Source organism: Pumilibacter intestinalis (assembly GCF_943193005.1).
GTDB lineage: Bacteria > Bacillota > Clostridia > Christensenellales > Pumilibacteraceae > Pumilibacter > Pumilibacter intestinalis.
On the sequence record NZ_CALPCH010000004.1, the window covers coordinates 56,710 to 114,380 of the forward strand.

43 protein-coding genes and 1 riboswitch (2 of these 44 only partly in view) are annotated in these 57,671 nt (G+C 50.2%); of the genes, 7 read left to right on the forward strand and 36 right to left on the reverse strand.

The features are described 5' to 3' along the window. Positions 1-418, reverse strand: partial view of a transcriptional regulator NrdR gene (gene nrdR, locus NFR55_RS02980; protein WP_251546080.1) — the 5' portion only. Its footprint begins 44 nt before the window's first position; the window shows 418 of its 462 coding nt (coding positions 1-418); its start codon is at positions 416-418; its stop codon lies beyond the left edge, outside the window. Positions 419-498: 80 nt separating this feature from the next. Then, the gene (locus NFR55_RS02985) at positions 499-969 is read right to left on the reverse strand and encodes a YlmC/YmxH family sporulation protein (RefSeq protein WP_251546083.1); all 471 of its coding nucleotides are present in this window, start codon (positions 967-969) and stop codon (positions 499-501) included. A 117-nt stretch (positions 970-1,086) separates the two neighbouring features. On the opposite strand from NFR55_RS02985, the gene sigG reads away from it, so the two are divergent. Further along, positions 1,087-1,860, forward strand: coding sequence for an RNA polymerase sporulation sigma factor SigG (gene sigG, locus NFR55_RS02990; RefSeq protein WP_251546085.1), 774 nt, complete (start codon positions 1,087-1,089; stop codon positions 1,858-1,860). 1 nt (position 1,861) lies between these two features. On the opposite strand, the gene sigE is transcribed toward sigG, so the two are convergent. The 9 genes from sigE to NFR55_RS03035 form a co-directional block, all read right to left on the reverse strand. Then, on the reverse strand, positions 1,862-2,560 hold the full coding sequence (sigE, locus tag NFR55_RS02995) for an RNA polymerase sporulation sigma factor SigE (RefSeq protein WP_476748523.1): 699 nt from the start codon (positions 2,558-2,560) through the stop codon (positions 1,862-1,864). A gap of 11 nt (positions 2,561-2,571) precedes the next feature. Further along, positions 2,572-3,420: a sigma-E processing peptidase SpoIIGA gene (locus tag NFR55_RS03000; protein WP_251546087.1), complete on the reverse strand. Its 849-nt coding sequence runs from the start codon at positions 3,418-3,420 to the stop codon at positions 2,572-2,574. A 145-nt stretch (positions 3,421-3,565) separates the two neighbouring features. Beyond that, positions 3,566-4,888, reverse strand: a complete 1,323-nt coding sequence (ftsZ, locus tag NFR55_RS03005) for a cell division protein FtsZ (protein ID WP_251546089.1) — start codon at positions 4,886-4,888, stop codon at positions 3,566-3,568. Positions 4,889-4,944: 56 nt separating this feature from the next. Then, the gene (locus NFR55_RS03010; protein ID WP_251546091.1) at positions 4,945-6,105 is read right to left on the reverse strand and encodes a cell division FtsA domain-containing protein; all 1,161 of its coding nucleotides are present in this window, start codon (positions 6,103-6,105) and stop codon (positions 4,945-4,947) included. A gap of 79 nt (positions 6,106-6,184) precedes the next feature. Further along, entirely contained in the window at positions 6,185-6,931 is a 747-nt protein-coding gene (locus NFR55_RS03015; RefSeq protein WP_251546093.1) for a cell division protein FtsQ/DivIB, read from the reverse strand. A 60-nt stretch (positions 6,932-6,991) separates the two neighbouring features. Next, positions 6,992-8,254, reverse strand: a complete 1,263-nt coding sequence (gene murA / locus NFR55_RS03020; RefSeq protein WP_251546095.1) for a UDP-N-acetylglucosamine 1-carboxyvinyltransferase — start codon at positions 8,252-8,254, stop codon at positions 6,992-6,994. A 161-nt stretch (positions 8,255-8,415) separates the two neighbouring features. After that, a complete protein-coding gene (locus NFR55_RS03025; protein ID WP_251546097.1) occupies positions 8,416-14,784 on the reverse strand; it encodes a hypothetical protein in 6,369 nt (2,122 codons plus the stop codon). 36 nt (positions 14,785-14,820) lie between these two features. Further along, the gene (locus tag NFR55_RS03030; protein ID WP_251546099.1) at positions 14,821-19,944 is read right to left on the reverse strand and encodes a hypothetical protein; all 5,124 of its coding nucleotides are present in this window, start codon (positions 19,942-19,944) and stop codon (positions 14,821-14,823) included. 16 nt (positions 19,945-19,960) lie between these two features. Next, positions 19,961-25,651, reverse strand: a complete 5,691-nt coding sequence (locus tag NFR55_RS03035; protein WP_251546101.1) for an RCC1-like domain-containing protein — start codon at positions 25,649-25,651, stop codon at positions 19,961-19,963. Between the two features lie 309 nt (positions 25,652-25,960). Here NFR55_RS03035 and serC point away from each other — a divergent pair, with 309 nt between their 5' ends. Further along, positions 25,961-27,037 carry a 3-phosphoserine/phosphohydroxythreonine transaminase gene (gene serC, locus NFR55_RS03040; RefSeq protein WP_251546103.1) on the forward strand — a complete coding sequence of 359 codons (1,077 nt, stop codon included), beginning with the start codon at positions 25,961-25,963 and terminating at the stop codon, positions 27,035-27,037. A gap of 11 nt (positions 27,038-27,048) precedes the next feature. After that, the gene (locus tag NFR55_RS03045) at positions 27,049-28,215 is read left to right on the forward strand and encodes a 3-phosphoglycerate dehydrogenase family protein (RefSeq protein ID WP_251546105.1); all 1,167 of its coding nucleotides are present in this window, start codon (positions 27,049-27,051) and stop codon (positions 28,213-28,215) included. A 4-nt stretch (positions 28,216-28,219) separates the two neighbouring features. Here NFR55_RS03045 and NFR55_RS03050 read toward each other — a convergent pair whose 3' ends face one another. Together NFR55_RS03050 and NFR55_RS03055 are read right to left on the reverse strand one after the other, a co-directional pair. Then, complete coding sequence (locus NFR55_RS03050) at positions 28,220-29,140, reverse strand: hypothetical protein (protein WP_251546106.1); 921 nt, start codon at positions 29,138-29,140, stop codon at positions 28,220-28,222. After that, a complete protein-coding gene (locus NFR55_RS03055; RefSeq protein ID WP_251546108.1) occupies positions 29,130-29,972 on the reverse strand; it encodes a hypothetical protein in 843 nt (280 codons plus the stop codon). The genes NFR55_RS03050 and NFR55_RS03055 overlap by 11 nt, the downstream gene beginning before the upstream one ends. Positions 29,973-30,086: 114 nt before the next feature. After that, positions 30,087-30,197, forward strand: a riboswitch (TPP riboswitch). A 94-nt stretch (positions 30,198-30,291) separates the two neighbouring features. On the opposite strand from NFR55_RS03055, the gene NFR55_RS03060 reads away from it, so the two are divergent. Beyond that, the gene (locus NFR55_RS03060) at positions 30,292-31,101 is read left to right on the forward strand and encodes an energy-coupled thiamine transporter ThiT (protein ID WP_251546110.1); all 810 of its coding nucleotides are present in this window, start codon (positions 30,292-30,294) and stop codon (positions 31,099-31,101) included. Here the strand turns inward: NFR55_RS03060 and ftsW are convergent. The 8 genes from ftsW to mraZ are packed head-to-tail and all read right to left on the reverse strand — an operon-like array spanning position 30,985 to position 40,091. Continuing rightward, positions 30,985-32,130, reverse strand: coding sequence for a putative lipid II flippase FtsW (gene ftsW / locus NFR55_RS03065; RefSeq protein WP_251546112.1), 1,146 nt, complete (start codon positions 32,128-32,130; stop codon positions 30,985-30,987). The genes NFR55_RS03060 and ftsW overlap by 117 nt on opposite strands. Then, positions 32,114-33,412: a UDP-N-acetylmuramoyl-L-alanine--D-glutamate ligase gene (gene murD, locus NFR55_RS03070; RefSeq protein ID WP_251546115.1), complete on the reverse strand. Its 1,299-nt coding sequence runs from the start codon at positions 33,410-33,412 to the stop codon at positions 32,114-32,116. The genes ftsW and murD overlap by 17 nt, the downstream gene beginning before the upstream one ends. A 33-nt stretch (positions 33,413-33,445) precedes the next feature. Next, positions 33,446-34,444, reverse strand: coding sequence for a phospho-N-acetylmuramoyl-pentapeptide-transferase (gene mraY / locus NFR55_RS03075; RefSeq protein ID WP_251546117.1), 999 nt, complete (start codon positions 34,442-34,444; stop codon positions 33,446-33,448). Next, positions 34,441-35,886 (reverse strand): UDP-N-acetylmuramoyl-L-alanyl-D-glutamate--2,6-diaminopimelate ligase, encoded by a 1,446-nt coding sequence (locus NFR55_RS03080; protein WP_251546119.1) that lies wholly within the window; start codon positions 35,884-35,886, stop codon positions 34,441-34,443. The genes mraY and NFR55_RS03080 overlap by 4 nt, the downstream gene beginning before the upstream one ends. Before the next feature lie 20 nt (positions 35,887-35,906). Continuing rightward, positions 35,907-37,757 carry a penicillin-binding transpeptidase domain-containing protein gene (locus NFR55_RS03085; protein ID WP_251546121.1) on the reverse strand — a complete coding sequence of 617 codons (1,851 nt, stop codon included), beginning with the start codon at positions 37,755-37,757 and terminating at the stop codon, positions 35,907-35,909. A 58-nt stretch (positions 37,758-37,815) separates the two neighbouring features. Beyond that, entirely contained in the window at positions 37,816-38,613 is a 798-nt protein-coding gene (locus tag NFR55_RS03090) for a hypothetical protein (RefSeq protein WP_251546123.1), read from the reverse strand. A gap of 46 nt (positions 38,614-38,659) precedes the next feature. Next, complete coding sequence (rsmH, locus tag NFR55_RS03095; RefSeq protein WP_251546125.1) at positions 38,660-39,583, reverse strand: 16S rRNA (cytosine(1402)-N(4))-methyltransferase RsmH; 924 nt, start codon at positions 39,581-39,583, stop codon at positions 38,660-38,662. Continuing rightward, positions 39,576-40,091 (reverse strand): division/cell wall cluster transcriptional repressor MraZ, encoded by a 516-nt coding sequence (gene mraZ / locus NFR55_RS03100; protein WP_251546127.1) that lies wholly within the window; start codon positions 40,089-40,091, stop codon positions 39,576-39,578. Before mraZ ends, rsmH begins: the two co-directional genes overlap by 8 nt. Before the next feature lie 199 nt (positions 40,092-40,290). Here mraZ and ilvA point away from each other — a divergent pair, with 199 nt between their 5' ends. Next, complete coding sequence (gene ilvA, locus NFR55_RS03105; protein ID WP_251546129.1) at positions 40,291-41,523, forward strand: threonine ammonia-lyase; 1,233 nt, start codon at positions 40,291-40,293, stop codon at positions 41,521-41,523. A gap of 15 nt (positions 41,524-41,538) precedes the next feature. Beyond that, positions 41,539-41,943 carry a RidA family protein gene (locus NFR55_RS03110; RefSeq protein ID WP_251546131.1) on the forward strand — a complete coding sequence of 135 codons (405 nt, stop codon included), beginning with the start codon at positions 41,539-41,541 and terminating at the stop codon, positions 41,941-41,943. Positions 41,944-42,102: 159 nt separating this feature from the next. On the opposite strand, the gene NFR55_RS03115 is transcribed toward NFR55_RS03110, so the two are convergent. From NFR55_RS03115 to tig, 8 genes are all read right to left on the reverse strand, one after another. Further along, positions 42,103-42,663: a YdeI/OmpD-associated family protein gene (locus NFR55_RS03115; protein ID WP_251546133.1), complete on the reverse strand. Its 561-nt coding sequence runs from the start codon at positions 42,661-42,663 to the stop codon at positions 42,103-42,105. Positions 42,664-42,887: 224 nt separating this feature from the next. After that, entirely contained in the window at positions 42,888-43,598 is a 711-nt protein-coding gene (locus NFR55_RS03120) for a metallophosphoesterase (RefSeq protein WP_251546135.1), read from the reverse strand. Between the two features lie 59 nt (positions 43,599-43,657). Next, positions 43,658-44,260: a hypothetical protein gene (locus tag NFR55_RS03125; protein ID WP_251546138.1), complete on the reverse strand. Its 603-nt coding sequence runs from the start codon at positions 44,258-44,260 to the stop codon at positions 43,658-43,660. Positions 44,261-44,320: 60 nt separating this feature from the next. Next, a complete protein-coding gene (gene yihA / locus NFR55_RS03130; RefSeq protein WP_251546147.1) occupies positions 44,321-44,923 on the reverse strand; it encodes a ribosome biogenesis GTP-binding protein YihA/YsxC in 603 nt (200 codons plus the stop codon). A gap of 10 nt (positions 44,924-44,933) precedes the next feature. Next, positions 44,934-47,282, reverse strand: coding sequence for an endopeptidase La (gene lon, locus NFR55_RS03135; protein ID WP_251546149.1), 2,349 nt, complete (start codon positions 47,280-47,282; stop codon positions 44,934-44,936). 150 nt (positions 47,283-47,432) lie between these two features. Continuing rightward, positions 47,433-48,701: an ATP-dependent Clp protease ATP-binding subunit ClpX gene (clpX, locus tag NFR55_RS03140; protein ID WP_251546151.1), complete on the reverse strand. Its 1,269-nt coding sequence runs from the start codon at positions 48,699-48,701 to the stop codon at positions 47,433-47,435. Between the two features lie 16 nt (positions 48,702-48,717). Further along, entirely contained in the window at positions 48,718-49,311 is a 594-nt protein-coding gene (gene clpP / locus NFR55_RS03145) for an ATP-dependent Clp endopeptidase proteolytic subunit ClpP (protein WP_251546153.1), read from the reverse strand. Positions 49,312-49,357: 46 nt separating this feature from the next. Then, a complete protein-coding gene (gene tig, locus NFR55_RS03150; protein WP_251546155.1) occupies positions 49,358-50,785 on the reverse strand; it encodes a trigger factor in 1,428 nt (475 codons plus the stop codon). A 123-nt stretch (positions 50,786-50,908) separates the two neighbouring features. Here tig and NFR55_RS03155 point away from each other — a divergent pair, with 123 nt between their 5' ends. Beyond that, on the forward strand, positions 50,909-52,600 hold the full coding sequence (locus NFR55_RS03155; RefSeq protein ID WP_251546157.1) for an Rqc2 family fibronectin-binding protein: 1,692 nt from the start codon (positions 50,909-50,911) through the stop codon (positions 52,598-52,600). A gap of 57 nt (positions 52,601-52,657) precedes the next feature. On the opposite strand, the gene NFR55_RS03160 is transcribed toward NFR55_RS03155, so the two are convergent. The 7 genes from NFR55_RS03160 to NFR55_RS03190 form a co-directional block, all read right to left on the reverse strand. Next, the gene (locus NFR55_RS03160; protein ID WP_251546160.1) at positions 52,658-52,975 is read right to left on the reverse strand and encodes a hypothetical protein; all 318 of its coding nucleotides are present in this window, start codon (positions 52,973-52,975) and stop codon (positions 52,658-52,660) included. A 66-nt stretch (positions 52,976-53,041) separates the two neighbouring features. Beyond that, on the reverse strand, positions 53,042-53,641 hold the full coding sequence (pyrE, locus tag NFR55_RS03165) for an orotate phosphoribosyltransferase (RefSeq protein ID WP_338052312.1): 600 nt from the start codon (positions 53,639-53,641) through the stop codon (positions 53,042-53,044). Positions 53,642-53,650: 9 nt separating this feature from the next. Continuing rightward, complete coding sequence (locus tag NFR55_RS03170) at positions 53,651-54,577, reverse strand: dihydroorotate dehydrogenase (protein WP_251546161.1); 927 nt, start codon at positions 54,575-54,577, stop codon at positions 53,651-53,653. Next, positions 54,574-55,338: a dihydroorotate dehydrogenase electron transfer subunit gene (locus NFR55_RS03175; protein WP_251546162.1), complete on the reverse strand. Its 765-nt coding sequence runs from the start codon at positions 55,336-55,338 to the stop codon at positions 54,574-54,576. The genes NFR55_RS03170 and NFR55_RS03175 overlap by 4 nt, the downstream gene beginning before the upstream one ends. A 3-nt stretch (positions 55,339-55,341) precedes the next feature. Continuing rightward, positions 55,342-56,262, reverse strand: a complete 921-nt coding sequence (gene pyrF, locus NFR55_RS03180) for an orotidine-5'-phosphate decarboxylase (protein ID WP_338052313.1) — start codon at positions 56,260-56,262, stop codon at positions 55,342-55,344. Beyond that, entirely contained in the window at positions 56,252-57,532 is a 1,281-nt protein-coding gene (locus tag NFR55_RS03185; RefSeq protein WP_251546163.1) for a dihydroorotase, read from the reverse strand. The genes pyrF and NFR55_RS03185 overlap by 11 nt, the downstream gene beginning before the upstream one ends. Positions 57,533-57,550: 18 nt before the next feature. Beyond that, positions 57,551-57,671: the final stretch of an aspartate carbamoyltransferase catalytic subunit gene (locus NFR55_RS03190; RefSeq protein WP_251546164.1), read on the reverse strand. The gene runs 803 nt beyond the window's last position; 121 of the gene's 924 nt are visible here — the last part of the coding sequence; its start codon lies off the right edge, out of view — the gene reads right to left on this strand; the stop codon is at positions 57,551-57,553.

The following is a 57,671-nucleotide window of genomic DNA, read 5'->3' on the forward strand; positions in this document are numbered from 1 at the left end:
GCTCGGTAACGTCGCGGAACTGCCTGTAAACCGAAGCAAATCTTATATACGCGATTTGGTCGAGGTCTTTAAGCAGTTTCATTACCATTTCGCCTATCTTGCGCGAAGATATCTCCTGCACGAGCGAATTGCTTATTTGCTTTTCGAGCGTGTTTACGAGCGCGTCTATATCGTGCATGGCTACGGGTCGTTTTTCGCAAGACTTTACAACTCCGCTCTTTATCTTCGAGGCGTCGAACTGTTGGCGCGTGCCGTCGTTTTTCACAACGAGTATGGGCACGGTTTCAATCATTTCGTAAGTGGTGAACCGTTTGCCGCACTTTAGGCATTCTCTGCGCCGCCGTATGGAATTGCCCTCGTCTGTAGGACGGGAGTCCAACACTTTGCTCTCCGTAAATCCGCAAAACATACATTTCATACGACGCACCTCTTTTGAATTGATACGCCTTTATTATACAATATATTCCGCCGTAACGCAATCGATTTGAATAAATTCGGTCAATTCATTTGCGACCATCTGTAAGCGCAGTCGAACAGCATGCACTTTTCGCAGCGATTGTCGCAGTTGGGGTGCGGCGGAACGGAGTCGTCGCACCTCGTTTCCTCTCGGAAAGTATTATCGCCGCAACCGCAACTTTCATACCCTCCGCCGTGCTTGCAGTCTTTGGGCGGCTTGGGGCGCGGCGGCGGAGGCGGACGGTGCCCGCAGGAAAGCGAGCCGTCGGCTTCCATGGTGAGCGAAACGAGTATTACGTCTTCGCCTATCTTGCGAACGCAGTGCCACGGTACGAACACGTCTTGATTTTTGGAAAATATACCTCGGCGGTTTAGCGGCACCACTATGCCGCTTATTCGCCCGTCGTCGCGCGAAAAAAGAATATCGACTATACGCCCCATTCGTCTGCCGTCGGTATCGTTTACAACTTCTTTAGACCTCAATTCGCAATAAGACAAGTCGTTGTCGCTCATTTTATACCTCGGACTATATATATGCGCAATTGCGACAAAAATTGCGAACCGAATTTCTCGGCAAAGTATAAAAACGCCGCCCGTCGATAAAAATAGCGATACACAGGAGGTATAGCTATGGCTACTCGAGTGGAAATTTGCGGAATAAACACCGCAACGCTTCCCACCCTTACTCACAAAGAAACTTTGGAACTCATAGACAAAGCGCACGCGGGCGACGAAGCGGCAAAAGACAGATTTCTGCTTTGCAACATGCGGCTCGTGTTGAGCATCGTGCAACGCTTCGGAAGCAAAAAAGAATGTGCCGACGATATATTCCAAGTGGGTTGCATAGGTCTTATCAAAGCAATGAACAATTTCAACACCGCGCTCAATCTCAGATTTTCGACATATGCCGTGCCCATGATAATCGGCGAAATTCGCAGATACCTGCGCGACAGCTCGAGCATTCGGGTTAGTCGCTCCATTCGCGACACCGCGTACAAGGTTTTGCAAAAGCGGCAGGCTCTCGAGGCTGAAACCAACAACGAGGCTTCGCTCGAAGAAGTCGCGGCGGCAATGAACATGCCCGTGTCCGAAGTGGTTTACGCAATGGACGCAATATCCAACCCCGTGTCGCTGTTCGACCCCGTGTATCACGACGGCGGCGAAACGGTTATGATAATGGACCAAATTTCCGACAAAAAGAACTGCGACGAAAACTGGCTCACCGGCGTTTCCATAAGCGAAGCGATGACCAAACTTACGCCGCGCGAACGCGAAATTCTCACTTTGCGCTTTTACGAGGGCAAAACCCAAGTAGAGGTATCGAGCGAGATAGGAATATCGCAAGCTCAAGTGAGCCGTCTCGAGAAAAACGCGATATCCATACTCAAAAAGAATATCAACTGAATTACAACGCTTTCACGATTTCTTTTTTCAGGCGGCTTATAATCTTCTTTTCCAACCGCGAAATATACGACTGCGAAATGCCCAAAAGGTCGGCCACCTCCTTTTGGGTTTTTTCCTGTCTGCCCGCAAGTCCGAAGCGCATTTGCATTATCTCTTTTTCGCGCACTCCGAGCTTGCCTATGGCGTTCCACAAGAGCTGTTTTTCAACCGACGACTCTATGTTTTTGCTCACGAGGTCCGGCTCTGTGCCGAGTATATCGCTCATGAGCAGCTCGTTGCCTTCCCAATCGATATTGAGCGGCTCGTCGAGCGACACCTCGCACCTAAGGCGCACCATGCGGCGCAAATACATGAGTATTTCGTTTTCTATGCACCGCGAGGCGTAAGTCGCGAGCTTTATATTTTTGTCGGGGTCGAAAGAGTTAACCGCCTTAATCAGCCCTATAGTGCCCACCGAAATGAGGTCCTCGACGTCCACGCCCGTGTTGTCGAACTTGCGGGCGATATAAACCACAAGCCGAAGATTGCGTTCTATAAGGGTGTTTTTCGCGCTCGTCTTTCCCTCTCTTAAGTCCGCCATTACAACGACTTCTTCCTCGGGCGAAAGCGGGCTCGGCAAAGCCTCGTTCGCCGTTATGTACATTAAAACGTTTTCGTCGGGCGGCAACAGCTTCCCTACGATTTTTTTAAGCAAGTCGATTATTTTCACAGTCAATTCACCTCCGTGAGCGCCGGGTGCAAAATAGCGTCGAATTCTTTTTCGCGCCTTGTAAACGTCAAGGACAACCCGACCGTTACGTCATATAATATATTCTTGTCCGAGCCGAAATAGACTTGAAATTTATCGGGAGTTATAAGCCAAAGTTCACCATAGCCGCACACCCCGCCGCATTTCATTTTTCGCGCCCCCTTAAACACCCTGTCGGTATGACCTGTGAGTATTTCGGTTACCGCGCTATCGCATAGATAGGGCATAATCGTTGCAAATCCAATCACTATCACGGGCAGTCCCGTTTTCGCGTCGTACAGCCTGTTGCCCGTATCGAGAAATCCGTTGCCCTCTATCTCCGCGCCCGCAAGCTCGAGTCTGTACCGATACAGCGTTTCCGACAGGTCGCGCGTGCGGTGAAAGGAAACAGCAAACAGTTCCACTATTACATACACAGCCGCGGACACTCCCGCCGTGATAAAGGCGTTGGGCATGAGCGGCTTTGCCATAGCGTCCGCCGCGTTGCCGTAAATCACGTACCCAACGGCGAAAACGCACCCGCCGAATATAAATGCGGCGGCGTAAAATACCGCGACTCCTTTTACAAATCCGCACTTGCGAAAGAATAAAATCGCACACATTGCCGCGCCCACGCAAAGTTTTATAAGCGTTTGCCAAATTGCGGACAGCGAAAACATGAGATAAAACAACGCGGCAACCGTTCCCGTAAGGGCGGAAAGAAACAGACGCGCTTTATCCGAGCGCAAGCGCAAAAACTTGTACGCCGCCGCGCCGATAACGTAATCGAGTATGAAATTTTCCGCCAAAAGCGGCTCTATGTATACGCTCATACGCCTATACTATCACAAAACCGTTTGGCTAAAAAGAACATTGTTGTCGAATTTGCCCTAATATGCTCGCTTCGGCATGGCGAAATTTGCGCAACAAAATCGCCCGAACGATAATGTTTCGTTCGAGCGTTCGCACGTTTTAGTTTCAGTTTCTGCGGTTTTTGTCGTTTAGCCTTTTGAGGAACTCGGGAAATCCGGAGTCGTCCACGTCAACGTGCGACGAAGGGATTTTCGAACCCCCTTCGGGCTGAGGCGGACGAGGTTGTTGCGGTTGCGGAGCGGGTCTTTGCGGCGCACCGTATCCGAACTGCTGCGGTTGCTGTTGTTGGCGGTTCACAAACGGCGGCTGTTGGGTGCGCGGTTGCGGATTAAATCCGAACGGCGACTGTTGCTGTACGGGGAATACGTTTAAGTCGCTTCCGCCCGTAAGCCGATTGTAGTAATCGTCTGCCGTGGGCTGTTGGCTTTGTTGCTGTTGTATCGCCTGCGGCGGCTGATTGTGCGGCTCGCCCGCAGGAGTATCGAAACCGGTGGCTATAATCGTTACCAAAATTTCGTCGTTGAGAGTTTCGCGTATATCCGCGCCGAAAATTATGTTTGCCGAAGGGTGCACAACCTGTCTTACAAGGTCGGCGGCTTCGTTAATTTCCATAAGAGTGAGGTCGGTGCCGCCCATGATATTGAGTATAACGCTCGTTGCGCCCTCTATAGAGGTTTCGAGCAACGGACTGAACACGGCCTGCTTTACTGCCTCCACGGTGCGGCGTTCGCCGCTTCCTCTGCCTATGCCCATGTGAGCTATGCCCTTATCGCGCATTACCGTGCACACGTCGGCAAAGTCGAGGTTTATAAGAGCGGGCGTTACAATCAAGTCGCTTATTCCCTGAATACCTTGGCGCAAAACGTCGTCGGCATATTTGAACGCGTCGAGCACTTGCAGTTTAGACGCCACTTGCATGAGCTTTTCGTTGGGTATCACAACAAGCGTGTCCACCACTTTCATGAGGTTTGCAATGCCTATTTCGGCGTTGTTCATTCGAGTTATGCCCTCGAATGCAAACGGCTTAGTCACTACGGCAACGGTGAGTTTGCCCATTTCTTTGGCTATGGAAGCCACAACGGGGGCTGCACCCGTTCCCGTTCCTCCGCCCATACCCGCGGTTATAAACACAAGGTTTGCGTCCTTTATGGCGTCGGCTATGGCAAGACGGCTTTCTTCCGCCGCTTTCTGACCTATTTCGGGGTCGGCGCCCGCGCCCATTCCGTGAGTAAGTTTGTCGCCTATCTGTATCCTGTACTGAGCCTTAGACATATTGAGAGCTTGCAAATCGGTATTGAGCGAAATGAATTGCGCACTCTTTATATTAACGGCTATCATGCGGTTAACGGCGTTATTGCCGCCACCGCCCACACCCACTACCTTTATAACGGCAGGCATATTGGTAACATCTTTGGAATTGACTTGCATACAAACCTCCACGCGCCTACATTTTAGACGCCTATATGAGCTTCCTTTTTGTGAGTTTATTTTTTACCGAACAAACGGGCGAAAAAGCCCTTCTTTTCTTGCGGTTGCTGGTCGAGCAACATATCCATAAGACCTATGCCCGACGACATGTGCGGTCTGCTGAACGGCGGGAACGACGGACTTACTATTTCAACGGGCTTGTTGAGCCGCTTGGAAAGATAGTCGCGCGCACCTTTGAGATAACTCAAGCCGCCGCCGGTAAGGTGATAAGGTATATAATCGGGATAATCGTATTCGCACTTAGACAAACACTTTTCAATAGTGCTCGCGATAAGTTTGATACGCTCCATAACTATCTCGTTTACTGTTTTTGCCGGAAAAGGAATGCGAGAGTCACGGTCGGTAATTTCGTACACGTCGGCGTCCGACGCGTTGAGCGAAAGCACCACTTTGCGTTTAAGACTCTCCGCCTGCGAAAACGATATGCCGAACGCCATGGCAAGGTCGCCCGTGATATGCCCCCCGCCGAGTGAGAAATTATATAGTCCGAGCAAACCGTCGCCCCGCCCCACGGCAACCGACGTTGTGATATATCCCACGTCTATGAGCACCACGTACTGGTCGCGCGTAATATCGTCGAACAGCAAAAGTTCTTCGGCGAGAACGCTCGAAACGAATTCGATGGACTCGATACCGAGTTCTTCGAGAATTTTGCCCACGAAATGAATAAACCTGTTTTCCGCCAAAACGTAAGAAATATGCCCGCCGAGCTTGTTGCTCGTCATGCCCACGGGCTGAACGAGCCGCCTGTCGTCGTCGAGCGTGTAATAAACGGGGCCTATATTTATCACCGTATAATCGGGGTTGTTGCGGAACACGTCGCCTTGCTCGTGCAACATATCCACGTCCGCCTCGGTAACTTTGCGCTTTTTAGTAAGAGAAATGCTCACGTCGCGGCACACAACGGTGGTAAATTCGCCGGGAACGCCCACATACAGTCTTTTTATTTTTGTGCGCGAATTGGTTTCCGCGTTGTTAATGGCATGTCCTATCGCATAACCGAGCTGGTCCGGCTCAAACCATTCGCCATCGGCAAAACCGGCGTAATCGCATTCGCCCATGCCGTTTATGCAAATTGTATTGTTGACTCCGCGCTCGCCGATTAGAACGTCTATCTTACCCGAGCCGAAATCAAGAACCGCTATGTCCTGAGCCACCTTATTTCTCCTAAGTCCGATTATAATTATTATATAATGCCATGCAACATAAAGTCAAGAGATTTGCGTTAATCCGCCGTTATTCTCGGTAGTTGGCAATTATCTTTTCGGTGCCGGCAATTACGAGCGTGCCGCGACTGCGTTTGTCGTCGTCGAGTTCGTTCACGTAAACCGACATTGCAAGCCGCAATTTTTCGGCAAGCCTGTCCGCCGTTACAATCTCCCATTTCATGCCCGTTGCGGTGCGAAGAACTATAAAATTTCCGCTTATGTCAATCTCGTCGAAAAGATTTATTACGGTATCGTAATACCCCAGCCGTGCGAGCGCGTCGAATATCGCGGTCACAACGTCGGCGTTGCTCAAGCCTTTGGAAGTTGAAAACGTAAGTTTGTCGCCCGTTTGCAACTCGGAAAGCTCGCCGCTTATCTTGAGATTTATCACCTCGTCGCCGCCGTTCGATATCACCCGCATATCGTTGTCGCAGTAATACGTGCGGTGTCCGTCGCTCACTTTTACGTAAGCACGCACCTCAACAAAGTCTATGTATATACGGTTCGGAAACTGTTTTTCAACACTTAAAACGCGCACGTTGCCGCCCAAACTTTTTTCTATGTTTTGAATGGCTTCGGCTTTGTCTACGAAAAAGATACTCGAGCCGTTCTTTATTTTGTGGCTCGCCTTCACCTTATCGGTATACTGCGATTTCTCCACGTTCACGCAGTGCACGTCTATATGCTGTACGGAAAAAAGAACGCTGTTGAATACCACCAAAAGCGTCACCGCCAAAAGTACCGAAAAAAGAATTATGAGCTTTTTATTTCTCATGATATAATTATATCATTTGTCGAAAAATAAATCAACTGTTTGCGTATATGTAAGATATCGTCAGTTTTCGATAACTCTCTTTATATCCGCGCCCAAAAGCGCGAACGCGTTTTCTATTTTATCGTATCCTCTGTCTATGTGCCGCACGCCCGTTATAACGCTGTCGCCGTCCGCGCCGATTGCCGCCGCTACGAGCGCCGCGCCGCCGCGCAAATCTTCCGCCGCTACGAGTGCACCGCTCAATTTTTTCACGCCCTTAACCACAGCCACGCGGTCTTTTACTATTATGTTCGCACCCATCTTTATCAGTTGCGCCGTATATTTGAACCTGTTTTCGAACATGTTTTCCACTATAAAACTCGTGCCGTCGGCGGCGGCGAGCATAGCGGTTATCTGCGGTTGCATATCGGTGGGATATCCCGGGAAGGGCTGCGTTTCTATTTTATGTACGGCGTGCAATTTGCCGCTCGAAACTATGCGCACTCCGTCGTTGAGTTCGGTTATTTCGCAACCCGCTCTTTTGAGTTTTTCGAGCACCGCATACATAAGTTCGGGCTGTGCGCCCGTAATTTGCGCCCTGCCGCCCGCACTACCCACGGCGGTTAAATATGTGGCGGCGGCTATCCTGTCGCCCAGCGGCGTGTATTCGCCGCCTCCGAGCGATTTTACGCCTTCTACCGTGATTACTCCCGTGCCCGCGCCGTGCACCTTGCCGCCGAGGTAATTTATAAAGTTTTGCAGGTCCACAATCTCGGGTTCGCGCGCGGCGTTGCGTATCACAGTCACGCCGCTTCCGAGAGTGCCCGCCATCATTATGTTTTCGGTTGCGCCAACGCTCGGAAAATCGAGTTCCACCACTCCGCCGCGCTTGTTGTCGCCGTCGCATATAATCATTCCGCCGTATTCGGTAACTTTTATGCCCAAACATTTCAGCCCGTATATATGTAAATCTATGGGGCGCAATCCTATTTCGCACCCGCCCGGATAACTGATATCGGCATAGTGAAAACGCGCGAGTATCGGTCCTAAGATAAACACCGAAGACCGTATCGAGCTCGTGAGGTCCGCCGTTACGAGTTGCGGATTGGCATACTTGCAGTTAACGCTCAAAGTGCCGTTTTTCAGTTCCGCACTGCCGCCTATAGCTCTTATAATATCTATCATGCTGAAAATATCCGCTATTTGCGGACAGTTATGTATGTGTATTTCTTCTTCCGACATGATACAGCAAGCTATTAAAGGCAATACGGAGTTTTTCGCCGCGGTCACGCGCAATTCGCCTTCGAGTCTGCGCCCGCCGCTTATAATAAGTTTTTCATTCATACATATAAACCTCTTAATCGGATACTATAATGTATGAATTTTGCGCTAATCTGTTACTTTTTCCGCCACGACGGCATAAATAAATAAAATCCGAAAAAATCCCCTGCGGCAATTATGTTACCGCAAGGGATTTTTACATAACGATTTACTGTATCGATTTACTATTTCTTAAGACGGGAACGGAGTTTGTCGAGCACAAGCGAATTCGCGAGTCGGCGCACTCTGTCGGTTTGTTCGTCTACCTGTATGGTGGTGAACTCCTGCGGAAGAATATCTTTCACTATTTCTTCCACCTCGCTGTGCGGCACGTTACCGTCGCCGAGCTGTTGAACGAGCTGTTCCATTATGAGCTTATTCGCAACCTGTTTGGCTATGCGCGAAGCTATATCCATTTCTTCGCTCGTGGCGGGTATGGGTTCGGGCTCGAAATTCGGATTGAGCACTATCGTTTCGTCAATACTCGAACCGCCCAAGTTTATGCTCGTAGAGTCTATTTTGGATAAAAGCGTGTCGCTCGAAAGTCCGTCGTCTTCTTCCGCCGCGGGTTTGGCTTTGGGACGGTTGCCGCGTTTTGCGCCGGACTTTCCTTTTCCCGAATTCTTTGCGCCCGATTTTGCGCGTTGCGAAGAATTCTTCCTTGCCGCGGGTTTTGCGGGAGCTTCTTCTTCCACAATGCCGGCAAGCTGATTGAGCTCGGCTTTAAGGTCGCTTATCGAGCGCGACAGTTCTTCGTCGCCCGCGCTCGGCTCGCGTTCCGCCATTGCGCCTATCTCGTTTTTGAGCACGGATATTTCTCTCAATATCTTTTTGCTCTCTTCCGAAGAATTGCGGCTGTCCATCTCTTTGCGAAGAGCGGCTATTTCTCGGAGTACCGCGCTGTTGTCTACCGTAACCGTTTCGGTTTTGTTGCGCCCGAGTTCGGCTTTAAGGCTCTCTATTTCGCTACGCAAATCCTCGCTCGTGGCCGGCGCGGCAAGCGAAGAAGCTATTTCCGATTTAAGACTCTCTATTTCTTCGCTCAAGCGTTCGTTGGAAGCCTGACTTATAAACGCGTTTTGGCGTTCGATGAGTCGCGCCATTTCGGACATAAAGTTAAGAGTTGTCGCGTCGGCTTCGCGCTGATTGTAAAGTTCTTCTTTGAGTGCGGCAAGTTCGGAAAGTATCGCGTCGTTTGCCGCGGTATCTTCGCTTTGCTTTAAGCGGGCTATCTCTTCGCGCAGTTCGTCGAAACGAGCTTCCGTTTTCTCGCTGTCGTCTATGGCAAGATTTGTGAGCCTGTCTTTCATTTGCGCAAGCTCTTCGCCGAGCGCGTTGGTTTCGTCGGACTGCTTGATAACCGCAAGTTCGTCTCTCAACGAAGATATCTCGTCGAGAATTATATTGTTGTAGCTTTCGTACACTACCTCGTTGCTCGTTCCGTCGTTTACGTTAGCCATGCTGATTGCAAACAACTGGTCTCTGAGCGACTGCACCTCGGATATGAGTTCTTCTTTGCTCTTGTCTTCCGCGGGCGAGGTGCGCGTTTTGTTAAGTTCGTCTTTGAAGGCTTGGAATTCGTCGCGGAGCGCGAGAACTTCGTTTATAATGCCGAGGTCGGGCTCTTCCTTTATGGCGCGTACGTCCTCTTTTATTGCGTCTATGCTCTCCATGATGCCCGCGGTATCGTCCGCACTGCTGCCGTTCTCGCGCATGCGCTCCATTTCTTCGCGCAAACCGAGTATCTCGTTCAACAACGTTGCGTCAGTTTCGGTTTCGGCTACTGCGGCGGGCGCGTTCATCTGCTCGCGCAATTCCGCTATCTCCTCGCGCAAAGACATAACCTCGTTAAGCACAAGCTCGTCGGGTTCGGAACTTGCCTGTTCGGGCGCGACCATATTGCTCATCTCTTCGCGCAATGCCGCAATTTCTTCTCTCAAAGAAAGCACTTCGTTCAAAACGGCTTCGTCGGGTTCGGCAACCGCCGCGGGAACGGAAGCGGCGTTCATAAGCTGTTCGCGTATCTCGGCGAGTTGCTCGTTAACCGACGACAAATCCACGCTTACCGTTGCGTTTTCGGCGGCAACGGGCGCAACCGCTTTCGACTCTTCCATTTCCTGTCTGAGCGCAAGCACTTCGCCGTAAAGCTCTTCCATTGTTACGGCGGAATTGCTCGATATCATTTCTTTTATGGAGTTTAATTCGCCGAATATGGCTTTGCCCGTTTCAGCACCGTCTTCCGAACCCGCTATAGCTCCGCCCACGGCGAGAGTCTGCAAATCCGCAAGTTGGTCTTTAACGCTCTGAAGCTCCTCGGTATAGTCGGGACTTACGAGCGAAAGCTCCTCGAGCTTTTCGCCTATCATGGCAAACAGTTCGCTCTTGAGCGTTTGCATTTCGTCGGCAAGAGCCGCCTTATCCGCTTGCGCGTCGCTCTCGCGAGCCGCCGCGGCGGTTTCGTTCATATCGGTGAAATCGGCTTTGAGTTCGGCAACCTCGCTCTTTACGTTTATTATTTCGTCCAATACGACGTTAAGCTCGTTAGACACCGCGTTTTCGCGAGCCGCGCCGCCGTCTTCGGCAAGCGTAGTTCTGCGCGAAATCATATCTTTTATTTCGGAAAGCGCGGACTGTATTTCGTCTATCTCGCCCGCCTGTTCCGCAAGATTTTCTATCTTGAGATTGTCTATCTCGTTATGAAGACCGGTGAGCTCGTCGAGAATTACCGAAATATTTTCGTCGGCAACCGCGGTAACGGGATGCACGTCGTCTTGCGCCGACACCATGCCCGCAACGTCGTCTTTATATGCCTGTATTTCGTCTCTAAGCGAAACTATTTCGCTCAAAAGCATATTCACTTCGTCGCTCGTGGGTGTGCCGTCGCCCCCGATGGGAACTCCGTCGCCTTCGCTTCTCAAAGTTTTTATATCCGAAATATCGGCTTTAAGCTCCAACAAGTCGCCTTTAAGCCCTTCGAGCTCGGCGGCAACGTCGCCGTTATCGAGAAGCCGAGCCGTTTTAACGTCTTCTCTTAGCGAGAGAATTTCGGCAACGGTGTCGTACTCGTCGAGCGTGGCAATCTTCTCTTTGATTGCCGCAATATCGTCCATTATGAGCGATAAGCCTTCGTTTTCCAACGTTTCGGCGAGCGGGTCGCTCTCGGGCGCGGTTTCTATGTTGGCTTCTATTTGGTTGCGGATAAAGGTAATATCGTCTTGCATCCGCACTATTTCGGAGGTCTGCTCGTCGCCCGCGCTGAGTTTGTCTTTTATATCGGCAACCTCGGCGATAAGCGTATGCAATTCTTCCAAAGTGGATACGTTGAAATCCGAGGCTTCTTTAACCGAATTATCGGTGGCAACCACTTGAGAAAGCGACGTGATTTGTTCGGCAATCTTATCGAGTTGCGTTGCAACCGTATCCGACTGCAACTGTTGCGAATTTTCGAGATTGCCCAGTCTTTCTCTGAGTTCGGTTATTTCCGAAAGCAGTTTCGCCTGGTCCTCTTCGGTTGCGGGTATAGCCGCAATGCTCTGCTCGAGTTCTTTGAGATGTATTTGTTCCTTTATTTCCGCAAGAGAATCGCGTATGCCCGCGCTCGATTTTTCGTATACGGAATGAACCTCGTTAACCCGAGTGGATATGGAAATTATTTCGTCGTATATGTTGGTGGCGTCTTTGTCGCCCGGCGGCATCAAAAGTTCGAGCAATTTGTTTACGCGCTCGGATATGGAGTTTTGATTGTCCGAAAGCAACAAACCGTTGGTATTCACCAAATCTTCGATTGCCGCGCTCTTTTCTTTAAGCTCTTCTATAGCCGCCGCAATGCCCTGCTGTCCGTCGAGTATCTGCGCCGCGTTTTCGTCTTGAATCGCAAAGCGTTCGTCAAGCACCGCCACAATGTTTTCGGCTTGCTCGCTCACCAAAGCCGCCGTTTCCGCGTTAACCTCTATGGTTGCAATCCGCTCTTCCAGCGTTTTGAGATTTTCGCCGAACTCGGCGCGAACGGTTTCTATCTGCTCGGAAAGCTCCTTGTTGCCCACCGCTTCGGCGGCTTGCTCGTTGAGTCTGCGCTCCACGCCCTCGCGAACAAACGCAACGTCTTCGAGCAATTTGGCGCGGTCTGCCGCGCTTAAAGCCTGCGAGTCCTCGTATGCGGTTCTAAAATCCACAACGCTGTCTATCACCGCGGCGGACATATCCGCGGCGGCAAGTCCTTCCATTACCGCCTTTATTTCGTCGAGCTTGGCTTGCAGTTTCTCCGAGGTATCGCCGTCCACCGCCGACAAATCTTCGTAAAGTTTGTCGAACTGCGCAACGATATCGTCGTACAGTTTATCGAACTGACCGGATTGCCCCACCGTTTCCGGCAACGCCAAAATATCGGTGCGCAAATCGGTTATTTGCGAAACGAATACGTCTTGCTCGGCAAGTTTCTCTTTGATTTCGGCTATTTGCTCGGCAATTTCCTCGGAAATACCGTTGCCGCTTTCTACCGCCTCGAACTCGTCCGCCTGCGGGTAAACCTCTTCTGCGGCGGCGGGAACTTCGGTATTTATCAGTCTGCTTTCTATATCGGCAAGCCTGCCCGAGAGCGCGTCGAAATTACGTTGTACCTCGCCCGAAAGTTCGTCTATATTGATTTTAGCGTCGAGAGCCGCGAGCATCGCCCTGAGCTCTTCTATTTGCTCGCCCGCGAGTTCGGCGGATTGAGCGTCGAATTCCACACGTGGCTGAGCCGTAGCCGCAAGTCCGTCTTCTTCGGTGCGCGACGCAACGCCCGCGGCGGCAAGGTCTTCCACCATGCGCCCGAGCTCAGCAACCGACTGCATAAGCGAATTGATACGGTCGGAAACGGAATCGCCTTCGCCGAAAGTCATGGCGTCGGACGTGGGCAACGGCATTTCGGGCGAATACGAAACGATATCGCCCACAGTAAGATTTGTAAGTTCGGATATAAGAGCTTTAATCTCGGTGTCAACCGCGTGCTTGTCGGTTTCGGTGTCGCGCTTGCGCTCGTTGAATATGGATACGATTTCGTCGCGAAGCCCGTTCACAACCGATACGTTCTTAGCCCCCTCGGCGTCGTTAATAGCCGAAGCCATTTCGGGCAAAAATTCCATTACGTTTTCCACGTCTTCTCTGCGCGACCTTTCGGCAAACGAAATATAGCGGTTTACCGCTTCTTTCTTAGCCGACGAAACCGTAATTTTGCCGGTTGCGGAAGCAAACGAATTGAGAGAGTCGAACACGCTCCTGTCAAGCGGTGTGTCCATGAGTTCTTTGAGAACTATATTATATGCCGTGAGAGCGTCAGCAGTGATGAAATCCTGCGCGTTCACGGTAGACACGAAATTTTCCAACGCCTCGAGCTTTGTGCGGAAATCGTTGCTGTTGGCTATAGTGGCGTGAAGCAAATCGAGCTCGGTGTAAGCCTTGAGAGCCATGTTCACAAGCTCTTGCTGATTTGCGTCGCCGGAGCCGAGCATTCCCTTAAGTTCGTATACCGAACGCATTATTTCGGTTAAATCCACTCTGCCGCCTTCGGTCTTAATGCGAGCGAGCTTGTTGAGTATGTTGCGGTCAACTCCTCCGCCCGTGTTTTCGTTCGAAGCCGCGGCAAGCGACGCGGTTGCGCCGAGCATGGCTTCGGCGTGCTCGTCTACCGCGCTTTTGAGAGCGGCTACCGACGAGGATATTTCCGCAATGGCTTCACTGTTATTTACGCACGCGGGGCGTTCTTCGAGCGTTTTAACCGCCTCGCGAATATCCGCGAGAGCTTTGTTTACGGTTTCGTCGCCGCTCATTGCCTCGAGTTTGGTTTTGAGTTCCGCAATATCGGCGATAATACGCGCGTCGGAATCGCGAGTAGACTTAAGGAGAGTTTCGTTTATTCCTACGAGCTTGCCGAACTCTTTATGCGGCAAAGCGGGCTGCTGAGGAGCCTCGGGCAAATAACCCGCGGCTTGATTGCCTGCGGGCAAAGCTGCCGCCTTGCTCTTTTCGGGCGCTTGCAATTCCTCTATGCGCTCGTTAAGACGCTTTATTTCGGACAAAAACTGCGCTTCGTTATGCTTTTTCTCGCGCTCCATATCGTCTTTGAGTCGGCTGAGCTCTTCGTGGAGCGTTTGCGAATTCTGCGTTTTCGAGAGTTCGTCACGAAGGCGCGAGATTTCGTTATACATAACAACGTCGTTATTTTGCGGCATGCCGAACATCATGTGCGGCTGTATAGGCAAAAACGGCTGCTGCATTACAGGCTGTTGCTGTACGGCGGCAGGAGTCATGTTGCGCTTAAGCTCCGCCAATTCGTCGAGCACTTGATTTAAGCGGTCGTCGTAATACTGGTCGTCGTAGCCCTCGTCGTACTCTTCGTCGTCATACGGCTCTTCGTCCTCGTATTCTTCGTCGTCGTAATCCTCGTCTTCGTACTCTTCGTCGTCGTATTCTTCTTCGCCCGTATCGTACTCTTCGTCACGCTCGATTACTTCTTCTTCGTACTCGTCGTAATCGTCTTCGTCAGCCATGGAAAGATTGTAGATATCGTTGTTCATGTTTTTCATCCTCTCTATCGCGCCTTTCTTCCTTAATTATTTTTTACTCGTAGGTCCTCTGCCCGTAGGTCTTGCTCCGGGACGGGTAGGTCTCGCGCCCGGTCTTGCTCCGGGACGCGCGGGTCTTGCGCCCGGTCTTGCGGGTCTTGCGCCGGAGCGTGCCGCAGGCCTTGCACCCGGTCTTGCGGGTCTTGCGCCCGGTCTTGCGGGTCTTGCGCCCGGTCTCGCCTTGGGAATACGGTTCACGCGCTCCGTAACTTTCTTGACAATTCTGCGCGGCTTCTGATTTGCGAGTTTTTTATACCTCGAAAGCTCTGCGGCATGGCTCGCGTCGTCCATGGATTTGGCAAGCAAATCGGTAAGCTCGGTAGACGTCTTTTCTTCTTCGTCGAGCGAAAGCTGTATTGAGTAGAATTTTTCTCTGAGCGCGTTGCCTTGGTCTTCCTCGGTAACGTTTTTAAGTTCTTCTCTCAGCGTAGCTATTTCCGCTTTGCGCTTGGCAATTTTTTCCTCTATGCGAGCTTTGTTCTTGGCTTCTTCCTCAGCCGCCAAACGAGCCTTTTCAGCCTCTTCCTCGGCTTCCTTTCTCGCCTTTTCGGCTTCTTCTTCAGCCGCTTTTCTTGCTTGCTCGGCTTCCTCTTCGGCAGCCTTTCTCGCACGCTCCGCCTCTTCTTCGGCTTCTTTGCGAGCGCGTTCCGCCTCTTCTTCCGCCATTCTCCGCGCTTCTTCGGTCTTTTCTTCCGCTTCCTTGCGAATGCGTTCCGCTTCCTCGGCGGCTTCCTGACGGGCGCGTTCCGCTTCTTCCGCGGCCTCTTTACGCGCAAGCTCCGCTTCTTCGCATGCGCGTTCCGCTTCTTCTTCCGCCATTCTCCGCGCTTCTTCGGTCTTTTCTTCCGCTTCCCTGCGAATACGTTCCGCTTCCTCGGCGGCTTCCTGACGGGCGCGTTCCGCTTCTTCCGCGGCCTCTTTACGCGCAAGCTCCGCTTCTTCGCGTGCGGCTTCGGCGCGTTCGAGAGCCTCTTGCGCCAACCTTTCCGCTTCGGCTCTGCTTTCTTCCGAAGCGCGTTGAGCGTCGGCAACCGCCTTTTCCGCTTCCTGTTGCGCTATCTGCGCCTGCAACTTGGCTTGCTCTATGGCGTTCTTCTGCTCTTCGAGTATCTTCTTGAGGTTCTCTGCTTCTATTTTCTTTCGGTCTTGCGAAATTATACCGCTACCCGACGTAATGAGGTCGAGCGGGTTCACTCCGGTTTTCACCTCGTGGTAACGCGCCGACGCTCTCTCGAAATCTTCTTGCGCTCTTTCGAGTTCGCCGCGTGCCGCCTCGAGCTCCGCTTCGCCTTGTGTGCGCTGTTCGAGATTTGCCTTAATTCCCTCTGCGCGTACGTCTTCGAGCGCTTTGGTAAGCGCGTCAACCTCTTCACCCAGCGTTACCTGCTCCATGGAAAGATTGAGTTTTTCGTCGTCGTCCTCGCTGAGTTCTATCTTGAGATTTACCTCGTTGAGCTTATCTTGAGCTTCGGTGAGCGCGTCTTCGGCTTGCTTCACGCGCTCGGCAACGCCCGACGCCGCTTCCGTTACCGACGCGTCGAGGTTTTCGGTCATGGAGTCGCAAACGCCGTGCCAATGCGCAACCGCTTCTTCTGCGGCGGCTTTGTCGGCTTCCACCTGCTTAAGCAACTTATCGAGCGCGATATTGCCTATAATCAAATCTTCGGCGGTTATCACGTCGTCGAGTTCAATGCTCTCTTTGTCTATGAACTCGTTCGCCTTTCTGCGCACAGCCGCCATCTCTATGCCCTTGTTGGTCTTGAGCGTAGTGTTTGCCGTAGCCGCGCGGTCCAACTCGGATATTTCTTTGTTAAGGTCTTTTATGCGCGCGCTTATCTCGTTTATCTTCGCCGAGTCGGTTGTAGACAACAGTTCATTCTGAAGAGTCGCAACCGCGGTTTTGCGAGAGTCTTTGTCGTCGTCGCTGCCCTCTATCGCTTCGGCAAGTTCGCGTATCTCTCCGTCGAGAGTGTTAACCGTAAACATCATGGGATTGAGCACCTCGAGCTGTGCCGCCAAAGCCGCTTGCTTTCTTGCCTTTTCGGCAAGCTCCGCAGCTTTCTGCGCTTCCGCGCGTGCGGCTTCGAGTTCTCCGTCGCTCGCGGAAACGAGAGCCTCCGTAGCTTCTTTCTTGCCCGAGTATTCTCCCAAAAGTTCCTTGATGCGAGCAAGCAATCCGTTCGCCGTTTCAATCTCGGCTTTTCTGCCCGAAATCGCGTCTTTATCCGCTCTAATCTTAGCTTCGAGTTCGGCAATCTCTTTATTAAGGGCTTCTTTCGCCGATTTGCGACGCTCCACAGCCAAGTCGGTATTCTTATCGTCGAGCTTCTGCTCCGCTTCCTTGATACCGAACTGCAACTCTTCGAGCGCGATATTCGCGCCTGCCGCGTCCGCTTCGGTCTTTTCGTTGGCGGCGGTTATCGCCTCCGCTCTGCTCGCAATAATGGCGAGTTCGGCGCGTAACCGCAAGTTGTTGTATTCCGCTTCCTTGAGCTTCTTTTCCTCGTCGCTCCATTCTTCCTGCGGCTCTTCGCGCGTAACGTCGGCTATTATGGGGTCGGCGGGGTCGAAGCCGAGCAACACAATGAGCGGGTCAATCTGCACAGCGGGTTCGATGTCGCGCTGTTGGGTTGCCGCCGCCATTCCCGCGGACTCCGCTTCGCGCTGCTTGAGCGACTTGCACGCTTCTTCTATGCTCATGCCGTTGCGTACGTCTTCGCGTATACGCTCTTTCTCTTTCTGAAGCTCGCGTTGCTGAAGGTCTTTGCTCTTATCGAACGTGCGCTTAAGCATGCCGCGCGGCTCGAATTTCTCCTCGTAAATTCTTATGAGCAGTTCTTCGTCCGATATGGGTATTATTATCTCGTCGGTTGTGGGAGCAAAAGTCATGCTCTCGGTCGTGGGCGCGTAAGTAGCACCCATAGAATAGGTGTTGCCGCTCATCTGCTGAGTTGCGCCCATGCTTACGGTGTTGCCCATGCTCATCTGAGGAGCCGCGCCGAGCGTGTTTTGCATGTTCGCCCCCGCGCTGTTCTGCGGAGTAGCTCCGAGCGCGAGCGTGTTGGGATTTACCTGCGCGGGATTGCCGCCAGCGCCGAGTTGCAACATCTGCCCCTGCGAATTAGCCTGTTGCGTTGCAAGTTGCTGTTGCGCCTGCGCCGCCGCAATCGTGGAATTGAGCTTTATTATATATGCGCTCGTAGGCGCGCTCGTTTCGAGCTCGTCTATCTTGCGCTTATGGATAGAACGCACAAACAGCCATATGATAAACAGTATCAAAAGCAAAGCCGCAAGCCCTATGCCTACCCAAAACAGTATAATTTCCCACAGTAACCAACCCGCAAAGAAATTGGTTGCGTCTATATCTATGCGCACGTTGCATATAATTTCTATGCGGTGTCCGTCCATGTTAACAAGAGTGGTTTTAATGCCTATCTTGTCATACCCTACCGATTGTTTGGGCCTTATGTTTATAGTTCCGTTGAAATAGCTCACCGTGGCGTAGTCTTCGAATTCTACGCTTTCGTCTTTTACCCAACCTTTCGCACTCATTAGCTGATAGGTATCGTCTTTGAGTGCTTTGAATGCCGCCGAATTTATGGAGAACTGCAAATTCCTCGTGCCGCCTATATCCAACCTTACGTCATACTCGCCGTAAGCGGTAAACGGAACGGTTACTGTAAAGTCGCTCCTCGAATAAGACTCGCCGTGCCTGTAATAATTTATGGTAAACGTCAAATTAGCGCTGCCGTTTTTCTCGGCGGTAACGTCGTAATAAATATCGTCGCCCTCGCCGCCGCGCACAGCCGAAATATAGCTGTTCGTTCCTGTCACAAACTGATTTTCAAGGTTGGTAAATCTAATTCCTTCTCCGTTGTAAGTAGGAAAATCGGCAATATCGCTCGGACGAATTCTCACCGTTTTATAACCGTAAACATTTTGCTTGTTATGGTCTATATCAGGCTCGGCTGTACTGCTTACGTTTAGCGAAGTATTGAATTTGTAATCTTCCACCGCTTTCGCTCTCGGACGCTCCGACGGAGTAAAAACCACGGGAATATGAATGTTCAAATATGAACTGCCGCTAATTATTTTTACCGTAAAATCGAAATACGCGCCGTCGTCTTTCCAAACATAACCTTCTTTAGACGAAGACTGTGCAAGTTCCTGAACGTCGGCTTGATTGAAATTGACCGACCAAACAAAACTGAGTTTGTCTTCGTAATCGCCCGAATAATAACTTACGTCGCACGCTTTACCGCTTACGGTAGGCGCAGTGAGTCTATCCACGCCGTATTCGCCGAACCCGTTAAACGCAAGATATTCATTACCTGCACGCACGGTATTTTTATCGGTTTCCGCAGTGATATTGTGCATAGCGTTTTTGGGATTTTCGGTATACAGCTTTCTCTTAAGAACGACTTTTTCAAGGTCTATTTCGTATTCGGAATAATTTGAAATTTCGAGAGGAAACAAACTGTCTAGAGCCGCACTTGTTTGGTCGTCTTGCAATAACGCGCCCACATAAACGTCGACTACGGCATCCGTAACCGACGATACTCTGTAATCCGTAGGCAAATATGCGGAAATTTCCACCTCAACCTGTATCTTCTTTGTTGCATTGCCATTTTTCAATACCAAAGCAAAACGGGGATTTCTGCCGAGCGTATCGGTAGTTTTCTTAGCTTTTATACTAATAGAGTTATACAAATATTCGCCGCTTGCATTATTATAATTACCGGCTTCTATGGAAAAATAATCGTTAGTATAATTGTAAATATTTTCTTCTTTCGCTAAGCCGTAACCTGTTTCATTATGAAGAGCATTCAAAGCGATTGCCCTTTCTCTAAAGCTGTGACTATCGTTATTCGTTTTTATATTGCTTTCGAAAGTATTTAGGTCTGCGGTTTTTCCGTTAATATCGAGAACTATTTTAGAGTCGGCTGCTATATCGTAATTTACCATAGAGCCGCTCGAACCACTTGACGCGGAAGCCGCTAAAGAATACGGTAAGCAAAGGAAAATCATTGCCGTGCTTATTATAAGCGCAAACAGCGCAACCAACACAGCCGATGATATTTTCTTTTTGGAAACAGTCATCTTCGTTTGCATCGTTCTTCCTCTACCGTCAGTTGTTTTCGTTTATGTTGCCGTCTATAGGCTCGAATGTAATTCCGTCGCCTTCCATTGCCGCTCTGAACTGCTCGTCGAGCTGTTCGGGAGTCATACCGTCAAACCCTACGCTCGGGTCGAATACGGGAACTCCCTCTATGGGCACGTCTTCAACGGGAACGCTCATAGGCGGTACGTCGCCCATTTGCACGCCGTCGGCAACCATGCCTTCGGGTGCGGCAGAGAAATCTCCCATTTGCATACGCGCAACCGACTCGCGCTTGGCGGCAAGTTCGGCTTGCAACTCCTCGAGCGACATCTTGCCGCGCTTTTTCTTTGCCTTTTCGGCTTTTACTTTGCGCTCGGCTTTATTTGCAACATAGTTGTTTTCAAGCGAAATACCCGTTTGCGCTTCTCTTTGCATGCGCATATCGGTAAACATCTTGGCGTATTTGGGGTCTTCCATTTTGAGCTTGGTTTTAACGAGCTTTTCTTTGCTTACCGCCTCGGTCTTATTGTGCATCTTTTCACGCATCTTAATAAGCACTTGGTTCTTCTTTATTATGCGCCGCTGGTCGGCTTTCTTCTTCCAGTAAATACCCATACGGATAAAGAAGATAATCACCAAAAGCGCGAGCACGCCGAAGAAAGAAGCCAAAATCACTGTTTTAGCCTGACTGTCGGTAAGCACGGTGTCTATACCCGTAACGGTTAACGAGAAATTGAGTATTACAACCTCTTCCTCTCCCGTATTGCCGTTTACCGAGCGCAACGCAACTCTTATATTTGCGTCGTTGGTTTCGGAGTGGAGCGTGGGATAATGCGGTATAAGATAGAATTCGCTCGAATTCGTTTCGGACAGCACCTCTACGTATTCACTGTAGTCTTGCGCGCCGTCGGCAGACATAGCTTGAGCGGTAAGAATGGAATATGTGTTTTCATCCGAATAACCGTTCATAAACTCGGTAAAAAGTTTCACCGAAACGGCGTATTTTCCCGAATTTGCGGTAAGGAACGGCGTTTCTCCGTTATCGCGACTGGTAAGCGCGATAGTGCCCGCCTTCTTATTGATTTCTATACTCAAAGGCTGATTGGTTTGCGTATCGTATAGTTTTTGTTCCGAAGGATACACATGGAACGCAACTTGATATTTCACTCCGTCGGCGTCCGTAAATTCGGTTACTATGCGGTATACCGCGGTATCGTCGCTCGTGGAATTGAACGAACCCATTACAAGCCCTATATAGGTGTTTTGCTCGTCTACAAACGTGCGGCGAATAAAGGGTATACGGTCTACGCCATCGTCCGACACATCCCATTTATAATCCTCGTAAGTGGTCCACTCGTAATCGTTATCGTCTACCGGATTAGTAACTCCCTGCTTCAAAACGCCGCGCTGGTGGTAAGGCGAATTTTGCTTATCAACGGTAAGCGATTGCGTAATGCCCGCTTTAACGAGCGCGTTTGTAAGAGTGGAAAGTTGCACGCGCACCGTGCCCCTCACATTTACCGACGGCGCGGTTACGAGCATAACCACGTTAACCGGAAAGCTGTCGGTAATGGTATACTCTTCTTCTCCGTAAAGTTTAACTCTGTAACGCACGTATGCCGTGCCGCTCGTAACCGGTGTGAGCTTAATTTTGTTATACTCTTCTTTGCTCCAAGAAACTCTGAGTATATCGGTATCACTGCTCACAACCTCAACCTCGCAAAGTTGCAAAATTTTACTGTCAACAATGTTCAAACGGTTAGCCATGAAATCGAAACCGCCTTCGCTACTCACTCTTGCGGGATTAGTGGGATTGGGCTTTACCTGAAAGTTTCCGCTATCATATTCGCCGAACGTGAAATCAACCGTAAAATGAATGGTGGCACTTTCTGCCGGCGTATCATTATAGCTAAAAGTCTTATCGTCGCCTGTAGGCAATACTCTTCTTATATCCAAATAAAATTCATATTTACCTGCGCGGCGCAAATTGCCCGTAATAGAGGTGGATGTGGCAGATAATTCTATAGGGCCGGCTATCCCCGCATCCGTTCCGTTAAACGACGCTATAAGTTTGTTTATGGCGTCGTCGCCCACTTTGCCGTTATACCCTATCTCTATATTAGAGGTATCATTGAAATACGTTGACAAGTTGAAAGTAAACGTCCGCCCTTGCGATACGCTGAAAATTCCCAACCAGTTTATATCGAACGTATTTTTACCTATTTCGCTAAAACCTTCCGGTATTCCGTGAACATATTTGTCGTCCACTTTGTCTTTACGGAAAGTAAGCGAACTTTGCGTAAAAAGCTCGAGAGCGCGGTGCATATCTGCTGTGTTTGTCAAAGTCGTCGTCGCTTTTTGTCCGTTTTGCGTATATTTGCCGTCGTAAAGCGCAGGACGCAACATATTGAGTTTATTATCGGAGGTATGGTCTGTCGCTAATTTAATCGTAGGTGTATTCACCTCATTTTTCTCGTTATAACCAATATACGTACTGCTCATGGAACGCAATGCGGTAATCGTAAATACGGTATATTGAAGCGTTAACCCTTTATCGGTAACAGTAATATCTATGCCGTACATATTATTGAATTGCGAAACTCTCACGTTGTTATCGGTAGCTTCGAACAAATCTTTAAGACTATTCAAAATTGCGGTTTTGTCATCCTGACTTATATTTGCATCGAAAGTGAAAGGCAACTCTAAGGTTTTTGTAACCGGAGCATACCTGTAAATTTCAACGCCGTTTTCGGATACCGTACCCGATGTTAAGGAATTGCTGTGTACGTTATTTACGTTTTCGAGAGTCAATTTGTCGCCGTCTATGTCCGAAGCCATAAAACGGTACTTGTTATCATAATATTTAGCGGCGTATTGATTGTAATACAAAAGGTTGCCCGCTTTGATTTTAGCTTGGGCGGGAAATCCCGGGTCTTTTTTCGCAATCTCGGAAATTAACCAATCCATTCCGCTAAGATTGCCGGCTGACGTATTGAGTGTTAATTTATTGTTGGTACCGTTGTCACTATTGGTATTGTTTACAAATTCTTCTAAAGTAGTGTAAATTTCTCCCAATCCGGTGGACACGTCCATCAAAGCCAACGAATATGTGTTGTTTTCGGGATTGTTAGGGTCTAAAAGCGGAATTGTAGGCAACGTAACGGTATCGTCACTCCCATCAACCTTTGTTTGGGTAGCGGTTGTAAATTCGGGAGTAAGTTTGGTATTTTCTATCTTTACCGCAACCGAGGTATATTGAACGTCGTAGAAAATAGGCGAACCGCTTGCAACAAGGTTGTAATTAGCAGAGGTGTCGTAACGCCCTACGGGAAAATCTATAATAAGCGACTGCGCACCCGTGGAACGCATGGGCTTTATCACAAAATCTATCTTACCTGCGGAATACCTATACTCTATATTCACATAGCGCAACGCAAGCTCGGGAGCTAACTCATGCTTTTTTAGGGTATCGTTACTCCAATAGAACTTGAGCGGGAAACTTGTTGCCGTGCCTTGATATTCTCCGTTTAATACCTTTACGGAATTATCACCTGTTACACTGCTCGGAACAGTGAACGTACCTTCGTTAATTGTTACGCCGGCGGCAAACTTAGGCATTATCAATCGGTAGGCGTCGCCCGCATAGTTAGTATTAAGCACCGACTCCCCGCCGTAGGATTTAGCCTCGGTTAATGTATTCGCTTGAGCGGCTCTTGCTTCGGGTTGCGGCGTGGTTTCATATTCGATACGCTTTACGGTATCGAAACTTACAACCGCTTTTTCGGGGTGTTCGCCATTTTCTGCGGCGGCGTTCGCTTCGTAATAGCCGGTTTTGAAAGTTACGTTTGCATCTTTATGCAAATCCCAATTTGTTATAAGTTCACCGTCCGACGTATAGAACTCGTCGTACATGGCTTTAACCTCAAATCCGCTTTTATCACCCTTAAAGCCTATACGGAAAATTTTGCCATAAGACGACAACGCAAAAAGATTATCTCCGTAGCCGCCCGCCAACAATACTATTTTGTTGATAGCCGCACCGTTTCCGGTAGAAATGTCGTAATCGGAAAACGAAACATCTGTTAAACCGACTTTCTTGCCGTTCGTGCTATCGTCGCCGTTGTACGCGCCTACGGCTTTCACCTCGCCATCTCCGGTAAGCAACGCGCTTATATACGTGCTATCATCGGTAAAATCCAATTCACTTTCATACGTGGTGCTACCATCAGCAAATCCTGAACGCAAAGCGTCGCCGTTCCATTTTGTGAAATCCGGCACGGCAGAGTCAAGCAAAACATTGTCTTGGCTATCAATCGCATTCTTACCAAAACTTTCCAAAACAGGCTTGCCTGTTACGATTTTGCCGGCAACAACTTGCACCGCGCTTCCCGTCAAGCTGTTTTGCCCAAGCGAATTATCGCCCCACGAAACTATACTACCGTCTGTAATTAAATAGCCGTATCCTGCTCCCGCGGAAAAATTGGTAATTTTTGTAGTGGCGGCATCGTTATTGTCCGAATTCTTAAATTGGGCGGTGTAATCCGCAATGCTATTTACGAAACTATTCAACACTTGAAATCCCGCTATTATAGCGTTTTCAAGAACGATATCGGGATGCCCTTTGTGACCGCTCACGTAGCTGCTTTCCTGATAGAAAGCATAACCGTTTGTTCCGCTACTCAATAAAACATTTGAAACATAGCTATCGTTTAATCTCTTATAAGTAGCATCACTATATGTTGTTTCGGCTTCTACAGCGGCACCGCTTTTTATTTTGTAATTCTTACCTGTTACATGCAAACCGGCATTGTCAATATAATACGCGTTACCGTCTCCGATATAAACCTTTCCTTTTCCTCCCTCAAAATTCGATTGCCAACGCTTATCAGCGGCGGGAGCAAAATTATGAGTACCGGTCATTTGATGCAATTGATTATAAACCGTTTGTCCCCAAACGAAATTTTTGGAAGCATTATTGCTACCATTCGTATCATAATAAGCGATATAGTTGTATTCGCTTGCGCTCAACGACTTAACCCTTGACGTAACTAAATTATCCGTCACGCTTACTATCGGAGCAATAACTCGGAAATCCTCATGAGCCGTATAGTCAATCATTACTGGCTTATATTTATTAACCGAATTGCGACGCAACAAATTTAACTTATTCGTAACGCCAGGGGCTATTGCTTTTACAGTGGTTGCAGGCTCAACGTCATTATCTTTTCCCCAAGTGTAAATAATTCCTTGCTCAGTAAGAAAAGCCGCGGTGGTTCTGGTTGCCGCAATTTGAATTATTTCATCGCCTTCTCCGCCGGAATGAACTTGCTCGCTTGACATTTCGTTTTTCTTAACGCCCGAAGCGTTAACAACATATTCACTGCTACTTAAAGTGTATGTTATATAAGTTTTTTCAACGTCTATGCGGTGAGGTTTTGCGGGATAGTATCCGCCGAGAGTGGTTGCACTATCATTAAAGTTATTATCGGTTTCGGCTTTGGTAAGACTCCAGCCGTAAAGGTCACCGTTGTAAGTTAAAGCTATGGCAAAATCCTCGCCCGCCGCAACTTGCTTGAATTTGAGCGTATCGATTTCAGCGTTAGCGTCTTCGGCATATGATTTAACGGGCAACGCCAATAAGCCCAATGCCGTGGTGACTGCAAACACCAAGCACAGGCACGCCGCCCAAATTCTCTTTTTCTTTTTATTACTTCTCATTTCATGACCTCGTAGTACGCGCAACAGTGTACAATTACACAGCTAATGATAGTATATCATATAATATTATAAACTATTATTTTCATAAAGTCAATAACGACTCGGGGCAAAATCGCACTTTTTTAATACAATAATGTGCGTTTTTTCGATTTTTTGCCCGTTGAATATGCAAAAAAGCCGCATTTTTGCAAAATTCTTAAATTGCGCGCCCTTTAAGCCCGATTTTGTTTTCGGCTAAACACACAAATCGCTTGCGCAATCGACACGATTTATGTATAATGTATAGAAACAAGGAGGTCAGATATCTTTATGAGAAATTTCAATTTTTCGGCAGGTCCGAGCATGCTCCCGTTAGAGGTACTCGAGAAAGTTCGGCAAGGTCTTACCGACTACGAAGGCACGGGTATGTCGGTCATGGAAATGAGTCACCGTTCCAAACCGTACCAAGCCATAAACGACGAAGCGGAAGCGAGTTTGCGCGAACTGATGAACGTGCCCGAAAATTACGATATCATATTTGTTCAAGGCGGCGCGAGCATGCAGTTCGAAGCGATACCGCTCAATATTCACAAGAGCGGCAAAGCCGACTACGTGGTAACCGGCAACTTTTCGGGCAAGGCTTACAAAGAAGCCAAGAAATACGGAGATATGGCGGAAGCGGCGTCGAGCGCGGACAAAAACTTCACCTACATACCTCGGCTTAATAAGAGTATGTTCAGACCCGACGCCGACTACGTGCACATTTGCTACAACAACACCATATTCGGCACGCGCTACTCCGAAATCCCCGACACGGGCAACATTCCGCTCGCGGGCGATATTTCTTCGTGCATACTCAGTCAGGAAATAGACGTATCGAAATTCGGCGTGCTGTATGCGGGCGCTCAAAAGAACGTGGGACCTGCGGGCGTAACCATAGTTATTGTGCGCAAAGATTTGCAAGACCTTGCAAACCCGATATGCCCCACCATGATGAAATGGAGCACGCAAATCAAAGAAAAGAGTTTATACAACACTCCGCCCTGCTTTTCCACTTACGTGGCGATGGAGGTGTTCCGTTGGCTCAAGAAAAACGGCGGCGTTAAGTGGATACAAAAAATCAACGAAGAAAAAGCGGCTATGCTTTACGACTTTATAGACAACTCCGCTTTCTACTCAAACTCCGTGGAAAAACCGTACCGTTCGCTCATGAACGTGCCCTTCGTTACACCGAGCGAAGACCTCGACAAAGAATTTGTTGCGCAGGCGGCGAAAGAGGGACTGCTTTCGCTCAAAGGTCATCGCCTTGTGGGCGGCATGCGAGCGTCGATTTACAACGCCATGCCAGTTGAAGGCGTAAAAAAGCTAATCGAGTTTATGGCTAAGTTCGAAAAAGCCAACAAATAAAAGGAGCTAATATGAAAAACGTTCTCAAACTAAACGAAATCAGCGGAGTTGTAAACGAAATATTCGATATGCACGGATACAACCTCTCCAAAGATTGCAAAGAACCTGTTGCCGTATTGTTGCGGTCGTACGATATGCACGGATACGATATGCCCGAGTCGGTGCTGTGCGTTGGTAGAGCGGGCGCGGGCGTAAACAACATACCCGTGAGCGAATACGCGGAAAAAGGCGTAGTTGTGTTCAACACTCCCGGCGCGAACGCGAACGCCGTGAAAGAACTCGTAATTTGTGCCCTTCTTCTTTGCGGCAGAAAGATAACCGACGGAATAAAGTGGGCTCAAACGCTTGCGGGCAAAGGCGACGAAGTGCCCAAGCTCGTGGAGAGCGGCAAAAAGGCGTTTGCGGGCGGCGAGATACTCGGCAAAACTCTCGGCGTTGTGGGTCTGGGCGCAATAGGCAGGCTCGTAGCCAACGCCGCGGTGGAGCTCGGCATGAAAGTTATAGGCTACGACCCCTATATTTCCATAGACGCGGCGTGGAACTTAAATCACAACGTGCAAAAGGAAACCGACCTTAACGCTCTGCTCGCAAAAAGCGATTTCGTTACCCTGCATATTCCCTATCTGCCCTCCACAAAGGGCATGATAAACGCCCAAACTCTCGGCAAAATGAAAGACGGCGCAAGTCTTATAAACTGCGCTCGCGGCGAACTCGCCGTAAACGCCGACGTTACAGCCGTGCTCAAGAGCGGAAAACTCAATCGCTACGTTACCGATTTCCCCTGCGAAGAACTTTTGGGAGTGGATAACGTTATAACCATACCCCACCTCGGCGCGAGCACCGAAGAAGCGGAAGACAATTGCGCTCGCATGGCGGCTCGCGAAATCGTGGACTTTGTGGAAAACGGAAACATCACAAACTCCGTCAATTTCCCCAACTGCTCGAGTTCGAGAACGGGTAAAATGCGCATAGCCGTATTCCACAAAAACGTGAAAAACGTGATATCGTCGGTAAGCGACTTAATCGCAAAGGAAAACATCAACATATCGAGCTTCAACTCTCAGTCGGGCGGCGCAATGGCTTACGCTCTCTTAGACCTCGACGACGAGATTTCCGCCGCAACGGTGGAAAAGATACGCAAACTCGACAACATTGTAAGAGTGCGCGTTATAAAATAAATCGCTATTTTTCTTCTTCCACTATGGGCGGAGTAACCACCGTTGCGGAGTCGGTGTAATACCGTCTGCCGTTCTTTCCGTAATAAACGGTCATATTGAGCACGTTCACGAAAAGCAAAGAGAGCGGAACGGTGAGTATCAGCCCCGCGCCGAAGGTGAACAGCCCCACAAGCATGTTTACGGCAATAATGAGAGTCCAGGCAAACAAAAAAGTGGAAAACACGCTTCCGAAATGCTTAAACGCGCACTTTACCGAAAATCCGAACGCTTTGAATATGCCGCGCTCGCGCAGTACTACGTCGGGCGCCCACATAGCTATAAGCGTGTATCTTATGCCGAGCATAACGAGCACCGCCGCCATAATTATAAACGGCGCGAAAAATTTGAGCACGGGCACGGAAAACAAATCGAACATGCGGTATAACGCGAAAAATATCACAAAGTCGAAAAGCACGGTGTATATCATTTTCACCAAAACGAACTTGCACGACTTGCCTATGCGCGAAACGTATCTTCCGGTAAAACCTATGCGGGCGTCGGACGACATCGCGCCCTCGAGAACGGTTACGAGCGGTATTTCGTAAAGCCCGAGAATAAACCTGTACGCAAATATAAACACGAAAAACACGAGCGCGCCCGTATTGAACGCCGCGATTTTATCGGTAAGTATGCTGTTCTTTACCGCGAGAATTACCGCGTAAAACTTATCGAACCACGCGTTTACGCCGCCGCCCGAGGTAAAACTCGTGAAAAATTCGGCTATAAGTTTGCCTATCCCCGCCTCCTCGAACGTGCGAACGAGCGGCACGGCAAACGGCAAACTCAGGCTCACCACCAAAACTCCCGTGATGAGAAGATACAAAAGTATCACCCACATAAGCCCGAATTTGGATATTATCATTTTGAGCGCGTTCTTAAACGCCACCGTAATTTCCCCCCGAGTAACTTTTTATATCTCTGCGTTCCATGCCCGAAAGCCCGAACATGGAAACCATGATAAACGATATCACGTACACTATCAAAAACAAATACAGCAACACTCCCACGGCGCAACGCACGTATACGTTGCCCGCAAAAGACAGCAAAGTGCCCGCAACAGCCACAATCAGAAAGGGCGTAAGAAGTCCGATGAGTATGCCGCCCGTCTTGCCGTCGAGCAGTCTAAAAGATGACGCCGCCGCGTCGCGGAACGAAAAGCCGTATATAACCATCATGGGAGTCCAATACATGGCGGAACAAAACACAAACACCGCGAGCACGAACAATCCCAAACTCACAACCGCTGCAAGCACTACGTTGAAAGCGTTGGGATATCCCCACCCGCTAATCGCAACGTGCAAAAGCGCTATAACGCCCGACTGAATAAATCCGTAAAGCGTGATAACCAAGGTAAGGAGCACGTAAGTTACGAGCACGGGCAAAAAGTAATTGTTGATTTGCTTTAACGGTGCGCGAAGCATGAGTTTGCCCACTCGGAAATGTTTTTCCACTATAGACATGCAAAGCGACGAGCAAAACACGAGAGTTACGAACACCAACGCGAGCGGATAAACTTTAACCGTGGCGTACCTATTGAACACAAGCCACAGTATATCGGTAAAACCTCTCACGTTTGTTTCCGCGTAGGTCACGAGATAAGACACCGACGCCATGGGCTTGGTGAAAATACCGAGCGCGACAGCCGCCGGCAGACACACGAGCGCAAGTGCCCAAAACGCTCCGAACATATATTTGAAAGTTCGTCCGATATACGCCATATTAAAATATTATACTCCATCGGCACGGTTTAAGCAAGAAAATATCAACGTAATTTCGACTATTTGCGAAAAATCGCTTGACAATACCGCAAAATGCGTTTATATTATAGCTGATATTACCGCTGGGGGCGCTGCATAAAGCTGCCGCTGAGATAACGGTGCAAACCGTTGGTCCCTTTGAACCTGTGAGTTAGTACTCGCGTAGGGAAGCTTGCCGATTGTAAATCTTTTTCATGCAATTTTATAGGCAAACGAACCGTTCGACACAGCGGACGGTTCGTTTTTTTATACGAGCTTTGGTAATACAAGGAGGTATAAGTTGTTTGACAAAGATTACTGGGACGGAGTAAGCATTCCGTGGTGGCAAGTGCTGCTTCTCATCGTAGCTACGCTTGCGGTGATTGCGGGAATTATCGCGGTTGTTTCGCTGATTGAGCGCAGGCGCGGCAACAAGTTCGAGCTGAAAACGCGCGACCTCACTTACGGCGCGATTTGCATAGCGGCATCGTTCGCCCTCTCGTACGTAAAATTCTTCTCCCTGCCCTACGGCGGCTCTATAACAGCCGCCTCCACACTGCCCATGCTAATATACTGCTACTATTTCGGGTTCAGAAAAGGGCTTACCGTTTCCACTGTGTTTATGCTGTTACAGCTGATTCAAGGTCCGTACATAGTGTCGCCTTGGAGTGCGTTGCTCGATTATTTCTTCCCCTATCTCGCGCTGTCGCTCGTAGGGATTTTTTCCTTCAAACGCGCCAAATACGCAGAGGCGGTTGCCGCGGGCAAAAATCCGCTCGCACCGCACGCGGGATTTTTCATCGGCACGGCCGTATACTTTATTGTCCGCCTTTTCTCCCACACCCTTGCCGGAGTGCTCTTTTGGGCGAACGGCATAGACTTTATGGGTTGGGTGGGCGACCTCACCGGCGCGACTGCGTGGGCATACAGCACTACCTACAACGCGCTTTTCCTCGTGCCCGACACCGCTATAGCTCTCGCCGCGGGAATATTCTTACTTGCGAGTAAAGCGTTTAACAGGTTTATGGCTTCGTCTGCAAACGCTTTGCAAAATTCCGACTCCCGAGCAAAAAACGATAAGCGAACTGCTGCCGGCACTGACGAACGGTAGCGGCAAACCCGTGGGCGGTATCGAACCCGTAACCACGGCGATATTAACTATAACCTGAATGGCTACGATACAAGCCACTCCGCTCGCAAGATAGCACCCGAACCTGTCGGTGCTGTTTTGCGCTATGCGCACCGCGCGGGCAATCAACAGCACGTACGCAAACATTACTACGCCGCAACCCACAAGCCCCAGTTCCTCGCCTATTATGCTGAATATAAAATCGCTTTCCGAAAATGGCAAAAACAAGTATTTTTGTCGGGAATTGAAAAGCCCGAGCCCGAACAGTCCGCCGCTTCCGAGCGAATAAAACGACTGTATGAGCTGATATCCCTCTCCGAGCGGAGAAGCCCACGGGTCTATAAACGCGAGCATGCGCTTGAGTCTGTACGGTTCGGCAATAATCAGAAGCGGAACCATGGCTATCACGGGAAGCGCGAGTATCACGAAATGCTTTATACGCGCTCCGCCTATGAAAAGCATTGCAAACATGAGAAGCACCACGCATATGGTGATAGACATGTTGGGCTCTAAAATTATGAGCAAGCATATAAGCCCGCCCACTCCGAGCACGGGCAATATGCCCGCAAAGCTCGTCATTTTTTTGTGGTGTTTCGCCATGTAAGCCGCCGCGAAAATAATGAAACCGAATTTGGCTATTTCACTCGCCTGCATTGTAAAAAACGGCAGATTTATCCACCTGCGCGCGCCGTAGCTTTCTATGCCGATACCCGGCACGAACACGAGAAGCAACAGCGCGACCGACACTGCGAGAATTACGTAACGCAGTTTTCCGAGCACGTGATAATCCACGAACGACAGCGCAATCATTGCGGCAAAGCCCATCACCGCGCCGAAAAGCTGTTTGTACATATAGAAATATTTATTGCCGTAATTCACTTCGGCGTTGTAACTGCTTGCGGAATACACCATTACCACGCCGAACAAAACGAGCAGTACGGTAACGGCGGTGAGTATGAAATCGTATTCGCCGCGAAGTTTTTCTTCGCCCAATCTATTTTTCAGCCGCATCGCGCACCAACCGTTCGAACGCTTCTCCGCGCTCGCCGTAAGAAGAAAACATATCGAAACTCGCCGAAGCGGGACTGAGCAACACGTTTTCTTCGCCGCCCGATTTCGCCCAATAAAACGCCTCGGCAAAATCGTTGAAAGTTTCCACCGTGCAACGCCCGCACCTGTCGGCGGCGGCTTTCACCTTGTCCGCCGTTTCGCCCACCGCCGCAACTCTCACCACCGTTTCGGGCAGGCGTGAAAACAGTTCGTCGTATTCGTAGCCTTTGTCGCTCCCGCCCACTATCATGCACGTATCGCCGCACATGCACTCGGCGGCGCACACCGAAGCCATTATATTCGTGCCCTTTGAATCGTTGTAGTAGTTTTTGCCGTTTATTCGCGCAACGAGTTTGAGCCTGTGAGCGTCGGGCTTAAAAGAGGTTAACGCCGATACAACAGCCGCGTTGTCTATTCCGCATATCTTTGCCGCGCACACCGCCGCAAGCGCGTTTTTCATATTGTGTTCGCCCTCCAGCCGCACCCTGTCGGCGGAGCAGACTTTTTCGCTCATGTAGTAAATATCGCCGCCAAATAAATACGCCCCTTTGAGTTTGCCGCGCACCGAGGTGTATAGAGTCTTTCCTTTGGGCGCGAAATTTTCGAGAGCGTAAAGCGGGATATCGTCTTGCGAGAGAATGAGAAAATCTTCCTCGGTTTGATTTCTCGCAATGTTTCGCTTTGCCGCGCAGTATGCCTGCATGGTTTTGTGTCGGTTTAGGTGGTCGGGCGATATGTTCGTTATCACCGCTATGCGCGGGCGGAACTTATCCACGGTTTCGAGCTGAAAGCTGGACACCTCGGTTACGGCAACGTCGTATCCGCCCTTATACGCGGCAAGCGAGAACGAGTTGCCTATGTTGCCGCACACCGCCGCTTTTTGACCCGCCGCGGCGAATATATCGCCTATAAGTCGCGTTACCGTGGTTTTGCCGTTTGTGCCCGTTATGGCTATAATCGGCTTGTCGCACAACAGGTAACCGAGTTCGATTTCGCCTATAAGCGGTATCGCGTTTTCTTTCGCGTATGTAAAAACGGGCTGATTGGTTTCTATGCCGGGGCTTACCACAATCAAATCCGCGCCGAACGACGCTATGTTTGTTTCGTCGGTGTAAGCGCATATCGCGCCCAGCCCCGAGAGGGCCTCGAACGCGCCCGCGCCGCTTATTCCGCGCCCCGCAACGAGCACTCTTTTACCCGCAAAATCTTTCATGTATCCGCTGTCCTCCGAAAAGTTGTCCACCTAATAGTATGACGGAAAACGCGCGGATATGACTTACAATACCGATAACGCCGTTATAATCACCGTGAGCAGTCCCGCAACCGAAGTTATCGCTCCGTACACCGTGACTATGCGGTTCTCGTGCACGCCCTTGCGCTCGAAATGGTGATGAAGCGGAGCCATGAGAAAAATTCGCTTTTTGGTGGCTTTGTAATAGGTTACCTGCAATATAACCGAAACGCTCGCGGCAACGAACATTATGCCTATTACGGGCGCGACAAGCTCCAATCTGCTCATTACCGCCAAACAGCCCAAACCTCCGCCGAGCGCGAGCGCGCCGGTGTCGCCCATAAACACTTTTGCGGGGTAACAGTTGTAACACAAAAATCCGCCGAGCGCACCCACGAGAGACGCGCAGTAAATTATCAAATTGGCGTATTCGTTTTCGGCTTGTCCGTCGCCCGCCGCAAACGCCGCGAGCGCGATTATGGCGGCAAAGTAAAAGGTGTACTTAGCCGACACGTTACCCGCAAGTCCGTCCAGTCCGTCGGTGAGGTTCACCGAATTGGTAAACGCGATAAACACCGTCATAAAAAGCGGTATGGCGAAAATGCCGAGGTCTATTTCTTTGAGAGTAAACGGCGCATACACCACGCTTCCTATGAGCGCGTTGTTATACGCAAACACCGATACTATAACGGCTATAAGCAGTTGAAACAGTATTTTCTGAATGGGACTGAGCCCCTTGTTCTGCTTGAAAAATACCTTTATGAAATCGTCTATAAAGCCTATCACGCCGTAACCGAGCGTTACGAACAGCGTTACGAGCATTTGCTTGTTGTCGCCGCCGCCGAATATCAGACAGCCCGCGGTAAGCGCAATCATAACGCCTATGCCGCCCATGGTGGGCGTTCCGCTCTTGCTTATATGGTTGTCCACATACGAAAGTATGGTTTGGCGCACTTTGAGCTTTTTGCCGAGCATTATAACGAGCGGCATAACAGCCGCGCACACGCAAAAAGCCACAATCGCCGCACTGAGAATTTTTATCATTGTATTTCACCGCTTTGCAATAACCGCATAATATAGTCTTCGTCGTTGTAGTCGTATTTCACGCCTTTTATCTCCTGATATTTTTCCGCGCCCTTGCCCGCTACTATCACTATGTCGCCCTCTTCGGCAAGGTTAAAAGCAAGTTTTATCGCTTCGCGCCTGTCGGGTTCGCGGTAAACGCTTTTTCTTTTATTCTCCGGCACGCCCGCATACACGTCCGATATTATATCTTCGGGCTCTTCGTCGCGGGGATTGTCGCTCGTTATAACGACTAAGTCGCTCATGCTTGCCGCAAGCAGTCCCATCACGGGACGTTTGGTTTTGTCGCGGTTGCCGCCGCAGCCGAAAACGGTGATTATTCGCTTACGCGCGAATTCTCTCACCGAAGTTATTATATTCCCAAGTCCGTCGTCGGTATGCGCGAAATCTATAATTACGCTGAAGCGAGCGGCGTTTATTACGTTAAATCTGCCGTCTACCCTCTTAAGCGAACGTATTCCGCGCAAAATGTGCTCGGTGCTCACGCCCGCAAGGTGCGCCATTGCCGCCGCGCACAGCGTGTTATACATGTTAAATCTGCCGAGAAGCGCGAATTTCACTTCGCCTATATCGTCCTCTATGTTTATTACGTATTCGAGCCCTTCCGCGCTCATTTTAAGCTCTATGCCGAACACGTCGGCGGGGTTTTTAACGCCGTATGCCAAAACGGGAATATTCGCGGAACGCAAAAGCTCCCTTCCGAACTCGTCGTCGGCGTTCACAGCCGCGCACACAGAAGCGCGCTTATCGAAAAGTTTGGCTTTGGCTTTGCCGTAAGATTGCATATCTCCGAAATAGTCGAGGTGGTCGCGGGAAAGATTTGTAAATCCCGCAACGTCGAAAAGCGTGGCGCGGGTTTTATCGAGCTCGAGCGCATGGGCGGACACCTCCATTACAACGGCGGTTACGCCCGCGTCTTTCATTTTGCGCATGACGGAATAAAGCTCGTAAGGGTCGGGCGTGGTAAGTTTGGCGGGTTTGGAAACTCCGCAGTAGCGTATGCAGTTGGTGCCTATAAGCCCCACTATTTCGCCCGCTTCGCGCAGTATTTCGGCGAGCACGTACGAGGTGGTCGTTTTGCCGTTCGTGCCCGTTATGCCGAAAGTTTTCATTTCGCGGTCGGGATTTCCGAAAAACGCGGCGCAAGCTTCCGACAACGCTCTGCGAGCCGACGGCACCGTTACGCACGGGCATTCTAAGTTAACGCTCCGTTCGCAAGCTATAGCCGCCGCGCCGTTTTGCGCCGCAACCTCGGCGTAGTCGTGTCCGTCGAAAGCACTGCCGCGCAGGCAGAAAAACAAATCGCCTTTTTTAACCTCGCTCGCATTATGACTTATTCCGCTTATTTCCGTATCGGCGAATTTGCCGCAATCGTACCCTTTCAACAAGTTTCCGAGTTTCATAAAATTTCCTTCCGCAATTTTCAAGTTCTCAAAAGCACAACGTCGCCCTTTTCCGTTCGGGTGTTCGCAATCGGCACGGTAGAGGTCACGTTTTCGCCCTCGCCGTCCGTTTCAACACTGAAGCCCTGCCCGTTAAGCAGCTTTACGGCCTCTTCTACGCTCATACCCATTACGTCGGGCATATTTACGTATTCGGTAATCTCGCCGCTTGCAGACGGCGCGAGAGCCGTATAGTCGAATATTTTTTCAAACACTTTGCCCGCATACGGCGCGGCGACAAGGCTGCCGTAATACATGTATCCGCCCGGTTCGTCCACAATCATGGCGAGCACGTAACGGGGATTTTCCACGGGCGCAAATCCCACGAAACTCGAAACGTATTTGCCCTGCGCTATGTGTCCGTTCTCATACTTTTGCGCAGTGCCCGTCTTGCCGCCTATGCGGTATCCTTTCACGCCCGCCTTGTGTCCGCCGCCCTCGCTCACAACCTTTTCCAGCATGTTTCTGAGCAGTTCGGAAGTTTTCGCGGATATGGGGCGGCCTACCTCTTTGGGCTCGCGCGTATATATCGTTTTGCCGGAGTAGTCCGTTACCTGCGACACGAAATACGGCTCGTAGAGCGTGCCGCCGTTTACCGCCGCCGAAACCGCGGTAACGAGTTGCAAAGGCGTTACGGCAACCGCCTGCCCGAAACCTATACGCGCAAGGTCTACGGTTTTAACCGCCGACTGTTGCATCAAAAGCCCTCGGCTCTCGCCGAAAAAGTCTATGTTGGTCTTACTGCCGAACCCGAAACTCTTTATACCCTCGTAGAGTTTATCGGTGCCCAGCCTTAGCGCAAGGTCCATAAACACGCAGTTGCAACTGTTTTTAACCCCTTCTCCGAGGTCTTGCGAGCCGTGACCTTTGCTCCGCCAGCATTTTATTTTCTGCCCGTCCACAAGGCGCGAACCGCCGCAGAAAAACCTATCGGACGAACTCACCGCGCCGTTTTCTATCGCGGCGGCGGTAGTGAATATCTTGAACGTGGAGCCGGGTTCATACACGTCCACTATCATCTTGTTTTTGCTAAGCGCGTTAAGCATGTGTATATCGTCACGCGGCGGCTCGTTGAGGTCGAAACCGGGTGCGCTCGCCATTGCCACAATGCCGCCCGTGTTGCAGTCCATAACTATCATAGACGCGCCTTTGGCGTTGTGGTCCGCGAGGGCTTCCGACACCGCCGTTTCGGCAAACGACTGAATGTTTAAGTCTATTGAAAGCGTGAGGTCACAGCCGGGGATAGCCGGCACGTATTTGGTTACGTTGTTTTCAAGCTCGTGCCCTTTAATATCGGTTGCCGTGTACGCAAATCCGTCCGTGCCCTTGAGATAGGCGTTATAGTAGCCCTCGAGTCCGTTCTGCCCCACGTTGTCTATATTGGTAAATCCGAGTATTTGCGAGAGATAGTTTGACGCGGGATAGTAACGCTCTGAGTCGAGAGTGAAATACACGCCGTCGAGATTGTTAGCCCGTATGGACTCGGCAACGGTCTTTTCCACCGCTCGCGCTATTGTAATTTCGCTCACGCGCGACGTGGTTATTTTCTCGTACAGCTTATCCACCGACAAATTGAGATGCCCGCCGAGTACCGACGCAACCGCAGAGGCGTCGCGCACGGCGTTGGGGCGCACGTAAATTCCGTAAACGTCCCTGTTATCGGCGAGAACCGCGCCGCTCGAGTCGGTTATCTTGCCGCGCGGCGCTTTGAGCGGCAAGTCGCGATACCACTGCTCCGCGGCTCGAGCCTGCAAATCTTTGCCCGCAACGAGTTGCAGGTATCCGAGTCTGCCCAAAAGAGCGCAAAATAAAAAGGTTATCGATATTATCAATACCAATAACCTCTTTCGTGTAGTTACAGTGCTGTTGGGAACGTTATTCAATGGCGGGTCAGCCTCCGACGATATTACTCAGAAAGTCGCAAAATTTATCGAACCAATTCGTTCTTCCTTCGTAATCCGTCGGCGACTCGGTGGGCAAAAGTTCCACCTCGGTTGCGCCTTCCACTTTTTCCATGCCGTTGTTTATCGCCGCGCCCGTTATCTTGTCGAGATTTGTGTATTCGCGTATTTCGGCGTTAAGTTCCGATAAGCGGGCGTTTTTCGCGGCTATCTCGTTTTCCAGACTTGCGGAGCTTGCGTTGATGCTGCTTACGGCAAGTCCCGTTGCAATCACCATTACGGCGAGTATCACTACTGCCGCCGCGTATACCAAAAGCGCAACTTTGCCTTTGCCCGAAATACGGGTTTTTTCGCGCGGTGCTGGCTGTTCCTTTTCCTGCTCTTTGGCGTAAGCGCGAGTGCGTATGCTCGGCATTACGTCCTCTTTTTCGCGCTTGCGCGATTTCTTGACGCGAGCGGGAGCGGTAACCGTCTTTTCGTATCCGAAAGTGCCGAAATACGGGCGTTGCGAATACTCGATTACGGGCTGCTCCTCTTCCGCCGTGCGCACCTCTCTGCGCGTTTCGCGTTCGGTGAACAGAGCGCGGTCGTCAACGCTGTACTTTGTGGCGTTCTCGTTGCCGAAATACGGCTCGTCCGTAGTTGTTCGGAAAGAAATGCGGTTCTCTCTCTGCGCCGCGGGAGTTTCGGTTTCCTCCTCGAAAGTAACCGATTTTTGCGCGGGCGAAAGTCCGTAGCCGCCGAACCTGTCTTGCTCGTTCGTTATTCTTCTTCTCGTAGTTACCATATTTTTATGCTCCTTAAACTCCGAATATTACAGACTCGCGCGGTTGTTATAATTTTTCCGCAACTCTGAGCGTCGCGCTCTGCGCTCTCGAGTTGCTCGCCGTCTCCGCGGCGGAGGGTTTGTATTTGCCCACGAGCTTTACGCTCGCTTTGTGATTGCACACGCACACCGGCAACGATTTGTCGCAAATGCAATCGCTCGCCAAAGTCCTGAACGTTTGCTTCACAGTTCTGTCCTCGAGCGAATGAAAGGATATCACCGCTATCCGTCCGCCCGGCTTGAGCACGCTCACGATATCGCTTATCGCTTCGCCGAGTCCCGACAGCTCGTTGTTTACCTCTATTCTTATCGCCTGAAAGGTCTTTTTTGCCGGATGCCCGCCCTTTCGGCTTTCGGGCACGCAAGACTTGACTATATCGGCAAGGCGTTTGGTTGTTTCTATCGGCGATTTTTTACGCGCTTCGCATATGCTTTTGGCAATCTTGCGGGCAAAACGCTCTTCGCCGTACGTGTAGATTATTCTCGAAAGTTCTTCTTCGGTGCGTTCGTTAACCACCGTCATTGCCGAAAGATATTGGTCGCGGTCCATTCGCATATCCAGCAAACCGTTGCCGTTATACGAGAACCCGCGAAGAGCTTCGTCTACCTGATGCGACGATATACCCAAATCGAGTATCGCGCCGTCTATCGAGTCGGCTTCGTGCGCTTTCAGCACCTCGAGCACGTTTTTGAAATTGTCTTTCACGAGCGTGTATCTTCCGTTATATTCGGATATCTGCGACAATCTCATGCGCGAGTGGTCTATGGCTTCCATATCCCTGTCGGTAGCTATCACCCTGCCGCCGCGTTTGAGTATCTCGCTCGTGTGTCCGCCTCCGCCGAGAGTTCCGTCAAAATACAGTTTTCCCGTGCCCACCGCGAGAGCTTCCATGCACTCGACCGGCATTACGGGTATATGATACTCACTCATCGGCTTTATCTCCGCGCTTATCCGGAAGCGTTTTAAGGCACTCGTCGAACTCTTCGTCGCCTATATCCGAATAGGCGTTCCAGTTTTCTTCGCTCCATATTTCCACGCGGTTGTACGCGCCTATGGTTACTACGTTTTTGGAAAGTTTGGCGTGGCGAATGAGATGTTGCGGCAAAAGTATTCTGCCCGCTTTGTCCTCTTCCGCCTTAAATCCGCTCGACGCCATAAGACGAACCGATTTGCTGTTTACGGGGTCAAGCAGGTCGAGAGAGCGAAACTTTTCGTCGAATATGCGCACCGCGTCTTTCTCCGGGAGCACGATAAGGCAATTGTTGGAACCGCGCGTAATAAAAGGATTTTCGCCGAGCTGAGCTTTGAGCTTGGGCGGAATTCTTATTCTGCCTTTCTCGTCTATCTGATGCCGATATTCTCCGAAATACACGCGTTTGCCCTCCTTTGCCCCGAGGCAGTTTTCCGTTATAAACCGCAAAACGCCCATTTCGGGCATTCACCGTTCATTACCTGTATATTATATCACAATATTTGCCCACAATCAACCACTTTTGCCCATTTTATCGCATTTTTTTTGAATTTTTTATTTATTTTACTTTTCCGCGCCCACTCCAAGCTATTTTACATAAATGCGATTGACTTTTAAGTCGCTATGTAATATCATATACGTAAACATATTTCGGACGGTAATACCAATGACTCTGCAAGACGTATACAAAGCCAAAGAGCGACTCGAAAGCGTAACGCACACAACCGAGCTCGAATATTCGGAAACCTTCTCCAAAGCCGCCAAAGCGCAAATATTTCTCAAGTGCGAGAACAGACAAAAAACAGGCTCGTTCAAGGTGCGCGGAGCATACAACAAGATAAGCAAAATAGCAGACGAAAAAAGCGCGAAATGCGTAGTCGCTTCGAGCGCGGGCAACCATGCTCAAGGCGTGGCGTTCGCGGCTCGCAAGCTCGGACTGGAATCTTATATAATAATGCCGCTTTCCACTCCGATTGCCAAAATATCCGCAACCGAAAACTACGGCGCGAACGTAATACTCAGCGGCGAATGTTACGACGACGCCTACAACAAAGCGTTGGAGATTGCAAAAGAAAAGAACGGTCTGTTCGTACACCCTTTCGACGACGAAGAAGTTATCGCGGGTCAGGGAACGGTTGCGCTCGAACTCATGGAGCAAATGCCCGACCTCGACGCCGTAATAGTGCCGGCGGGCGGCGGAGGTTTGCTCGCGGGAGTTGCGTTCACCGCAAAACAAATTAACCCCAAACTCAAAGTATACGGAGTTCAGGGCGAACGCGCCGACGCGATAAGGCAAAGCTATTTGAGTAAATCGCACGTAAGCACAAGCGGCGTTTACACCATAGCCGACGGCATAGCCGTAAAAAATCCGGGCGTTATAACCACAAAAATAATAAACGAATACGCCGACGGCATATTTACGGTAACCGACGACGAAATAGCCTCAACGATAATACAGCTGCTCGAACGCGCAAAACAAGTGGTAGAACCCGCGGGCGCAACCAGTCTTGCCGCCGCGCTCATGCAAAAGTCGGACGAACTTTACGGTAAAAAAATCGCGTGCGTGCTCTCGGGCGGCAACATAGACGTGGGCTTTATACATAAAATAATCGAAAAAGGTCTTGTAAGCCGCGGCAGACAAATGAAATTTTCACTCGTGCTTTCCGATAAACCGGGCAGTTTGGAAAAGGTATCGAGTATTCTCGCCCGCGAGCAAGCAAACGTTATATCCGTTCAGTACGACCGCATGAGCACCGAACTCGGTCTTAACGAAACAATACTGCATATCGGTTGCGAGTTAAGCGGTTTCGAACACGGCGAAAAAGTTATACGCAAGCTCAAAGAAAACGGCTTCGATATCCTGCCGCACGAACAATTCCCCGCTCACGCAAAATCTTAAACGAGGTAAAAAAAGGTGAACTTACAAAACAAAGCAAACGCAATTCGCAAAACGGTAAACACTCCGCTCGCCCCGCAAGCAATCGGTCCGTACTCGCAGGGTATCGAAACAAACGATTTCGTATTTTTCTCGGGGCAGATTGCCATAAATCCGCAAACGGGCAAACTCGACGGCGACGATTTCGCGTCGCAAACTCAAAGAGTGCTCAAAAATATAGAGGCTCTGCTGTCGGCGCAGGGTATGACTGCCGCAAACGTGGTTAAAACCACGGTTTTTATAACCGATATGAGCAAGTTTTCGGAGGTTAACGCCGAGTACGCAAAATTCTTTTCGTCCGCACCTCCCGCCCGCTCATGCGTTGCGGTATCCGCGCTTCCGCTCGGCGCACTGGTGGAAATAGAAATTATCGCCGCCAAATAAAATATAAAAAATCGCGCTCTGCAAAAGCGCACTTCCCATAGGGAATTAAAAAACTAAATTATTAAGAGTTATACTTTCAAGCAAGGACAAAAGCTCTCGAACATATCGTTCGAGAGCTTTTTACTACAAACCTTTTAGAAAGATAAATTGAAATTTATCTTACATCGGTTTTAGATTTTTATTAAGCCGTTCTACCATCCACGCAATTCTCTTTTCGCGCCCCGTGTCCGTTTTGGCATCTAAATATGCTTTTACATACGTTTTCTTTACCGATAATGACATTGCCGAAAAATTTGTATAAGCAGGCTCATAGGCTTTCAAAATTTCGGCAAGCGCGGCAATTTGTTCTTCCGTAACCGCCGCAGGTTTCGGGGCATACCATTGTCCGTTTTGTTTTGCTTCCTCGATTTTCTTTCTGCCGAAGTCAGTCATAAGTCCCCGTTCTTCGAGAACTTTTACCAAAGTCTTGTTTTTCTCCGACCACTTGCAGTTCGCTCGGCGCATAGAAAAATACTTTTTATAGGTATTGTTATCAATGCTTTGCATTTGTCCGTCAATCCAACCAAAGCAAAGGGCTTCTTCCAATGCTTCGTCTGCTTTAATCGTTTTCGGATTGCCGTGCTTACCAAACAAAAGCCAAACGCCATCGGTAGAAAGACAATTTTCAGTTAGCCAATTTCGGAATTCCGCTCTTTCCGAAAATACCAATATATCGTTCATTTTTCTCTCCGCCAAATTACTGTTTATCGTACAATTATTATATCACGAAAAATGAAAGAGCGCAACCGATTGAATTTTGCGGGAAATATAAAACATATCCTAGTTCGTCCACGAAAAAAAGTACAGAAAAGGCACAGCTTAACGCTATGTCTAAATCTTTTTATTTGCGTTTTATTATATTCCCTATGGGAATTACTGTAATTGCGAAGCGCGTTTTTTTTGTTTCAGGTCTGAATTTCCGTTATATACACCAATTTGTTGCGCACGAGGTCGCAAGAGGTGAGAAAATAATTCACGCCGTTTATTTCGCGCCTAAAGCACATTCTGCCGGGATTACCGTGCAAATGCCCGTATACGACGAAATCCACGCCGTACTCCTCGAACAGTCGCGTAAAAGGCGACGCTTCGAAACGGCTGTTAAAGGGCGGAAAGTGTATCATCGTTACAACACGGTCATTCTCTTTTCTCATCTTTTTCATTGCCTCGAGCGACAGCGTTACGCGCTGAATTTCTCGGGCGTAAATCTTTTTGTCTTCCGCGCTCGCGCCGCCCGAGCTTTCGGGGGTTGTCCAACCGCGACTGCCGCACACGAGCAGTTCGCCTATGCGCAAGCAATCGTTTTGCACCGCGTAAGTTCCGCTCCCCAAAGACGAGCGCACCGCGCCTATCGATTTCCACCAATAGTCGTGATTGCCGCGTATCATTACCTTTTTGGCGGGAAGAGAAGATATGTAATCGAGGTCGGTTTTTGCGTCGGCAAGGTTCATCGCCCAGCTTATATCGCCGGCTATGAGAACCACGTCGTCCTCGCCCGCCCTGTCGCGCCAGTCCGCCTCTATCTCCTCGAGATAGTTAGCCCACGAAGCTCCGAATATATCCATTGGCTTTGGATTGTTACCCGACAAGTGAAGGTCGCCGATTGCAAAAACTTTCATAAAAACATTATAGCATTTCCGACCGAAAAACGCAAGAGTATCGAGCAATTTGTTTTCGGTCAATCGGGAAAGAGCGGCAACCCCAAAAACGCGTTGCACGTGTTTTCTCCGCAGTCGGTGCAATCGGGATAAACGCAACGCCCGTATGTGGGCACGAGGATATCGGTGGGCACGATAACCTTGGCTATGAGCACGTAGCACGCGTTAACCGACACCGCCGCGGGACTTATAAAGTTTCCTATAGTGCTCAAAAACGCAACGAAAACCTCCAACGAATACGGCACGATGGAATTTGCGGGAGTTCCGAGTGCGAACTCTCTGAAAAATCTCACGTTACTCGTAGCTGTATACCTGTTGCCGAGCGAGTCGGCAAAGGTAACTATCACGGGTATGGAAACCTCGCCCGAAAAGCAGGTTTTGCCGTTCGCGAGATTTTCTTCGTCCGAAAGCGTGAACACTGCGTTTCCGTGGCTTTCGGCGCGTATAAAGGTGAGCGGCGGAACGGCTTGCGGCGGTATTCCGTTTAGCTCCAACGTGAAATTTTGATTGCTCACGCTTTCGCGGCAACCGTCGAACACCCTTTTAACCTCGATGCACATGCGCTCGCAAAGTCCCGCCGCGGGGTCGCCCGTTATGCGCCCCGCTCTCAACGTGTTTGCCATATAAAAAGCCTCCCTCGATATATCCGTTCGGATATATTTATGCGGAAGGCGTCAATTGCGTTACTCGCTTTGCGCTATATTTTCAAACAGTTCTTCCACCTGCGCTTTTCCTTCTCCGCTTACGCCCGAGAACACGATTATATTATCGCGCCCCACGGAAAGCGAAGTCGCCACGGTTTGCACCGCTTTGCCTATCTGCGATTTGGAAAGTTTGTCGCACTTTGTGGCAACCACGGTAAACGGCAGTCCGCAAACGAAAAGATATTTGAGCATCTGCTTGTCGAGAGCGGTAGGCTCGTGCCTGATATCCACGAGCGCGAGCACACGCTTGAGCTTAACCGACGAGGTAAGATACCCTTCTATAAGCTCCGCCCATTTCGCCCGCTCCGACTTTGGCGCGGCGGCGTAGCCGTAGCCCGGCAAATCGGCGAGCACGAGAGAGCCTTTGTTTAGGTCGAACAAGTTTATAAGCCTTGTTCTGCCCGGCGTAACGGACGCCTTCGCGAGCTTTTTTCTTCCCGTCACGCAATTTATAAAGGTTGACTTGCCCACGTTGGAACGCCCCACAACGCACACCTCGGGGCAGTCGTAACGCTCCGCCGCTTCCTTGTATTTGGGGAGCGCGGCAACGCTTGTTATAAATTCCGCGGAAACTATTTTCATCTGTATCCTTTTATACGAGCGCGGCGGCAAACACGTCGTCTACGGTGTCCGCGCATATTATTTTTACGTTCTTCTTTACCTCGAGCGGAAGCTCGTCGGCGTCTTTGCGGTTCTCCGACGGAATTATGAGAGTTTTCACGCCCGCGCGGAACGCCGCGAGCGATTTTTCTTTCAATCCGCCTATGGCGAGCACCTTGCCGCGCAAAGTCACCTCGCCCGTCATTGCCACGTTGCGGTCCACCTTTTTGCCGCTGAGCGCGCTCAATACGGCTGTAGCCATGGTAATGCCCGCGCTCGGTCCGTCTTTGGGCGTTGCGCCTTCGGGCACGTGAATGTGAATATCGTATTTGTTGAACATCTCGGGCGGTATGCCGTACTGCGCCGCCCGCGAGCGCACGAGCGTAAGCGCGGTTCGGCACGACTCTTTCATTACGTCGCCCAAACTGCCCGTGAGTATTATTTCTCCTTTGCCGTCGGGCACTACCGCAACCTCTATGCTTAGAGTAACTCCGCCCACGCTCGTCCAGGCAAGACCGGTGGCAAGCCCGCACTCGTCCGCTTCGTTTTTGCGGTTGTCGTGATATTTTATTACGCCGAGATACTGTTTTATATCCGCTTTTGTTACGTCGTAATGCTGAGGAACGGAAATCCCGTTTTCAACCACTTTAACGGCTATCTTGCGTATCACCGTGCCTATTTCCCTCTCGAGGTTGCGAACGCCGCTCTCCCGCGTGTAACCCGATATTATGTGCAACAGCACCGCGTCGGGAATGTTCACCGTTTGAGCGTTCAAGCCGTTGGCTTCGAGCTGTTTGGGCACGAGATAGCGTTTCGCTATCTGCAATTTTTCTTCGTAGGTGTACCCCGAAAGCTCAATCACTTCCATTCGGTCCAAAAGCGGAGCGGGAATTGTGTCGAGCGTGTTCGCGGTGGTTACGAACATAACTTTGCCGAGGTTATACGGCACTTCGAGATAATGGTCTTTGAACTCGCCGTTTTGGTTGGGGTCGAGCACCTCGAGCATAGCAGAGGCGGGGTCGCCGCGAAAATCGGACGACATTTTGTCTATCTCGTCGAGCAAGAACACGGGATTTATCACCTCGGCTTGCTTCATGCCGCTTATTATTCTGCCCGGCAACGCGCCTATATAGGTGCGGCGATGTCCGCGCACCTCCGCTTCGTCGCGCACGCCGCCCAAACTCATGGAAACCAACTTGCGCCCGGATGCTCTCGCTATGCTCGCCACAACCGAGGTTTTGCCCACGCCCGGAGGACCTACGAAACAAAGTATGGGACCTTTGAGGTCGTTGGTGAGTTTGTGCACCGCAAGATACTCTATTATTCTTTCCTTAACCTTTTTGAGCCCGTAATGGTCCTCGTCGAGAATTTTACGCGCCCTCTCCAAGTCGAGATTGTCGTCCGACTCCTCTTTCCACGGCAAATCGAGCAAACACTCTATATACGTGCGACTCACTCCCGCCTCGGGCGAAGTGGGGTTCATTTTCTCCATGCGCGAAAGCTCTTTTTCTATCTTTGCGCTTACCGCCTCGGGAAGTTCGCGCGATTTGGCGCGGGCGCGGTATTCTTCTATTTCGTCGGCGTTCTCGCCCAGTTCGTCGTGTATCGCCTTTATCTGCTCGCGCAAATAATATTCGCGTTGATTTTTATCGATGTTTTCGCGAACTTTTACGTTAATCTTCTTTTCCACCGCCATTATTTCGCATTCGCGCACCATAACGGTATATATATCTTCGAGCTGACTGTACTCGTCGGGAGTTTCCAAAAGTTTTTGCTTTTCTCCGTCGCTTTTGTACAAATACGTGCCCATTGCGCCCACGAACGAGCGCACGTCGTTTACGTCGAGCGAGCGCACGGCTTCGGCGGGCATCTTGTTATCAAGCTTTTTGAATTTCTCGAGCTGTTCGGAAAGTCTGCGCTTTACCGCTTCAACGAGTATATCCTCGCTCGGGCGGGCGGTGAATTCTTTGAGCACCGCCTCGAAATAAGGAGTTATGCTCGAAAAACTTTCAATCTCCATGCGCTTGGTGCACTGCGCTATCACGCGGAACGTATCGTTGGGCAATTTGGTTATCTGCTTAATTCTTGCCAAACACCCCACCTTGTAAATATCTTTAGGGGCGGGATTTGCGGAATTGGCGTGTTTTTGCGCAACCAAAAATATTTCCTGATTGCTCTCCACCGCTTTGTTGAGCGCAACCACCGATTTGTCGCGCCCGAGGTCAAACATGGCGGTTTGCCCGGGAAAAACCACAACGCCTCTCAAAACTATGGTTTTGAAAGCCGGTTTAATGGGAGGAATTCCGTTTTTGGTCAAATCGTTATAAGTCATTTCGTCCATAGCTATATCTCCACAAATATATTATATCATATCGGAGCAAAACATACAAGCGGTTTTTCGGTCAAATTTATTCACCGTGTTTTCACTTTATATCATAAAAGGAACCGAATATTCGGTTCCTTTTCAAGAGTTTCCTATATTTATATGCGATTAAGCAGACGCACGTTCCCTCGCCCGCATTATGTGGTCGGGCATTATTCCGCTTTCTACGCACTCCCTGTCTATAACCACTTTGATTATGGTCTTATCGGTGGGCACTTTATACATAACGTCGAGCATGCAGTTTTCCACGATTGCCCTAAGCCCTCTCGCGCCCGTCTTAAGCTCTATGGCTTTTTCGGCTATAGCCGACACGGCGTCGTCGGTGAACACAAGCTCCACTCCGTCCATCTCCAAAAGTTTCTTATACTGTTTGGTGAGAGCGTCGCGCGGCTTTGTGAGTATTTCCACAAGCGCAGTGCTGTCGAGGTCGTTAAGACTGACGGTTACGGGCACTCTGCCCACGAATTCGGGAATAAGCCCGTACTGTATGAGGTCTTGCGGCTGAACGTCTTTGAGCCACTGCGCCGAGTCCTTTTCGGTTTTGGAAACGATTTCGCCGCCGAACCCGAGCGAAGCCGCGTTTGCGCGTTTGGAAATTATCTTATCCAGCCCTACGAACGCGCCGCCGAATATGAACAGTATGTTCGTGGTGTCTATGGTAAGGCATTCCTGTTGCGGGTGCTTTCTTCCGCCCTGCGGAGGCACGCTCGCAACGGTGCTCTCTATTATCTTCAAGAGAGCCTGTTGCACGCCCTCGCCCGACACGTCGCGCGTTATGCTCACGTTTTCGCTCTTGCGGGATATTTTGTCTATCTCGTCAACGTATATAATACCGCGTTGCGCACGCTCTATATCGTAATCGGCGTTTTGTATCAGTTTTAACAGTACGTTCTCCACGTCTTCGCCCACGTACCCCGCTTCGGTAAGCGTAGTCGCGTCGGCAACGGCAAAAGGAACGTCCAAAATTTTAGACAATGTTTGAGCCAAAAGAGTCTTTCCGCAACCGGTGGGACCGAGCATAAGAATATTACTCTTTTTAAGCTCTATATCGCGTTTTGCGCCCTTGCCCTTGAGCGGGTGCGCGGCGTTGTAGTTAATGCGCTTGTAGTGGTTGTATACCGCCACGCTGAGCACCTTTTTCGCCACGTCCTGCCCGATTATATATTCGTCGAGCTCTTTTTTTATCTCCTCGGGCGAAGGCAGTTTCACGGCGGCGCGTTCGGCGGATTTCTTTATCCTGCCCGAGAGTATCTCGTTGCAAATACCTATGCAACCGTCGCAAATATACACTCCTGTAGGACCGGATACGAGTTCCACCACCTGCGACTGTTCTTTGCCGCAAAATGCGCATTTGGATTCGGGTGTGTTTAAGTTCAAATACTACCTCCGTATATTACGCGCGTTTAACGAATATTTTGTCTATAAGACCGTACTTGTGCGCTTCTTCCGCAGTCATATAATAGTCTCTGTCTACGTCGCGTTCTATCTTCTCGAGCGGCTGTCCGCTGTTTTCGGCGAGAATTTTGTTCATCTTCTTCTTGGTTTTGAGAATATGCTCCGCCTGAATTGCGATATCGCTCGCCTGACCTTGCGCTCCTCCCAAAGGCTGATGTATCATTATTTCGCTGTTGGGAAGCGCGAAACGCTTTCCCTTTGCGCCGCTGCTCAAAAGGAACGCGCCCATGCTCGCCGCCATGCCCACGCATATGGTGCTTACGTCGCACTTAATGTAATTCATAGTGTCGTAAATGCCCATACCCGCAGTTACGCTGCCGCCGGGGCTGTTTATATACAAACTGATATCTTTGTCAGGGTCTTTGCCCTCGAGATGCAAAAGCTGAGCTATTACGAGGTCGGCGGTTATATCGTCTATTTCTCCCGTAAGAAAAACTATGCGGTCTTCGAGCAAACGGGAATAAATGTCATACGAACGTTCGCCTCTGTTGGTTTGTTCCACTACCATTGGTACAAGACTGTTTTTTATCATACTATTTATTTATATCCTCCCCGGCATTTATTTATTCCGTCGAAAATTATTCTTTCTTGGCGGCGGGTTTCTTTGCCGTAGCCGTCTTTGCGGAAGTCGTCTTCGCAGTTGCGCTCTTTGCCGCCGCGGGCTTTTTCTCCGCGCCTTCTTTGGTTTCTTTCTTTGCTTCCGATTTCTTTGCTTCCGCCTTGAATTCGTTAGCCTTTACGAGTTCGTTGAGCGTCTTTTCCACGGTTACGTCGCTCTTTATGTGCGTAAGCTGATGTTCCGAAACGCTCGGCTTGTATTCCTCGAGAGTCTTTCCTTGCTGTTCGGCTATTTCGGCTATGCGCTTATCTATTTCCTGCTCGGTAGGTTCTACCTTTTCGGTCTTTATAATAGTTTCCATAACAAGACGGGTTTTCACAGCCTTTTCCGCTTCCGACTTGCGGTCTTTGCGGAAATCCTCTCTGCTGCTTCCCGTGTACTTAAAGTAATCGTCCAGCTTCATGCCGCCGTACATATAACCCAAACGGTACTCGAAATCCTGCAACATGTAGTCGAGTTCGCTCTCTATCATGCAATCGGGTATATCCACGCTCGCGTTAGCCACGATTGCGTCTATCATGTTGTTTTTGTTTTCGTTGTCCGCTCTGCGTTCTGCGCTATCGGTCAAACGCTTTTTTACGTCCGCGCGGTATTCCGCCACAGTTTCGAACTTTGTGGTGTCTTTCACGAAATCGTCGTTAAGCTCGGGAATTTCGCGGAACTTAATCGAATTGAGTTTTACCGCAAACACGGCGTCTTTGCCCTTGAGGTCCTCGGCGTGGTAATCGTCGGGGAACTTAACTTTGAGGTCTTTTTCCTCGCCTATCTTCATGCCCTCAACCTGCTCTTCGAAGCCGGGGATAAAAGATTTGCTTCCCAACGTAAGCTCCTGCTTTTCCGCCGTGCCGCCGTTGAATTTCACTCCGTCTACGCTGCCGCTGTAATCTATGTTTACGGTGTCTCCGTTTTTAGCCGCGCGGTCGGTTATATCCACGAGTCTGCTCTTTGCTTTAAGACTGCGCTCTATATCTTCTTCCACGTCCTTGTCGGTAACGGGATACTCCGCTTTTTTAACGGTGAGTCCTTTATACTGCCCGAGCGTTACTTCGGGCTTTACGGTTACCGATATACCGAAAACCATGGCGTCGGCGCCGAAATTCTCTATATCCACTTTGGGCTCGTCTACGGGATAGATATCCTCGTTTTCGGAAAGAGCCTTGCCGTATGCCTTAGAAGCGCAAGTATTAAACGCCTCGTCGAAAAACACGGTAGGTCCGTACATGTTTTCTATGAACTTGCGAGGAGCTTTTCCCTTGCGAAATCCGGGGATATTGTATTTGGCTTTCGTCTTTATATAAGCGGCGTTAATTTCCTCGTCCCACTCTGCGTTAGGCACGGTAAAAACGAACTTTACGCTGCCCTTTTGTCTTTCAATTTTGTATTCCATTGTAACCTCCAAAAAATCGTACCTAATTATGATAACACACGCGGTAACTTTTGTCAAATTGTATTGACTAATTACCCGAACTTAGTTTATACTTGATAGTAAGAAAATTACGGGAGAATTACCATGCCCGCCGACGCACTGCACATAAGCATAATTGCCGCCGAACTGAATTCCGCGCTCGGCGGCGGCAGAATAGACAAAATTACCATGCCCGAGCCCGACGAAATAGTGCTTTTCGTCCACTCCTCGGCAAGGCACGCGCTTATACTCAGCGCGAACCCCTCTTTGCCGCGCGTTCATCTTTCCGACCGCGCACCCAAAAACAATCCGCTCAACGCTCCCGCGTTTTTGATGCATCTTCGCAAACATATAGGCGGCGCGGTGATACAAAGCGTTTCTTCCATGCACGGCGAGCGCATTCTATTTTTCAAGCTCAAAGCACGCGGCGACCTCGGCTACGAGGAAGACAAAACTTTGGTGTGCGAAATCCTCGGCAAATACGCCAACGTGATACTGTGCGACGAAAGCGGCAAGATATCCGAGTGCATAAAACATATCTCGCCCGCAAGCAGTGAAAAACGACCCGTTTTGCCGGGGCTTAAATACTGCGCCCCTCCGCCCCAAAACAAAATCGACGTTTTCGACAAAAAGGCGTTTTCAAATCTACTGAACAAATTCGAAGGCGGCAACTTGAGCGGCTATATTCTCGCGGGCGCGGCGGGACTCGCTCCGGCTACGATAAAAGCGATAACAGAGAAAACTTTGGGCGGAGTATATTTCGACTCGCTCGATAGCGAACAAAAAGAAAAACTTTGCGCCGCGTTCGATTTCGACTCGCTCGCAAATAATCTTCGCCCCTGCATAAGGCGCGGCGACGACGGAAAGTCCGACTTTTGGCTCGCGCCCTTTTCAGACGGCGGCGAATACGCATATTTCCCCACTCTCAACAAAGCCATGGACGAATACTATTTCGCGCTCGACCGCGACAGACGCATACAGGAAAAAGGGCACGTACCCAAAACCGTCGTGCGCAACGCCATAGCTCGCGCCGAGAAAAAGCGCAAGCTGTTCTTAACTCGCAAAGAGGAAGCGTCGGACGCCGAGCACGACAGACTTTGCGGCGAACTGATAATAGCCAACATATACAAAATCAAGCAAGGCATGAAAACTTTGGAGGCGGAAAACTACTACGAAAATCCGCCGCAAAATATCGCAATAGCACTCGACGCAAGCAAATCGCCGCAATACAACGCGCAAATGTATTTCAAACGGTACGCCAAAAAGAAAAAGACTCTCTCCATGGTGGAAGACCAAATCGCGCAAACCGAAGCGGATATAGAATACTACAACTCGGTGCTCGACAGTTTCGCCTACACCGACGAAGAAGGATTGGAAGAAATAATATCCGAGCTTGCCGCGGCAAATCTGATTCGCGAACAAAAATCCAAAAAGAAAAAAGAAAAGCTCGCGGCGGGCGGCGAACTCAAATACAAAAACTGCGTGATACGTTGGGGCAAAACCAACACGCAAAACGACCGCGTTACAAAATCGGCTCGAGCCGACGACCTTTGGCTACACACCCAAAAGACTCACGGCAGCCACGTAACGGTATCGGGCGAACAAATAGACCAAAGCGTGATAATCCGCGCCGCGCAGATAGCCGCTTACTACTCTAAAGCACGGCTTGCCGACAATGTGGCGGTAGACTACACTCTCAAAAAGTTCGTAAGCAAGCCCAAAGGCGGCGCACCGGGCAAAGCGATATACACCGACTACAAAACCGTGTTCGTCACCCCCAAAGACGAACGGGAATAAAGCATGAAAAAAGAGCGTTTCGGTTATAGAAACGCTCTTATGCTTTTTATCTTAAAATTACACCAACGCGTAAATAAATCCGAACAACGCAACGAGGAATATCACGCCCATTATAACGGTGTTTATAATTGCGTTTTTATACTCGGGCGACCTGCGGTTTATCTTGCTTGCGAGCACGAGCACGCTGCGCACTATAGCCAAAGCGGAAGCCGCAAGATATATGCCCAGCCCCACCGCTATTACGAGGTCGCTCACGAAAATGCCCACCAAAAGCACAATCGCGCCGCCGAGCATGAGCAAGTCGCATATCTGACGAATTCCGAAATTCGAAAAATAAGCCTGAAGAAAATTACGTTTTTTTGCCTTTGCCGCCATACTTAAAAACTCCGTTTTGCTTTTTGATTAGTATATATCACAAAAATTTTTTTATGATTGTTTAACTTATTTAAGACCTCTGCTGCCCGGTTTAACCGCGGGAGTTTTTCCCTCGCGGCAAAGAGGACACTCGCTCGCCTCGTAGCTCTTTACTTCCATACTGAGAAGCGCACAGTACGGCACGCCGAAATCCACCTGTCCGCCGCTGCGGTCCACAACCGACGCCACGGCTACAATCTCCGCGCCCGCATTGCGGCAAAGTTCCATAACCTCTTTTACCGAACCGCCCGTGGTAACAACGTCTTCCACCACTATTACGCGCATGCCCGCTTTTAACGCAAAGCCGCGGCGAAGAGTCATACTGCCGCCCTCGCGTTCGGCGAAAAAGTTGGGAACGCCGAGCTGACGGGCAACCTCGTAGCCCATTATTATGCCGCCCACTGCCGGCGAAACCACTATTTCCGCGTTAAACTCGCGCAGTTTTTCGGCAAGCGCTCCGCACAAATACGCGCTCTCCTCGGGATGAACGAACAGTTTCGCGCACTGCATATACGTATCGGAGTGCCGACCGCTCGTGAGCACGAAATGCCCGTGAAGTATACCTTCGGTCTTTTTGAAAACTTGTAAAATCTGTTCGTCGGTAAGAGCCATAAAGTTCCTTTTCACGCAAACCGATTATACGGAAAGTGTTCCCGTAAGTTCGCGCACATTATTTATGTTACACCTTTTCATAAGATTTGTCAACTCATTGACAAGGTTTATGCCCGCGCAAGGGTCGAAAATATTTGCCGAGCCTATCTGAACCGCCGCCGCGCCCGCAACCATAAATTCCATTATATCGTCGGCGGTGGTTATTCCGCCCATGCCCACTATGGGAATTTTTACGGCTTTGTGCGTTTCGTAAACCATTTTAAGTGCAATGGGCTTTATCGCGGGTCCGCTCAAGCCGCCGCACACGTTTGCGAGCACGGGCTTACGCGTGCGCCAATTTATCGCCATGCCCCCCACCGTGTTTATGAGCGACAGGCAATCCGCGCCGCCGTTTTCCGCCGCGCGGGCGTTGTCGGCAATGTTGGCTACGTTGGGCGAAAGTTTCACCATAAGCGGCTTTGCGCAATGCTTTTTAACCGCTCGGGTTATCTTCTCCACGCTCTCGGGCAATACCCCGAACGCCATTCCGCCCGCCTTTACGTTGGGGCAACTTATGTTAAGCTCCACCATTTTAACGCACTTGCACGCGCTTATCTTTTCCACGGCGTAGCAGTAATCCTCTTCGGTTCTGCCCGCTACGTTTGCTATCACAACGCAATCGAGCTTTTCGAGAAAGGGCACGTCCTCGCGTATAAATCCGTCCACGCCGGGATTTTGCAGTCCCACGCTGTTGAGCATGCCCATAGGCGTTTCGGCAATTCTCGGCGACGGGTTTCCCTCGCGCCTTTCTTTGGTTACGCCCTTGGTGCAAATGCCGCCGAGCTTGTTTATATCGTAAAATTCGGCATACTCCTTTCCGAAGCCGAAAGTGCCGCTTGCCGTTATTATGGGATTACGGAACTTTACTCCGCAGATTTCCACCGAAGTGTCTATGTTCTTTTCTTCGCTCACAGTATTATTTCCTCCAGACTGAACACAGGTCCGTCAACGCACGCGCGTTTGTTCACAATCTCGCCGTTCTTTTGCTTTACGGCGCACGCGCACACCAAACACGCGCCCACGCCGCAACCCATGCGTGTTTCGCCCGACATGTACGCGGGTATCTTCGTTTCGGCGGAAAGCCGAGCCGCCGCTTTAAGCATGGGAGTATTGCCGCACGTGAGTATAACGTCGGGTTTTATCTTTTCCACGTCTTCACGGAGCACGTCGGTAACGTATCCCTTGCGCCCCGCGCTTCCGTCGTCGGTGCAAAGCACCGTTTTGCCGAACGCGCCGAAATCCTTTTCGAACATTACCGCTTCCGAATTTGCGAAACCTATGTAAGAAATATACTCGCGGTCGGGATAGGTCAGCGGCACGGTTACGAGCGGCGCACACCCCACGCCGCCGCCGAGCAACAATATTTTGCGGTGCTCATTGCCGAGCGTAAATCCGTTGCCTATGGGAAGCACCGCTTTCACTTTGTCGCCCGCCTTAAACTCGGCAATGCGACGGGTGCCACCGCCCACCACAGCAACTATCAAAGTTACGCTGTGCGAGTCGAATTTGTAAATGCAAAACGGTCGACGGAGCAAAAATTCGCCGCCTACTTTCAAGTGCAAAAACTGTCCGCAACGAATTTCGGGCAGTTGTTCGCTTGCAACGAGTTTGAGTTCTAGCACGCTCTTAGTAAGAAAAATGTTGCTCTCTACGGTAAATTCTATATCTTTCACTTTTTATCTCGCTTTGCCCGCTCTCTTAAGCGCGCCGAAAATATCTTCGCGCATCTCGATTACCGCGTTTTCCGCCGCCTGCGCGTAGGTCTGCCCGTTGTATTTGTCCTTTTTGTAAGCGCAGATAATGCCGCGCGAATTGTTTACTATGCCGCCGAGTCCGTTATTATCGAAACACACGGCAAGACCGTCCGCGCTTCCGCCCTGCGCTCCGTAGCCCGGAATGAGAAAGAACAAACTCGGGAACTTTTTGCGCACGTCTTGCGCCTGCGCGGGATGAGTCGCGCCTATTACCGCGCCCGCGCTCGAATAGCCGTATTTTCCCACAAGGTTCTTGCCGCACTCCACGACGAGTTCCGCCATGTTTTCGTACAAAGTCGCGCCGTTTTCCATGCTTTTATCCTGAAGCTGACCGCTCGACGGATTGGAGGTTTTCACGAGCGCGAATATGCCCTTGCGGTATTTTTCGCAGTCCGCAATAAAGGGATTGAGTCCGTCCGAGCCGAGATATCCGTTAACGGTAAGAAAATCGGCTTCGAACGGCGAAAATTCCTCGCCGTTTATATTCGTTTTTCCGAGATACGCCGCACTGTAGCAAGCCGCAGTCGAGCCGATATCGTTGCGCTTACAGTCGGCTATAGTGATGAGTCCGCTCTTTTTTGCGGCGGCGAGAGTGTCGGCAAACGCCTGCATTCCCGCAACTCCGTACATTTCGTAATATGCAACCTGAACTTTCACCGCGGGTACGAGTTTGTGCAACCGGTCTATAAGCGTAAGATTGAATTCGGTTATCGCCTTTGCCGCGTCGAGCGGCGTGCGGCAATTCTTTTTCATGTTGTCGGGCAAATAGTCGAAAGAGGTATCGAGCCCCACAGCCGTGGGGTTTCCCGTACTCTTTATGCCTTCGATGAGCTTATCTATCATAATTTTTTATCTCCTTTTGCATGCCGTCCACTATCACGTATTCCACCGCGCCTTTGAGTTTCCAACCGTTGAACAAGCTGTTCTTGCCCTTGGATACAAACTTGGAACTGTCCACCGTGTAGCTCTTTTCGGGGTCTATCACCACTATATCGGCGCGTTCGCCCTCTTTTATTTCGCCCGAACCTATTCCGAGTATCTTGGCGGGGTTCGCGCTCATCAGTTTGGAAAGAGCCGCGATATCTATAATATCGGTTTCCACCAAATTGGTATAGGCGAGCGAAAACGCCGTTTCGAACCCGCTCGTGCCGAACGGCGCGAGATTGAACTCGAGATTTTTTTCGTCGGCATGATGCGGCGCGTGGTCGGTGGCGATTGCGTCAATCGTGCCGTCGCGCAGTCCTTCTATTATCGCCTCCACGTCCGACTGCAGCCTTAGCGGCGGATTTATTTTGGAGTTGGTGTTGTAGTTGAGTATTTCGTCGTCGGTCGCCGAAAAATAGTGCGGGCAGGTTTCGCAAGTAACCGCTACGCCCCGCGCCTTTGCCTGCCTTATTATTTCCACGCTTCCGCGCGTGCTCACGTGCGCTATGTGTATGCGTGCGCCGAGCGTTTCGGCAAGTATCACGTCGCGCGATACCATGCACTCTTCCGCCGCGCGGGTTATGCCCTTAAGCCCAGAAACGGTGGAATTGAGTCCCTCGTTAACCACTCCGTCGGCGGCAAGCTGTTTGTCCTCGCTGTGGCTTATTATGAGCGTTTTGAGTCCCGAAGCGTATTCGAGCGCAAGCCGCATTATGTTTGCGTTCTCTACCGGTCTGCCGTCGTCGGAAAAGGCAACCGCTCCGTTTTCTTTCATAAAGCCCATTTCGGCTATCTCTTTGCCCTGCTGGTGCTTGGTGATACAGCCTATGGGATAAACTTTCGCCCTGTCCACCTCGGCGGCGCGGGTAAGCACGTATTTTACGAGCGCGGCGTTGTCTATGGGCGGAACGGTGTTGGGCATACACGCAACGGAGGTAAATCCGCCCCGCAAAGCCGCCGCACTGCCGCTCGCGATATCTTCTTTGTATTCCTGCCCCGGCTCGCGCAAATGACAGTGCATGTCCACAAATCCGGGCATTACTATTTTGCCGCTCGCGTCTATCACGTTGTCGGCGGCGCAGTCGAGGTTCGCGCCGATTTTAACTATCTTGCTTCCTTCCGCATATACGTCGGCGTCTACGGTTTCGTCGCCGCAAACAACCATGCCGTTCTTAATAAGCAAACTCATTTTTCTCTCTGTCTCCGTTTACTGTTGTTTGGCTCTCGTGAGCAGGAATAATACCGCCATGCGTACCGCAACGCCGTTCGTAACCTGCCGCAAAATATACGACTGCTCGCAGTCGGCTATATCGCTGCCTATCTCAAGC

Bases quoted from the DNA above. Each gene is read 5' to 3' on its own strand.
- mraY (WP_251546117.1), bottom strand. From the start codon at position 34,444: ATGATAAAAATTCTCAGTGCGGCGATTGTGGCTTTTTGCGTGTGCGCG.
- NFR55_RS03015 (WP_251546093.1), bottom strand. From the start codon at position 6,931: ATGAGAAATAAAAAGCTCATAATTCTTTTTTCGGTACTTTTGGCGGTG.
- rsmH (WP_251546125.1), bottom strand. From the start codon at position 39,583: ATGAGTGAGTATCATATACCCGTAATGCCGGTCGAGTGCATGGAAGCT.
- mraZ (WP_251546127.1), bottom strand. From the start codon at position 40,091: ATGCCCGAAATGGGCGTTTTGCGGTTTATAACGGAAAACTGCCTCGGG.
- NFR55_RS03160 (WP_251546160.1), bottom strand. From the start codon at position 52,975: ATGGCGGCAAAGGCAAAAAAACGTAATTTTCTTCAGGCTTATTTTTCG.
- pyrF (WP_338052313.1), bottom strand. From the start codon at position 56,262: ATGATAGATAAGCTCATCGAAGGCATAAAGAGTACGGGAAACCCCACG.
- NFR55_RS03035 (WP_251546101.1), bottom strand. From the start codon at position 25,651: ATGAGAAGTAATAAAAAGAAAAAGAGAATTTGGGCGGCGTGCCTGTGC.
- lon (WP_251546149.1), bottom strand. From the start codon at position 47,282: ATGGACGAAATGACTTATAACGATTTGACCAAAAACGGAATTCCTCCC.
- NFR55_RS03115 (WP_251546133.1), bottom strand. From the start codon at position 42,663: ATGAACGATATATTGGTATTTTCGGAAAGAGCGGAATTCCGAAATTGG.
- NFR55_RS03185 (WP_251546163.1), bottom strand. From the start codon at position 57,532: ATGAGTTTGCTTATTAAGAACGGCATGGTTGTTTGCGGCGACGAAACC.
- NFR55_RS03045 (WP_251546105.1), top strand. From the start codon at position 27,049: ATGAAAAACGTTCTCAAACTAAACGAAATCAGCGGAGTTGTAAACGAA.
- NFR55_RS03155 (WP_251546157.1), top strand. From the start codon at position 50,909: ATGCCCGCCGACGCACTGCACATAAGCATAATTGCCGCCGAACTGAAT.
- NFR55_RS02985 (WP_251546083.1), bottom strand. From the start codon at position 969: ATGAGCGACAACGACTTGTCTTATTGCGAATTGAGGTCTAAAGAAGTT.
- murA (WP_251546095.1), bottom strand. From the start codon at position 8,254: ATGAATGAAAAACTTATTATAAGCGGCGGGCGCAGACTCGAAGGCGAA.
- NFR55_RS03000 (WP_251546087.1), bottom strand. From the start codon at position 3,420: ATGAGCGTATACATAGAGCCGCTTTTGGCGGAAAATTTCATACTCGAT.
- sigG (WP_251546085.1), top strand. From the start codon at position 1,087: ATGGCTACTCGAGTGGAAATTTGCGGAATAAACACCGCAACGCTTCCC.
- NFR55_RS03025 (WP_251546097.1), bottom strand. From the start codon at position 14,784: ATGAACAACGATATCTACAATCTTTCCATGGCTGACGAAGACGATTAC.
- serC (WP_251546103.1), top strand. From the start codon at position 25,961: ATGAGAAATTTCAATTTTTCGGCAGGTCCGAGCATGCTCCCGTTAGAG.
- NFR55_RS03080 (WP_251546119.1), bottom strand. From the start codon at position 35,886: ATGAAACTCGGAAACTTGTTGAAAGGGTACGATTGCGGCAAATTCGCC.
- NFR55_RS03055 (WP_251546108.1), bottom strand. From the start codon at position 29,972: ATGGCGTATATCGGACGAACTTTCAAATATATGTTCGGAGCGTTTTGG.
- NFR55_RS03125 (WP_251546138.1), bottom strand. From the start codon at position 44,260: ATGGCAAACACGTTGAGAGCGGGGCGCATAACGGGCGACCCCGCGGCG.
- tig (WP_251546155.1), bottom strand. From the start codon at position 50,785: ATGGAATACAAAATTGAAAGACAAAAGGGCAGCGTAAAGTTCGTTTTT.
- yihA (WP_251546147.1), bottom strand. From the start codon at position 44,923: ATGAAAATAGTTTCCGCGGAATTTATAACAAGCGTTGCCGCGCTCCCC.
- NFR55_RS03030 (WP_251546099.1), bottom strand. From the start codon at position 19,944: ATGCAAACGAAGATGACTGTTTCCAAAAAGAAAATATCATCGGCTGTG.
- NFR55_RS03120 (WP_251546135.1), bottom strand. From the start codon at position 43,598: ATGAAAGTTTTTGCAATCGGCGACCTTCACTTGTCGGGTAACAATCCA.
- ftsW (WP_251546112.1), bottom strand. From the start codon at position 32,130: ATGCGGCTGAAAAATAGATTGGGCGAAGAAAAACTTCGCGGCGAATAC.
- ftsZ (WP_251546089.1), bottom strand. From the start codon at position 4,888: ATGCAAGTCAATTCCAAAGATGTTACCAATATGCCTGCCGTTATAAAG.
- NFR55_RS03090 (WP_251546123.1), bottom strand. From the start codon at position 38,613: ATGGTAACTACGAGAAGAAGAATAACGAACGAGCAAGACAGGTTCGGC.
- clpP (WP_251546153.1), bottom strand. From the start codon at position 49,311: ATGATAAAAAACAGTCTTGTACCAATGGTAGTGGAACAAACCAACAGA.
- ilvA (WP_251546129.1), top strand. From the start codon at position 40,291: ATGACTCTGCAAGACGTATACAAAGCCAAAGAGCGACTCGAAAGCGTA.